Origin of the sequence: Pseudarthrobacter sp. AL07 (genome assembly GCF_029960665.1) — a bacterium.
In the GTDB taxonomy this organism is placed as follows: domain Bacteria; phylum Actinomycetota; class Actinomycetes; order Actinomycetales; family Micrococcaceae; genus Arthrobacter.
The window spans coordinates 1-56,701 of record NZ_JASBRB010000018.1; the positions used below are offsets into that span (position 1 = coordinate 1).

Annotated in this window: 51 protein-coding genes; 25 read left to right on the top strand and 26 right to left on the bottom strand. The window is 62.3% G+C overall.

Annotated features, from left to right (window positions below):
* The 10 genes from QK290_RS13355 to QK290_RS13400 all read left to right on the top strand — a co-directional run.
* Positions 1–1,261 (top strand): chromosome partitioning protein ParA (locus QK290_RS13355; protein ID WP_282331136.1); only part of this gene is annotated, 1,261 nt, incomplete at its 5' end.
* A gap of 34 nt (positions 1,262–1,295) precedes the next feature.
* The gene (locus QK290_RS13360; RefSeq protein ID WP_282331137.1) at positions 1,296–1,904 is read left to right on the top strand and encodes a DUF6668 family protein; all 609 of its coding nucleotides are present in this window, start codon (positions 1,296–1,298) and stop codon (positions 1,902–1,904) included.
* A gap of 11 nt (positions 1,905–1,915) precedes the next feature.
* Positions 1,916–2,185 carry a hypothetical protein gene (locus tag QK290_RS13365; RefSeq protein WP_104062334.1) on the top strand — a complete coding sequence of 90 codons (270 nt, stop codon included), beginning with the start codon at positions 1,916–1,918 and terminating at the stop codon, positions 2,183–2,185.
* A gap of 28 nt (positions 2,186–2,213) precedes the next feature.
* Positions 2,214–2,954, top strand: a complete 741-nt coding sequence (locus tag QK290_RS13370; protein ID WP_282331138.1) for a hypothetical protein — start codon at positions 2,214–2,216, stop codon at positions 2,952–2,954.
* Positions 2,951–4,207 (top strand): hypothetical protein, encoded by a 1,257-nt coding sequence (locus QK290_RS13375; RefSeq protein ID WP_282331139.1) that lies wholly within the window; start codon positions 2,951–2,953, stop codon positions 4,205–4,207. The genes QK290_RS13370 and QK290_RS13375 overlap by 4 nt, the downstream gene beginning before the upstream one ends.
* The gene (locus tag QK290_RS13380; protein WP_282331140.1) at positions 4,194–5,702 is read left to right on the top strand and encodes an SCO6880 family protein; all 1,509 of its coding nucleotides are present in this window, start codon (positions 4,194–4,196) and stop codon (positions 5,700–5,702) included. The genes QK290_RS13375 and QK290_RS13380 overlap by 14 nt, the downstream gene beginning before the upstream one ends.
* A complete protein-coding gene (locus QK290_RS13385) occupies positions 5,702–7,297 on the top strand; it encodes a DUF87 domain-containing protein (RefSeq protein WP_282331141.1) in 1,596 nt (531 codons plus the stop codon). Before QK290_RS13380 ends, QK290_RS13385 begins: the two co-directional genes overlap by 1 nt.
* The gene (locus QK290_RS13390) at positions 7,294–9,063 is read left to right on the top strand and encodes a type IV secretory system conjugative DNA transfer family protein (RefSeq protein ID WP_282331142.1); all 1,770 of its coding nucleotides are present in this window, start codon (positions 7,294–7,296) and stop codon (positions 9,061–9,063) included. Before QK290_RS13385 ends, QK290_RS13390 begins: the two co-directional genes overlap by 4 nt.
* An 11-nt stretch (positions 9,064–9,074) precedes the next feature.
* Complete coding sequence (locus tag QK290_RS13395) at positions 9,075–9,518, top strand: DUF4913 domain-containing protein (RefSeq protein ID WP_282331143.1); 444 nt, start codon at positions 9,075–9,077, stop codon at positions 9,516–9,518.
* Positions 9,519–10,035: 517 nt separating this feature from the next.
* Positions 10,036–10,713, top strand: a complete 678-nt coding sequence (locus QK290_RS13400) for a hypothetical protein (RefSeq protein ID WP_282331144.1) — start codon at positions 10,036–10,038, stop codon at positions 10,711–10,713.
* A 35-nt stretch (positions 10,714–10,748) separates the two neighbouring features.
* On the opposite strand, the gene QK290_RS13405 is transcribed toward QK290_RS13400, so the two are convergent.
* The 5 genes from QK290_RS13405 to QK290_RS13425 form a co-directional block, all read right to left on the bottom strand.
* Positions 10,749–11,432, bottom strand: coding sequence for a uracil-DNA glycosylase family protein (locus QK290_RS13405; RefSeq protein WP_282331145.1), 684 nt, complete (start codon positions 11,430–11,432; stop codon positions 10,749–10,751).
* 59 nt (positions 11,433–11,491) lie between these two features.
* Positions 11,492–11,746, bottom strand: coding sequence for a hypothetical protein (locus QK290_RS13410; protein WP_282331146.1), 255 nt, complete (start codon positions 11,744–11,746; stop codon positions 11,492–11,494).
* A gap of 25 nt (positions 11,747–11,771) precedes the next feature.
* The gene (locus QK290_RS13415; protein ID WP_282331147.1) at positions 11,772–13,277 is read right to left on the bottom strand and encodes a competence protein CoiA family protein; all 1,506 of its coding nucleotides are present in this window, start codon (positions 13,275–13,277) and stop codon (positions 11,772–11,774) included.
* Between the two features lie 399 nt (positions 13,278–13,676).
* Positions 13,677–14,516, bottom strand: a complete 840-nt coding sequence (locus QK290_RS13420; protein WP_282331148.1) for a hypothetical protein — start codon at positions 14,514–14,516, stop codon at positions 13,677–13,679.
* A gap of 247 nt (positions 14,517–14,763) precedes the next feature.
* Complete coding sequence (locus tag QK290_RS13425) at positions 14,764–15,246, bottom strand: GNAT family N-acetyltransferase (RefSeq protein ID WP_282331149.1); 483 nt, start codon at positions 15,244–15,246, stop codon at positions 14,764–14,766.
* Positions 15,247–15,750: 504 nt separating this feature from the next.
* Between QK290_RS13425 and istA the strand changes: the two genes are divergently transcribed.
* Positions 15,751–17,436 carry an IS21 family transposase gene (gene istA, locus QK290_RS13430; protein WP_282331150.1) on the top strand — a complete coding sequence of 562 codons (1,686 nt, stop codon included), beginning with the start codon at positions 15,751–15,753 and terminating at the stop codon, positions 17,434–17,436.
* On the top strand, positions 17,433–18,251 hold the full coding sequence (gene istB / locus QK290_RS13435) for an IS21-like element helper ATPase IstB (RefSeq protein WP_282331151.1): 819 nt from the start codon (positions 17,433–17,435) through the stop codon (positions 18,249–18,251). Before istA ends, istB begins: the two co-directional genes overlap by 4 nt.
* 16 nt (positions 18,252–18,267) lie before the next feature.
* Here istB and QK290_RS13440 read toward each other — a convergent pair whose 3' ends face one another.
* On the bottom strand, positions 18,268–18,615 hold the full coding sequence (locus QK290_RS13440) for a DUF3024 domain-containing protein (protein ID WP_282331152.1): 348 nt from the start codon (positions 18,613–18,615) through the stop codon (positions 18,268–18,270).
* 367 nt (positions 18,616–18,982) lie between these two features.
* Between QK290_RS13440 and QK290_RS13445 the strand changes: the two genes are divergently transcribed.
* The gene (locus tag QK290_RS13445; RefSeq protein WP_282331153.1) at positions 18,983–20,149 is read left to right on the top strand and encodes a GGDEF domain-containing protein; all 1,167 of its coding nucleotides are present in this window, start codon (positions 18,983–18,985) and stop codon (positions 20,147–20,149) included.
* Positions 20,150–20,490: 341 nt separating this feature from the next.
* On the opposite strand, the gene QK290_RS13450 is transcribed toward QK290_RS13445, so the two are convergent.
* The 4 genes from QK290_RS13450 to mobC are packed head-to-tail and all read right to left on the bottom strand — an operon-like array spanning position 20,491 to position 24,546.
* The gene (locus QK290_RS13450; protein WP_282331154.1) at positions 20,491–21,096 is read right to left on the bottom strand and encodes a hypothetical protein; all 606 of its coding nucleotides are present in this window, start codon (positions 21,094–21,096) and stop codon (positions 20,491–20,493) included.
* Positions 21,093–22,490 (bottom strand): hypothetical protein, encoded by a 1,398-nt coding sequence (locus QK290_RS13455; RefSeq protein ID WP_282331155.1) that lies wholly within the window; start codon positions 22,488–22,490, stop codon positions 21,093–21,095. The genes QK290_RS13450 and QK290_RS13455 overlap by 4 nt, the downstream gene beginning before the upstream one ends.
* A 32-nt stretch (positions 22,491–22,522) precedes the next feature.
* Entirely contained in the window at positions 22,523–24,154 is a 1,632-nt protein-coding gene (locus QK290_RS13460; RefSeq protein ID WP_282331156.1) for a relaxase/mobilization nuclease domain-containing protein, read from the bottom strand.
* 2 nt (positions 24,155–24,156) lie between these two features.
* Positions 24,157–24,546: a plasmid mobilization relaxosome protein MobC gene (gene mobC / locus QK290_RS13465; RefSeq protein ID WP_282331157.1), complete on the bottom strand. Its 390-nt coding sequence runs from the start codon at positions 24,544–24,546 to the stop codon at positions 24,157–24,159.
* Positions 24,547–24,796: 250 nt separating this feature from the next.
* On the opposite strand from mobC, the gene QK290_RS13470 reads away from it, so the two are divergent.
* Complete coding sequence (locus QK290_RS13470) at positions 24,797–25,105, top strand: hypothetical protein (RefSeq protein WP_282331158.1); 309 nt, start codon at positions 24,797–24,799, stop codon at positions 25,103–25,105.
* A gap of 340 nt (positions 25,106–25,445) precedes the next feature.
* Here QK290_RS13470 and QK290_RS13475 read toward each other — a convergent pair whose 3' ends face one another.
* The 5 genes from QK290_RS13475 to QK290_RS13495 form a co-directional block, all read right to left on the bottom strand.
* Positions 25,446–25,736 carry a helix-turn-helix domain-containing protein gene (locus QK290_RS13475; protein ID WP_282331159.1) on the bottom strand — a complete coding sequence of 97 codons (291 nt, stop codon included), beginning with the start codon at positions 25,734–25,736 and terminating at the stop codon, positions 25,446–25,448.
* A gap of 48 nt (positions 25,737–25,784) precedes the next feature.
* Entirely contained in the window at positions 25,785–30,689 is a 4,905-nt protein-coding gene (locus tag QK290_RS13480) for a helicase (RefSeq protein ID WP_282331160.1), read from the bottom strand.
* 209 nt (positions 30,690–30,898) lie between these two features.
* A complete protein-coding gene (locus QK290_RS13485) occupies positions 30,899–31,177 on the bottom strand; it encodes a hypothetical protein (protein WP_282331161.1) in 279 nt (92 codons plus the stop codon).
* Positions 31,178–31,355: 178 nt separating this feature from the next.
* Positions 31,356–31,940, bottom strand: coding sequence for a recombinase family protein (locus tag QK290_RS13490; RefSeq protein WP_282331162.1), 585 nt, complete (start codon positions 31,938–31,940; stop codon positions 31,356–31,358).
* Between the two features lie 412 nt (positions 31,941–32,352).
* Complete coding sequence (locus tag QK290_RS13495) at positions 32,353–37,197, bottom strand: type ISP restriction/modification enzyme (protein WP_282331163.1); 4,845 nt, start codon at positions 37,195–37,197, stop codon at positions 32,353–32,355.
* A gap of 265 nt (positions 37,198–37,462) precedes the next feature.
* Between QK290_RS13495 and QK290_RS13500 the strand changes: the two genes are divergently transcribed.
* Positions 37,463–38,092, top strand: coding sequence for a GNAT family N-acetyltransferase (locus tag QK290_RS13500; protein WP_282331164.1), 630 nt, complete (start codon positions 37,463–37,465; stop codon positions 38,090–38,092).
* Positions 38,093–38,188: 96 nt separating this feature from the next.
* Positions 38,189–39,007: a hypothetical protein gene (locus QK290_RS13505; RefSeq protein WP_282331165.1), complete on the top strand. Its 819-nt coding sequence runs from the start codon at positions 38,189–38,191 to the stop codon at positions 39,005–39,007.
* Between the two features lie 875 nt (positions 39,008–39,882).
* Here the strand turns inward: QK290_RS13505 and QK290_RS13510 are convergent.
* A complete protein-coding gene (locus QK290_RS13510; protein WP_282331166.1) occupies positions 39,883–41,226 on the bottom strand; it encodes a ParB/RepB/Spo0J family partition protein in 1,344 nt (447 codons plus the stop codon).
* A 627-nt stretch (positions 41,227–41,853) separates the two neighbouring features.
* Positions 41,854–42,282 (bottom strand): hypothetical protein, encoded by a 429-nt coding sequence (locus tag QK290_RS13515; protein WP_282331167.1) that lies wholly within the window; start codon positions 42,280–42,282, stop codon positions 41,854–41,856.
* A 415-nt stretch (positions 42,283–42,697) separates the two neighbouring features.
* Here QK290_RS13515 and QK290_RS13520 point away from each other — a divergent pair, with 415 nt between their 5' ends.
* Entirely contained in the window at positions 42,698–42,943 is a 246-nt protein-coding gene (locus QK290_RS13520) for a hypothetical protein (protein ID WP_282331168.1), read from the top strand.
* A gap of 85 nt (positions 42,944–43,028) precedes the next feature.
* Here the strand turns inward: QK290_RS13520 and QK290_RS13525 are convergent, their stop codons facing one another.
* Positions 43,029–43,178, bottom strand: a complete 150-nt coding sequence (locus tag QK290_RS13525; protein WP_282331169.1) for a hypothetical protein — start codon at positions 43,176–43,178, stop codon at positions 43,029–43,031.
* A 193-nt stretch (positions 43,179–43,371) separates the two neighbouring features.
* On the bottom strand, positions 43,372–44,217 hold the full coding sequence (locus tag QK290_RS13530) for a DUF4192 family protein (protein ID WP_282331170.1): 846 nt from the start codon (positions 44,215–44,217) through the stop codon (positions 43,372–43,374).
* Between the two features lie 744 nt (positions 44,218–44,961).
* Between QK290_RS13530 and QK290_RS13535 the strand changes: the two genes are divergently transcribed.
* The 3 genes from QK290_RS13535 (at position 44,962) to QK290_RS13545 (ending at position 45,989) form a co-directional block, all read left to right on the top strand.
* Positions 44,962–45,294 carry a hypothetical protein gene (locus QK290_RS13535; RefSeq protein ID WP_282331171.1) on the top strand — a complete coding sequence of 111 codons (333 nt, stop codon included), beginning with the start codon at positions 44,962–44,964 and terminating at the stop codon, positions 45,292–45,294.
* 19 nt (positions 45,295–45,313) lie between these two features.
* The gene (locus QK290_RS13540) at positions 45,314–45,589 is read left to right on the top strand and encodes a hypothetical protein (protein ID WP_282331185.1); all 276 of its coding nucleotides are present in this window, start codon (positions 45,314–45,316) and stop codon (positions 45,587–45,589) included.
* A gap of 112 nt (positions 45,590–45,701) precedes the next feature.
* The gene (locus QK290_RS13545; protein ID WP_282331172.1) at positions 45,702–45,989 is read left to right on the top strand and encodes an antitoxin Xre/MbcA/ParS toxin-binding domain-containing protein; all 288 of its coding nucleotides are present in this window, start codon (positions 45,702–45,704) and stop codon (positions 45,987–45,989) included.
* 31 nt (positions 45,990–46,020) lie between these two features.
* On the opposite strand, the gene QK290_RS13550 is transcribed toward QK290_RS13545, so the two are convergent.
* From QK290_RS13550 to QK290_RS13575, 6 genes are all read right to left on the bottom strand, one after another.
* Entirely contained in the window at positions 46,021–47,091 is a 1,071-nt protein-coding gene (locus QK290_RS13550; protein WP_282331173.1) for a hypothetical protein, read from the bottom strand.
* Positions 47,092–47,606: 515 nt separating this feature from the next.
* Entirely contained in the window at positions 47,607–47,975 is a 369-nt protein-coding gene (locus tag QK290_RS13555) for a hypothetical protein (RefSeq protein WP_282331174.1), read from the bottom strand.
* A complete protein-coding gene (locus QK290_RS13560; protein ID WP_282331175.1) occupies positions 47,972–48,886 on the bottom strand; it encodes a ParA family protein in 915 nt (304 codons plus the stop codon). Before QK290_RS13560 ends, QK290_RS13555 begins: the two co-directional genes overlap by 4 nt.
* A 257-nt stretch (positions 48,887–49,143) precedes the next feature.
* Entirely contained in the window at positions 49,144–50,799 is a 1,656-nt protein-coding gene (locus QK290_RS13565) for a hypothetical protein (RefSeq protein WP_282331176.1), read from the bottom strand.
* 327 nt (positions 50,800–51,126) lie between these two features.
* Positions 51,127–51,354 carry a hypothetical protein gene (locus QK290_RS13570; RefSeq protein ID WP_282331177.1) on the bottom strand — a complete coding sequence of 76 codons (228 nt, stop codon included), beginning with the start codon at positions 51,352–51,354 and terminating at the stop codon, positions 51,127–51,129.
* Positions 51,355–51,632: 278 nt separating this feature from the next.
* Complete coding sequence (locus QK290_RS13575; protein ID WP_282331178.1) at positions 51,633–51,845, bottom strand: hypothetical protein; 213 nt, start codon at positions 51,843–51,845, stop codon at positions 51,633–51,635.
* Positions 51,846–52,082: 237 nt separating this feature from the next.
* On the opposite strand from QK290_RS13575, the gene QK290_RS13580 reads away from it, so the two are divergent.
* Genes QK290_RS13580 through QK290_RS13590 form a run of 3 tightly spaced genes read left to right on the top strand, consistent with a single transcriptional unit; the run spans position 52,083 to position 53,894 of the window.
* A complete protein-coding gene (locus QK290_RS13580) occupies positions 52,083–52,529 on the top strand; it encodes a hypothetical protein (protein WP_282331179.1) in 447 nt (148 codons plus the stop codon).
* Entirely contained in the window at positions 52,530–52,979 is a 450-nt protein-coding gene (locus tag QK290_RS13585; protein ID WP_282331180.1) for a hypothetical protein, read from the top strand.
* A gap of 3 nt (positions 52,980–52,982) precedes the next feature.
* A complete protein-coding gene (locus tag QK290_RS13590) occupies positions 52,983–53,894 on the top strand; it encodes a hypothetical protein (RefSeq protein WP_282331181.1) in 912 nt (303 codons plus the stop codon).
* On the opposite strand, the gene QK290_RS13595 is transcribed toward QK290_RS13590, so the two are convergent.
* Entirely contained in the window at positions 53,891–54,964 is a 1,074-nt protein-coding gene (locus QK290_RS13595; protein ID WP_282331182.1) for an alpha/beta fold hydrolase, read from the bottom strand. The two genes, QK290_RS13590 and QK290_RS13595, sit on opposite strands and share 4 nt — an antisense overlap.
* Before the next feature lie 255 nt (positions 54,965–55,219).
* Between QK290_RS13595 and QK290_RS13600 the strand changes: the two genes are divergently transcribed.
* Together QK290_RS13600 and QK290_RS13605 are read left to right on the top strand one after the other, a co-directional pair.
* Positions 55,220–56,293 (top strand): CHAP domain-containing protein, encoded by a 1,074-nt coding sequence (locus QK290_RS13600; protein WP_282331183.1) that lies wholly within the window; start codon positions 55,220–55,222, stop codon positions 56,291–56,293.
* A partial coding sequence (locus QK290_RS13605) for a hypothetical protein (RefSeq protein WP_282331184.1) occupies positions 56,290–56,701 on the top strand: 412 nt, incomplete at its 3' end. The genes QK290_RS13600 and QK290_RS13605, both read left to right, overlap by 4 nt.

A 56,701-nucleotide genomic window follows, 5' to 3' on the forward strand; every position in this document is an offset into this window, starting at 1 on the left:
ACTGATCGTGCACCCGGACAACAAGATCGAATCCGTCTCCTACGAACCGCGCCCGGCACGCCGCCGGGCAGAGGCCCCGGAAACCACCCCCGAGACCGTCGCTCCCACCGTCATAGATACGGTCCCTGTTGCTGCCCCTGAACCAGTAGCCGCCCCCGCACAGCCCACAGCGGCGGCAGCGATGGACCGCCAGCCATGGCCGCCCAACCCCGTCCAGACCGAGCCAACAACCGAGACTCCTGAGCCAGCCCAGCCGGCCGCCGCAGAACCGCAGACCACCGCAACCGCCCCGGAAGCACCGCTGACCCGGCGCAGCCTGAAGGAAACCTCCTTCCTGGTCAGCGCTCCGGTTTTGGAACCGGCAACACAGGGCTGGCGGGGAACGCTCACGCGACTCGGATACCGGATGGACCCCTCCGCGGAAGAACTCTCCGAACGTGAGGACATTCGCACTGTCAGCCAACACTGGCCCGGCCCGCGCACCATCGCGGTGGTAAACCGCAAGGGCGGGGCGAACAAGACCCCCACGGTCGTCATGCTCTCGGCCATCCTCGCCCGCTACAGCGGGGCCGCCACAGTGGCCTGGGACAACAACGAGTCTCAAGGCACCCTCGGGTGGCGGACGGAGAAGGGCTCCCACGACCGGAGCGTCCTGGACCTCATCGATGCTTCCAACGAGCTGCTATCCCCTTCAACGAACGCGGCAGAAATCGCGAAGTTCGTCCATCACCAGACCGGTGACAAATTCGACGTTCTGCGCTCGGATGAAAACGAAGAAGGCGACCACGAAGTCACCGCTGAGGAAGTCGACATCGCCCACCAGGTGCTCACCCGCTATTACCGGCTGGTGGTCATGGACTCGGGCAATACCGCCAGGTCAGCGAACTGGCGTCGGATGATTCACCACACCAACCAGCTCGTCGTGCCTGTGACAGCTATCGAGGACCGCGCCGAAGCCGCCCGGCTGACGCTGCAGACCCTCGAATCCCGTGGTGGCCACGACGCGGAGCTGGCACGCAACGCCGTTGTGATCGTCTCCGAATCCACTGACGCCAAGCGCAGCATGAGCGGGGACGCCTTGAAGCGGGCCAAGGACGAGGCCCGGCGAATCGCTGATGGCTTCGAACCGTTCGTTCGGGCTGTCGTCCGGATTCCTTACGATCCGGCCATGGTCAACGGTCCCATCCGTTACGAGGCCCTCCAGCCCGCAACCCAGCGGGCATGGCTGGCCGCAGCGGCCGCCGTCGCCTCCGGCTTCTAGAACAACCCACCGACGGATTCTGAAAGGAGGAATCATGCAACAGTCCCTGAACCCCTGGATCACCCGCCCAGCCGAAGACGCTACGGAGGCAGCCCTGGATACGCATGTGCCGCCTGCACCAGTGATCAGTGCGCCGCTGAGGGGAATGGTAGAACCGGACGCAGCAGACCGCCTCAGCCGACGCACCATGTCAGGCTCGCCAACGTTGTGGATTACCGGCGCCCACGGGGGAGCCGGCGAGAGCCGCATCGCCGACCTGTTCGACGGGGCCCGCCCAACAGGTCACTGCTGGCCCGTCCTGCAGGACGGGAGCACACCCCGGGTACTGCTGGTCTGCCGGGCAGACATGCGCGGCCTGACAGCGGCACAGAGCGCACTGACCCAATGGGCATCAAGTGCAGCACCGAAGCTGGATCTGCTCGGCCTCGCCGTCCTGGCGGACGCACCGGGGAAGTCTCCCAAAGCACTCCGTGACTTCGCCGCAATCGTCGGCGGGGGATCGCCCCGGCTCTGGACCCTTCCCTGGGTAGAGGCCTGGCGGCACGGCGACACCACGACACCGCCAATGGGCCGCGAATACCAACGCTTCATCACTGATGTAGCCGCCCTGTCCACCGACACCACACCCAGCACCACCCACTGAAAGGTCTCACCATGAACTCCTTCTCCGCACTTGCGGCAAGCGTCATCCCCAACCCCACCCCGGTCGTCCCGGCCGAGGCCGGCGGCCTGCTTACGGTCTTGAACTGGGCCTCCGGTATCGGGCTGGTCCTCGGCGTCCTGGGCGTCATCATCGTCGGCGTCGGCATGGTCATCCAGCTCCAACGCGGCGAGGGTGGCCAGGCCCTCGCCAAGCTCGGCTGGGTCCTCATGGGCTGCATCATCATCAGCGGTGCTTCCGGAATCGTCCGCGCCTTCGTCTAAAGCCAGCACCAACAACGGGAGGTTCATCATGAGCCAGTCAACAGAGAGCACCACCGAAAGCAATCCGTTCACCAAACCCGGTTTCCTCATCGCTGCTGCGCTGGTGGTCGCGCTGATCGCAGCAACCGTCGTCATCTTCCTGCTCCCCAAAGGACAGGGGAACGCCCAGCCCGCCCCTGCCCCGACAGAGACCAGCAGCACAGCCGCAGCCAGCCCCAGCGCCTCCGCTGGGGCTGGCAAGAGCGTCTGCGGCCTGCCTGCTTCTGCGGAAACGGCTTTGGGAACTGCACCGGCGACGAAGTGGGAACTCGTAGGCACCATGGCCGCGCCAACCGACCCCAAAATCGGTCCGGGCAAGACAGACGGCCAAGGCGTAAGGTCTTGCTTCGCCCACACACCTACAGGAGCGCTCTACGCAGCGGTGAACCTTTGGGCGCTAGGCATCGATCCCTCGAAAGAGCAAGCCATTGCCGACCAGCTTGCAGCTGAGGGTCCTGGTCGCGACGCAGGTATGAAAGCGCCACAGACCGCTGCTCCAGCCACGTCCGTGAAGATCCAGATTGCTGGTTTCAACGTCTCATATACGGCGAATCAAGCCGTTGTGGAACTGGCATTCAAAGCCGACAATGGCGCACTTGCATCTGTGCGGACAACACTTCTTTGGCAGGACGGGGACTGGAAAGGCGTCGTGGCCGACAACGGTGCACCTTTGGAAGAGCCACGTCAGGTCCGTGACCTTTCAGGATTCATCCCCTGGAGTGGGGCATGAAGCCAACCTGGAACCCGGCAGGAGACTGGCTTTCGGGCCTTGCAGACGACGCGATGGGAAACATGGCGAAAGCCATTTTGGAGGGCATGAGCCAGATGGCGACGACATTGTCTACTTTCTGGGTTTCCATGCCGACTGTGAACCTGGCGAGCGATGACGGAACTACGCCCAGCCCGGTTGTTTCTGCGGTAAATAGTGAATTAATGCCTTGGACGCTGGCACTGGCGGTCCTCGCGGTCATCCTCGGTGGCATCCGGATGATCTGGGAGCAGCGCGGGGCGCCGCTGAAAGACCTTCTGCGGTCCCTGGTCACTCTGACCTTGGTGTCGGGTCTGGGGCTGGGTGTCATCTCGATCCTGGTGATCGCCGCAGATGCTTTCTCGGCCGCCATCATCGACCGCTCCACGGACGGTAAAGGCTTCGCCGATGCAATGAACATCCTCGTGATGACTAACCAGACGGGGGTCGGAGTGTTTATCCTCATCGTCCTGGGATTGATCGGCCTGATTGCCTCCCTTGTCCAGATCGTTCTGATGGTCGTGCGAAGCGGCATGTTGGTGATCCTGGCCGGGATCCTGCCCACTACGGCTGCTTTCACGAACACGGAGATGGGCAGGCAGTGGTTCCAGAAGGCTGTTGGTTGGACCATCGCCTTCATTCTCTATAAGCCAGCGGCGGCGATCGTGTACTCGGTCGCGTTCTTGCTCATGAGCAATAAGACGCAGGTCCCCTTGATCGGTTCCATCACGGGTTTCACGCTGATGGTCGTTGCCCTGTTCGCACTCCCTGCGTTGATGCGGTTCGTGACGCCGATGGTGGGAGCCGTTGCTTCCGGCAGCGGCGCAGGGGCAGGTGCAGCGGTTGGGGCGATGGCTACAGGTGCTGTCTCCTTGGGCCGCAGTGGCAGCGGTAAGGGCAATGCGGCACCAACGCCAGCGAGCACGCAGAGCAGCCAGGCAGGCGCGTCTCCGAAGGGCAGTGACGGTACGCCGGGTCCCAGGGGAAGCGGCGGCCAGCCGACGCCAGGGTCAACCGGTCCTGGAGGTCCGGGTGGAGCTACCAGCACCGCGACCGCCGGCACTGCGGGAGCAGGAGCAACAGCAGGGGCAGCAACGGGAGCCAGCGGGGCAGCAGCAGCTGGTCCGGCTGGCATGGCCGTAGCTGCAGGCGCCCAAGTGGCGTCCAAGACGTCGCAGGCAATCGCAAAGACCGCGCAGGATTCAACCGGGGAGGGCCCCAGTGGCAGCAATTAATACCGAATACAAGGAACCGTCTTACGGTAACTGGCGCGTACCGCGCTCAGCGGGCCTGGGCAACCTCGGCGCTATCGGCACCGGGATTGTCATGGCCGGGCTGTTGATGGGCATCATCAGCTTCGCCATCTGGGGTCTGTTCCCGGGCCTCGCTGTCCTGGCCGTGGCCGGGGCAAGCGCCCTCCTGCTGACCGTCAAGGACAAGCACGGCCAGTCCGTCGTCGACCGCTTCGCCACACGGATGAGCTTCCGGCTCTCCAAGTCCTCGGGGACGAATCTCTACCGTTCCGGCCCCCTGGGCGTGACGCAGTGGGGCATGTACCAGCTGCCGGGCCTTGCAGCGAAGTCCACCCTGTACGAGTTCACTGACTCCTATAAGCGCCCGTTTGCCCTGCTGCATGTGCCGACCACCAGCCATTTCACCGTGATCTTCTCCACCGAACCTGACGGAGCCTCACTGGTGGACCCGGAACAGGTTGATGCGTGGGTGGCGAACTGGGGCGGCTGGCTCGCCGGGCTGGCGGATGAGGCTGGCCTGGACGCCGCGGCCGTGACGGTAGAGACCGCCCCGGATTCCGGATACCGGCTGCGGAACGAAGTTGAAATGAACATCGACCCGGACGCGCCGGCCTTTGCCCAGGCGATTCTGCGCGAGGTCGTTGACACCTACCCGGAGGGATCGGCCACGGTCCGTGCCTGGGTGTCCCTGACCTTCAACGCCTCCCTCCGGACAGGATCGAAGAAGCGCACACCGGAAGATGTGGCCCGCGACCTCGCCTCGCGGATCCCGGGCCTCTCGGCCCGGCTGCAGTCCACCGGCGCCGGTATTGCCCGTCCGATGTCAGCCCAGGAACTCTGTGAAGTCGTCCGGATCGCCTACGATCCCCCCGCTGCGCTGATCATTGATGAAGCGCACGCCGCCGGCTCCCCGGTGTCCCTGAGCTGGGGCGAGGTCGGCCCGACGGCGACGCAGGCAAGCTGGGATGACTACCGGCACGACAGCGCGTTCTCGGCCTCTTGGACGATGACCGGTGCACCCCGTGGGTCCGTGAACTCCTCGGTCCTGTCCCGGCTGCTGGCCCCGCACGGGGACATTGACCGCAAACGGATTTCCCTGCTGTACCGCCCGATGGATTCTGCCCGGGCAGCTGCCGTGGTCGAGCGGGACCAGAACAACGCCAACGTCCGCATCACCTCCGGGAACCGCCCCAGCGCCCGCGCCCTGGTCGACGCCCGCTCCGCTGTACAAACTGCTCAGGAGGAAGCCCAGGGTGCTGGCCTGGTGAACTTCGGGATGGTCGTCACGGCCACCGTGACCGATAGGGAACGCCTCGCTGATGCGGTGGCGGCCATCGAACAGACTTCCGGTACTGCCCGGGTGCTGTTGCGCCGTGCCTACGGCGCGCAGGACACCGCGTTCGCGGCATCTCTGCCGCTGGGGCTGGTCCTGCCCAAGCACAGCCTGCTGCCCTCCGAAATCAAGGACGCTCTGTAATGGCCCTCATGAAGATGTTCACCCGTTCCTCCAGGAAGGCAGCTGAGCCGGTATCGGCTGCACGGACGAAGGCAGAGCGCCAGCCACGCGAGGCCGGGCCGGGCTCCCGTGGTTGGGTCGGGCGTGGCGGGGGCATGGCTTCCCTCGTCCCGTCCGTGACGGAGTACCGGGGAACGACGGTCCAGGTCTGCGGGCTGTGGCCGTTCTCCTCCGGGGCGTCCTCGCCCATGATCGGCGTCCCGCTCGGACGCCACGAGGAAACCCAGGCCACGGTCTGCTGCGACCCGATCAGCTGGTTCCAGCGGGCACGGCTCATTTCCAACCCCTCGGCTTTCATCCTGGGCAAGCCCGGTCTGGGGAAGTCCACGCTGGTGCGCCGCATGTTCTTAGGGCTCTCCGCGCAGGGCGTCCACCCGCTCGTCCTGGGGGATTTGAAGGGCGAGCACGTCAAAGCGGTCCAGGCACTCGGTGGCCAGGTCATCAAGCTCGGCCGTGGCGTTGGCTACTTGAACATTCTTGATCCCGGCCAGGCCGTCGAGGTCGCGCAGCTCCTCGAGGCCAGCGACCATCACGAAGCCGCCACCCGGGTCCGGGCCGACGCTCACGGCCGCCGCCTGAACATGGTGGTCTCGCTGATCACGATCAGCCGGAACAACCCGCCCACGGATCAGGAACAGACGATCGTGGACCGAGCGCTGCGGGTCCTCGATGACCGGTTCGACGGTATTCCTGTCCTGAAGGACCTCCTGGACGTGATTGTGTCCGCGCCGGACGAGCTGCGCCAGGTCGCACTGGACCGTGGCGATATGGCCGTCTACCTGCAGGAGACACGGGCGCTGGAGGCAACCCTGCTGGGCCTGACCGGGGGAGGGAAGCTGGGAGAAATCTTCTCCCGGCAGACCACCAACCCCATGAAGCGGGATCGCGCCGTCGTCTTCGATGTCTCCAGCATCGATGAGACGGAGACGGATCTGCAGGCCGCCGTGCTGCTCGCGTGCTGGTCCTACGGTTTCGGGACGGTCAACGTCGCCAACGCTCTGGCCGACGCTGGCCTGGAACCGCGCCGGAACTACTTCGTGGTCCTGGATGAGCTGTGGCGGGCGCTGCGCGCCGGTAAGGGCATGGTTGACCGGGCGGACGCCCTGACCCGTTTGAACCGTTCCGTGGGCGTCGGGCAGATCATGATTTCCCACACCATGTCCGACCTGCTGGCACTGCCGGCAGAAGAGGACAGAATGAAGGCCCGCGGCTTCGTCGAGCGTTCCGGCATGGTGATCTGCGGTGGTCTGCCGGCCTCGGAAATGCCGCTGCTGACCTCAGCGATTCCGTTGTCCCGACAGGAGCAGCAGAAACTCATCTCCTGGCAGGACCCGCCCGCATGGGACTCCCGCGGAGTCGACGTCGAACCCCCAGGCCGGGGGAAGTTCCTGATCAAGGTCGGCGGCCGCCCCGGAATCCCGGTGCAGATTGGGCTAACGTCAATCGAAACCGGAGACCACGGCGTGAACGACACCCAAACGAGGTGGCACGCCCCAGCTGATTCTCTCCTTGGGCCAGTAGCTCCTGAGCTGCCCGGCGACGGAGGCGAACTGTGAGCGCACCGAACCGTAAGGGGATGGGCCTCGGGGATGCCCTGCTGGTCTGGCTGGCCATCGGCTCTATCGTCGTCTTTGGCGGCGGGACCTACGCGGCCGCTCACGTGGGTTCTTGGATGGCCGGCATCGAGGCACCGCCCGCCCATCCGATTGATCTGATTGCCGGGCTGGTCAAGGGCCGGGTGCCCTGGCCAGCCCAGTCCACCGTCGCCGCTGCTCTCATGGCCGGCGTGATCGTGGTCCTGGCTATCGTCGTGCTGGTGGCTTGGAGGAAGGGTGCGAGCAAGCGTGCCCGGGTCGATAAGGCCGCCCGGTACCTGGGGCGCGGGAAGTCCTTGGCCGCGTTCTCCGAGAAGGGCGCAAAGGCCACGGCCGAGCGCCTCGGTGTGAAGGACACTCCGGGCATTGTGGTGGGCAATGTAGTCTCCACCAGCCAGAAGTTCATTCAGTCCTGGGAAGACCTCAGCATCGACATCTGGGGTCCTCGAACGGGTAAGTCAACCTCCCGGGTTATGCCCGCGATCCTGGACGCACCTGGTGCCGTCGTCTCGACCTCGAACAAGCGCGACGTGGTGGACGGCACCCGCGGCGTCCGGGTCCTGACTGCCCCGGTGTGGGTCTTTGATCCGCAGAAGATCGCACAAGAGGAACCGGACTGGTGGTGGAACCCCCTCTCCTACGTAACGGACGAAGAGAAGGCCTACAAACTCACCCAACACTTCTCGGTCGGTTCGCGCCTTCCGGGGTCCAAGCCGGATGCCTACTTCGACCCGAAAGCCGAAGACATCCTCTCCTCGTACTTCCTCGCAGCTGCGCTGGGGGAGCTGCCCATCACCCAGGTGTATCTATGGGTGACGGAGCAGGTCAGCCAGGAACCCATCGAAATCCTGAAAGAGCATGACTACGAGCTGCAGTACAAGGGCCTCGAGTCCACGCTGAAGCTGGCCGACAAGCAGCGCGACGGCATCTTCGGCACGGCCGAGAAGATGATCCAGTGCCTCAAGAGCAGGAGCACGCTCCGCTGGGTCGCCCCGGCACGCGGTGCGTCCGTGGCCACGGATCCCCGCCGCCACTTCAACCCCCACGACTTTGCCGCCTCACAGGAGACGATCTACATCCTCTCCAAAGAAGGGGCCGGCTCCGCTGCCCCACTCACCACGGCACTGACGGTAGCCATTGCCGAAGCCATGGAAGAACGCGCCGAGCGCAGCGGCGGCCGCCTGCCACTGCCTGCACTGTTCGCCCTGGATGAGCTGGCCAACGTCGTCCGCTGGGCCGGACTGCCAGACCAGTTCAGCCACTACGGCTCCAAAGGCCTGATCGTCATGGGCATCCTGCAGTCCTGGTCCCAAGGCGTCGAACTCTGGGGTGAAGCGAACATGCGCAAAATCTGGTCCGCCGCCAACGTCAAGGTCTACGGCGGCGGCGTCGCCGAAGAAGGCTTCCTCCGAGCACTCTCAGACCTGATCGGAGACTATAGCTACACCAACGTCTCCATCTCCTCCGGCAAATCCGGGTCCAGCCGCTCCCGGCAGGAAAGCAAGGAACGCATCTTAGACGTCTCCAACCTCGCCGAACTCGACCGGGGCCGCGCCGTCGTCCTCGCCTCGGGTGCACCGGCCACCCTGGTCCGGACCCTGCCCTGGTACACCGGGCCCCACAAGGAAGCCGTAGAGGCATCCATCAAGACCTACAGCCCCCGCCCCGAAGAACCGGCCGTACCTGTGGCAGCTGAGCCGGTGGCTAATCCCTGGGTCACGAAGTAGGAGGTTCTGAGATGAAAAGCGAAATCGGACGATTCAGCACAGCTCCCGCCCCGAGCGAACCAGAGGCACCTGCCGAAAAGCCGGCGGAGGAGCAGAAGCCACCTGAACTGGTCTACGGCTCAACCGAAGAGTTCCTGCACGAGCAACTGCTACCGACCTACGTACGCGACGTCGACGGCCGCGCCGCGAAATGGTGCATCGAGTGGTACTTCCACCCCGAAGCACTCTCCCGCGTAGAAGCTCTCTGGAGAGCTTGGGAACACCTCAGACTCGACGGGGCCACCGGCATCAGCGTCTGGTTCAAAGACCACGCGGACCACCACATGACCGTGCTCCTGGACCCCCGCGGCCCGTTCTACAAATGCGACATGCAAAAACATCGCGACCCCGAACACCTGGACCCAAAGAAAGCCCCGGAAGGCTGGTTCCCAGACGTACGGACTCCGGCAATGTAGAGAACCAGCGCACGACACTCGGCATGAGAGAACGGCGGTAAGCGAGGCCGCGGTGGCCTTTCGGGTAGGAACGTCACCGGACACTGGCGGGGCAAACGGCATGCGTGATACACCGTCTCGTAAGCCGCCGGTTGCGAGTCGCGCGCGAGACGCTCTGCGTTTTCCCTAGGAACCGACGAAGCGTGTCAACGCTTCAGCGCCGATAGCGTCGGATATTTCACTTTTTTCACAAGACGCCCCAAGTACCCGGGCGGATAGGCTTGAAGGCAGAGAAGCCGGGATGTTCCTCTGAGAAATGGCGGGCGTTGTTCCTTCGGGAAACAAGGCCCGCCATCTCCTTTCTAATTTCACCGCCACGGGATCTTTGCTTACGCGCAACGCTGTGAGCCTCGTAGGGCCGCCGCAGCCAGGCAACCTTACGGCTCGGGTGCGACAGGTCATCCTTGCGGCCGCAACAACCAGGCGCGAGGCGGCATATGCGAAGGTAAGTGAACCATCTACCTGGGGGAGACCGACCATGCCAGCCGTACCTGCCAACCTGCAGACGAGATTAGAGAAGTGGGAAGCGGAGGGGCGTCCACCACAGAAGGCCTTCGAATGGGAGGAAACGAACTGGCAAAGGTATCTCGGCAACAGCGCCATTTTTGAAACTCTTCCGAATCCTATTGACCGCGCTGGCGTCCTGGAATCGTTCAAGCTCATCAATGACCGGGACTCGGCACTTGACGCCTACATCGCCAGCTACCTCTGGGGTTACGCCAAGGCCAACTTCGGGCCGTACCGCGCGGAGCGTGTCATCCGGTTGAACACCGATCCCAAGAACGGGAAAGACTTCGCCGTCGAGTTGCACACGCTCGCCCAGATCGGGATGACCGACGGCGGGAACGCCGCGTTCCAGCACATCGTGGACAGACGACAAAGTAACAGGAAGTTCTTCGATCAGTGGGGGCCTGCCTTCGCGACCAAATTCATCAGCTTCGCCACAAAGGCCTCCGACCAAGTGCCCACCACTCCCATCATGGACAGCATTGTCGCGGAATGGTTCCGGAAGCACTGCGAGGAGATCGCTCCACTCTGGCTTACCTGGTACAGCGCTAGTAGCTACCGCCGGTACACCGAATGCATGGCCGAATGGGCAGTCGAGCTCGGCATTGAACCAGAGCAGGTCGAACAGCTCATCTTCGGGAAAGACTGAGCGCGGAAGGGGCTTGAGCTCCTGTCCTCAGACGTTCATTTGGACATCGCTGCCGCCCGCGCAAAGGCTTCCCTCAGTAATTCCTTGTTGGGTTTGCCCGTGACTGCATCTGTCTTGTTGTAAGCAAGTGGACTCGGGTGGGGCCCGAGAATGGCGGGGAGGCTCTTGAGCTCAAGAGATGCACTGAGCAGCAGCTGCGACCAAGCCGTTTGCGCCTGTTTACCCAAAAGGAGAACCACCTTGGGACGGGACTCCAGCAATTCCATCAGCTCGGCCAGCAGTGGAGCCGCCCGACGGGCTTCAGCAGCCAAAGTGCGTGGTGGAAAGGCTGGGTTTGCAACCCACCAGGGCACGACGTTCCAGTGGAGGGACCTGGAGTAGGGGAGACCGCCGGCTTCGGCAGCGAGTGTGGAGTTATGGGCCGTTGGGTCATTGTTGTCCCGGCTGATGAACCCTGAACCGAGTTGCGCTTCTCCGGACGGGTCCTGGAGCAGAACCAGAACGTCAGCCCCCTGCGTCGCCGACCGTGGGTCGAAGTAAGGGACGCTTTCCTTTGTGGAAACCCGGACCTCATCAACCCACTTATTCAGAGAGCCAACGACGCCTTCGTATCTGCTCTCCTGCCGGTGCTGGAGGACGTGGGGGAGGTGATGCCGGCTAAGCAAGGTTCCGGCGTTGTACGCGTGCTTATTCCATATGACTGTGGATCTGTCCTTCACTCTGCCTGCCGTTCTCTCAATGCTAAATATTGTGCGGCAAGCCGACCACAATCATGTCTCTAACCGAACGACTGCTTGTAGAGGACGGCTGTAAATGACCCGTCTCCCATCTCCTGCCAAGTCCGGTACGCGTAGCTCTTGGGTACCCAAAAAACCACGGAATTCAGGCCATTGCTGTAGAAGGTTCCCTCACCCTTCCAGGAGATTGGTCCCTTGTCCTCAGCATTGCCCTGGTCATCAGTAAGCCGCACCCACCAAGTACCGTCTGGTTTCGGGTAGACCGTCATGCTGATCGGTTCAGCTTCGTTATTCATGGCCTCAAGCTACCCCGGCCCGGGCTCATTTACCGCGCGGTATGGGTACGCACCGTTCAAGCAGTCTCTTCATCATTGCCGTGCCCTCATCTTCAGGGGTCCTTCCCTTGGCGATGCCCTCATAAAATTTATCCGAATAATGCCGGTAACCCGGGCTTACGTTTGCTTTCGTCCTGAGCTGGCGCCAAAGGCACTCGTACTGAGGATGGGGTCCTCTGCCACACCAATCGCAGGAGGTGATCTTGGCTGGTTGCAGCTTTTCGTTCTTCCGGGTCGAGGACCAGGAACTGGACGTTGGTTCCCCGGGGTCCGGATACCGGTGCCCGGTCATGATGGCCACGGCGTCTCTTGCCGAGATCTCCGTCCCCACCAGCGCAACGTCTACTGCGTCTGCGCGCGTCAGCTGGCGGCGTTGGTATTGGCCAGAAATGTACCCGTCAAACGTTGGCTGCTGGCTCTCTGACGGGTCCTGGCTGCATGGTCCGAATCCCTTGTCGGCGCAAAGGTGGATCTGGGTGAGGATTCCATCAGCAAGGGGAATACGGGCTGTCACGGGTATGGTCACGGACTTCCAGCGGGTCTCCAGCTCCAGGAAGCCGTCACCGAAAAAGCCGACTCTGCAATGAGCGCAGCCGTAGGCCAGGGAGGTCTTCTCTGCCTTCTTCGAGTGGTGCATCCGCAGGGGAGCCAACGGCGGAATACTGCCTTTGCCCAGTATTGCCGTGACGTCGCTGGCAATCAGAGTCTCGATGCGTTCAGTTGGCCATAAAGGAAAGTCTGTCCGCGTGGCTTCGGTTGTCTCCTGGCAGCGGGACCGGAGGGATGCAGCACTTATCCTCCAGATTGTGGATGGCCGCTTGCAGGCCCAGCAGTTGTCGGTCAGATGCTGAATGGTCACCGAGGTGATCCGTGCCTGGATCCGGTCGAGGTGCAGCCCCAGCAGGACAGCGGTGACGTGTGCGTGAAGACCAACCGCGGCCGCCTGCTGGAACGCTTTCTCTGCCAGGACATCAAACGGAGCATCGTTGCCCTCGAACACGACGTGGGGCACGCCGGAGCGCCTGGCCTCGTCCTTGTTTCGCCGGTGGACGTACCAGAAGCATTCAACGCCGTCAGCGGTATAGCGTTCCTGTCGGCGCCGAAACTCTCCGGCGTCCTGGCGTGACCACTGGACCTCCAACGCCAGGCGCCTGCCATCGCTCTCCGCCAGGACATCCGCGACCCACGCCCGACCTTCTGTGCTGCACTCGACACTCACCTGCCAGCCGGCATCTCTGGCCGCCTGTGCGATCAGAGTTTTGAGCGCCCTGTGTTGAGGCGACTCGTTCCAACAATCGATTAGACCGCACTGCACGCCGGCCTTGTGCGCAAAGTGCTTGAGGCCACGCCTGGACGTGCGTGGGATTCCAGGCACTCCGCACCGCATGAGCAAGGACCGGCTCTTGTACTCGCTCTTCACCAGATCCCAGTGCTCATCCGTGGCTAAATAGGATTCGATTCGTTCCCCGTCGAGAAACGCGACCAGCGGCATTGGCCCCCCTTACTGCCCCGCGGGCATTTGACTCACCCTAACCACAGGCACCGACAGAATGCTGCACCCGGAAGCCGACCGGTTATTGAGAAGCGCCTGCTGTCGCGATGAACATGCGCACCCTGGCATTCAGTGGATGGTCCGCATCGCCATTGCCGCGCGATGGACTTCAGTCACAACCGAAAGGAAGCATGTCTCACGGCTTGGACTGAAGCGTTCAAGGATAGCCATGCCCTCAAAACGAAGCTCGAAGAAGAGGGCAGGAAAGGTGAAACCGACAAACCGGCCAGTGAAACGATACGCATGGGCCGTAAGGATCTTCGGGTGACTATTTCTTTCGGGCGACGCTGGGCAGCCCCGCTCCTCCGAGCACTGAAAGTGTTCGGGCTATGAACCGCCTCATCGAGGGACGCGGTGGTTGCTTGGTTGCAGCTCCTCATGGAACTTGGACCTCATCGCCTCAAGATTCTCTGTGGCTGTGATGAGGAAGGCTCCCAGAAATGTCAGTCGGGAAGTAAGCCAGAATGATGCAGCCTGGTCGTCTGCTTTGCCTACAAACTTTCGCTCTAGGATCACCGGCAAAAGCTGCCCATTTGCATGAGCCATGCCGCTACATGCCTTCCACACTTGGAGTCCCGTCAGTCCCCGACGACTTGGCACCACGTTGTCCGCGTTGGTCACGACATCTGTCGTAGTGACCCGCTGATCCAAGTTGTGGGTCTTGTGGCGTTTGAGGTTCTGCTGAAGCGCCAGGAGCCGTTTTCTCGTCTTTGTACCACTCTCGCTCCTTGGATCGAAAGCCTTTCCAAGGCTTGCTACGTCCTCGTTGTTCTCGTAGGACAAGCGCAGGCACCGAAATGCTTGCTTGTCGTCATTGCCAGAATTCAGTAACCAGAGCCCGTACGAGGTTGACTCCACGGCGGAGCGAATCATGGAATAGAGAGCGGTCATTGGTACGTCTTTAGTCTTCTCGATGTACATCCCGGTGGCCCTGAGATTGTCTACAGCGACCAAATTGAAGTTCGCAATGTGGTGTGAAAGCGGCTGAAACGGCGTCAGTTTGTCGACTGCAGCAACGGAACTCTGTGGATGAGGTTCGGGCCAGTCAGGCTCTGCCAGTATTGCGTCCACTCTTTGAATGGCCTCCTGAATCAGAGCAGATCCTGCTTGCTCCTCTTCTGGTGATTCGGTGGTGTTATAGGAAAACGCCATCTTCTCCAACTTTCCGCTGCGTGCCAATACCGAGAGCCTACGGGGCAAAAGCTGGACCGGCATTGTGGCGATTGGCGATGGCTACGCTGCCGTGCACGCCGCGCTGCACCACAGAACTGCTGAAGGCCACTGGCTCATCGTCATCAGAACGTTGTGTGCCCCAGAAGCTGGCAGCTAGGGCTAACTACAACAGTGTGGAAAATTCTCGAACACAGGTGACGCGAGGGTGTCCGTCAACGGCGTTGCTGCCGGAGGGGCAACCGTGATCGTGTCGTCAGCCCGCGCTGTCCCTGGCCATGGGCCAGTTCTGCCTGCTGATGCGGCGGTTAGCCGGCCGTCGCAGCGTGAAGCCTAAACGCTCGTAGAAGCGCCACAGCTGTTCCTGGTCCGCGGTGGCATCTGGGTGGACGTAGGCCATGGTGTTGCCTGCCTCCTCGCTCTCCTGCAGGAAGGTTTCCACGAGGTCCGTGCCAATACCATCGTCCTGGTGGGCGACGTCGACGTACATCGCGAGCAGCACGGAGCACCTCCGGTTTGGCCGGTCCGCGTAGTCCTCCATCTCGTTCGCGTTTTCGTTGGCGTGGCTGCCGGTGAGCCACCCGACGATGGTGCCGTCGCGCTCGGCAACGTGGGTACCTGGGCCGTAGGGTCCCTGGCGGTTGGCGTATCGCTTGGATTCAAACTCGTGCCTATGCCAGTGCTTGAGCAGTTCTGCGAGCTGGGGTGCGTCGTGGTGGGTGGCGATCCGGATCTTCACGGCACTGATCCTAGCGGCTCAGGCCCTTTGAGCCTGTTTTGCGCCCCACTGGCCATGCGGGCTTTATGGCTTTGCTTTGGACCTAAGGAGCTTTATCGAGAGGGGCCAGATCCTGCATTTCCATAACGTCCTTCGGAACGGCTTGGCTAGAGTTCCTTTTGGACTGGGCTGTCTCGACAACCCACTCCCCTGCTGCCCGACGATTGATGACTCGCAAGCTCAGGTTTTCGTAGTCAAGACAGCGCCGTCCAGAGACGTGGGTTCCTTCGCCTACGTCAACTGCGAAATGCTCAACTCGGATTGATTGGTAGACCTTTGCGATCTGAAGTGTGCCACCGACGCTTGGGACGCTGTCATCGTGGTTGTGGCAGTTTGAGTTGAACCCGGTATGACGGTTTGATTTGAGCCCACCTGCCGACTCGCCGGGCAGCTTGTGACGGTTTGAGTTGGACCCACCCCAGCGTTGTTCTCATCTGATTGGTTTCCAACGGTGGAGGGCATGGGATGAGGTCAAAAGTGGAGCTGTTTGCCAGAATTCGCCGGGATGCGCGGGTGGAGGGACTATCTATTCGTGCGCTGGCCCGGCGCCACGGAGTAGGGCGACGGCTCGTTCGGCTGGCGTTGGATTCCGCGGAACCGCCGCCACGGAAGACGCCGGTGAGAGTGGCACGGCAGCTGGAGCCGGCCAAGGTCCTGATTGATGCGATGCTGTCCGAGGATCTTCAGGCGCCCAGGAAACAGCGTCATACCGTCCGGCGTATCTTCGCCCGGCTCGCTGATGAGCATGGGTTCTCCGGTGCCTCGTATTCGACCGTCCGGGACTATGTCCGTGTGAGGCGGGCGGAGATTGAAGCCGGTGCCGGGCGGGGACCGGAGGTTTTCATTCCTCAGGAACACGCACCCGGCGCCGAGGCCGAGGTCGATTTCGGGGATGTCTGGGTGGATCTGGCCGGCGTCCGGACCAGATGCTATATGTTCGCTTTCCGTCTCTCCCATTCCGGCAAAACGATCCACCGGGTCTATCCGACGTGCGGCCAGGAAGCATTCCTGGAGGGTCATATCGAAGCGTTCGACATGATCGGCGGCATCCCGGTGCGGCATATCCGGTATGACAACCTGACCAGCGCGGTGACTAAAGTCCTTTACGGGGGCGGTCGGCAGAGGATGGAAAACGAGCGCTGGGTGCTGTTTCGATCCCACTACGGCTTTGATCCTTTTTACTGCGAGCCCGGCATCTCCGGCGCCCATGAAAAGGGCGGCGTCGAAGGAGAGATCGGCCGGTTCCGGCGGAATTTCCTGACCCCGGTGCCGGTTGTTGAATCCCTGGCTGAGCTGAACCGGAAAATCCGGGCATGGGACGAGGGCGAGGACCGCCGGCGGATCGGCAACAGGATCAACACGGTGGGCCAGGACTTCGCCGCTGAACGTCCTTTCCTGGCGCCGGTACCGGTTGAAGGGTTTGATCCGGGCCTGGTCCTCAGTCCCCGGGTCGACCGCTCGGCGCTGATCAGTGTCAGGACGGCCAGATATTCCGTTCCGGCCCGGTTCATCGGCCGCAAAGTCCGGGTCTCGCTGCGGGCGACGGAGATCCAGGTCTTTGACGGCAGAACACTGATTGCCACTCATCCGCGCACCGTGGCCAGGGGCGGGCAGTGCGTTCAGCTGGACCACTATCTGGAAGTACTCCGCATAAAGCCCGGTGCTCTGCCGGGATCCACCGCCTTGTCCCAGGCCCGCGCTTCGGGCGTTTTCACTCCGGCTCATGACGCGTTCTGGGCAGCGGTCAGGAAAACCGACGGCGACGCGGCAGGGACCAGGGAATTGATCGATGTCCTACTCCTGCACCGCTCGATGGATGCCCGGGACGTCGTCGACGGAATCGCCGCAGCCTTGCGGGTAGGGGCAGTAACGGCAGATGTTGTCGCCGTAGAAGCCCGCCGGGCAGCAGCTGAACGCGCCACGGCGCGGGGCCCGGCCGATCAAGTTCCCCACCGGAGAGCGGAAATTGTCCAGCACCGGGTTCTCAGCCTTACCCAGCGCCGCCTGGCAGATCCCGCGGCAGTGATCGCCGGCCTGCCGGCAGACAAACGGCCGCTGCCGTCGATGGCGGCATATGACCGGCTCCTCAGACTGCCGGACCGCGTCGCGTCCCCGGATCCTGTCCCTGCCAGAGAAGGAAACGCATCATGAGCCCGACCCCACCGGTTGTCACCTCCCAGCCGCTGCGCCGCCGGCGCGGAATGACTGAACAGGCCGCCATGGCCGCAGTGGAACAGGCATGTCGCCGGCTGCGCCTGCCAACAATCAGGACCGTACTTGAGGAAGCCTTGACCGTGGCAGGGAAAGAACAGCTCTCATACCAGGGATTCCTCGCGGAGCTATTGCTCGCCGAGTGCGATGACCGGGACCGGCGCAGCTCCCTGCGGAGAGTGAAAGCGGCGAACTTCCCCCGCGATAAATGGCTGGGCGACTTCGACTACGAGGCGAACCCGAACATCAACCAGGCCACGATCAATACCCTCGCCACCGGGGACTGGATCAGGAAAGGCCAGCCGCTGTGCTTCATCGGCGACTCAGGAACCGGCAAATCCCACCTACTCATCGGTCTCGGCACGGCCGCCGCGGAAAAGGGTTTCAGGGTCAGATACACCCTGGCCACCAGGCTGGTAAATGAACTGGTCGAGGCCGAGGACGAAAAGGTCCTGGCCAAGACCATCGCCCGCTACGGACGCGTCGATCTGCTGTGCATCGACGAACTGGGCTACATGGAACTGGATAAACGCGGCGCCGAACTGCTCTTCCAGGTCCTCACAGAACGCGAGGAGAAAGCATCCGTGGCCATAGCGACCAACGAATCATTCTCGGGCTGGACCAAGACCTTCACCGACCCCCGACTCTGCGCAGCCATCGTTGACCGGCTCACGTTCAAGGGAACCATTATCGAGACCGGAACGGACTCCTACCGGCTGGCCCACACCAAAAACCAGCAACCCCGGGATGAATGAATACCCCTGCTGGCTGCTATCCCCAAAAAATCGGATCCCCGCTTTTATCCACATGATCCAGAAGGACCTGAAGACTCGGGCTGGGAGCGAGGAACCGGTACTGATGGAACTTCAGATTCCGGTCGCGCCAGAACAAGGTCCACAGCCCCGTCTTCTTGGTGAAATACATCCTCGCTATGGGAAACCGGGACCACTGCGTTTCCCCGTTCTCATCCCATGGCGGACGGCACTCAAGAATCGTGATGTGACGGGCAGCAACATCGCACTCCACCCGAATCTCATCCCTGAACCTGGCAGGCACCCGCCCTGCACACCAACGGCGCGCACGGGCAACATCGAGCTCGGGCAATCCGGAAGAAACCATACCCACGATGATCCCAGAACCACCACGGAGTGGGCTCAAATCAAGCCGTCACCGGGGTCCAAGCACTGGACACAGCCAGTCAGGCCAGCGCCGCTTCGGCCGGTTGTCCGCTGGATCCGCAGCGTTCGGCTCTCGTTCGTGGAGGCTTTCCTTGCTCCGTGCCTGGCGGGCCGGAAGGCCGCGCTGCGTTCCGTTCCTGCCGGTGGATCAAACGGGACCACTTAGCGTGGCCGGTTCTCCGATTACAATGCCATTCCCCGTGGGCTGAGGGTATCGTCGGCCAGTTTCTCCGCCTCGGTCGGCGGCTCCGGGGCCGGGGCTGTCATACTGAGTGCCACTGAGGTGGCGGATCCGGGGGGACCACGACATGATGCTCGATACAGGGACACTGCGCGTCGCTTCCGGTGTGGTCACGCTGACCCTTCTCCTGCTGTTTTACTTCATCACGTTCCGCCATACCCGGTCTGCCTACAGCGCGTGGTGGTGCGCGGCCCTCGTCCTGTTTCTCACCGGATCCGCGGCGTACCTCCTTGACGGGACCGTTCATCAGGTCTGGGCAAACCCGCTGGGAAACTCCGTGCTGGTGACGGGCGCCGCCAGCGTCTGGGCTGGTGCCCGGTCGCTGAGAACGGCACGCCCCAGAGCCTGGCAGCTCGGAGCCGGGCCGGCCATCACGGTCGCGGCGTCCGTTGTCGACAACCCCGCGTCCAATGACTGGTCAGGCGGCCCGGTTTTCCTTGCCCTGATGGGGCTGATGATTGCCCTCGCGTCCCGCGAGCTATGGCTGCTGAAGCCCGGCTACTCCCGCGTCCAGCGCCCGATGGCAGCGGCGTCCGGGCTCCTTGCAGCCTATTACTTCGGCCGATGGGCGGCATTCATGGCCGAAGGCCCCCACGGGCCGGTGTTCGTGGCCTACTTCGGATCCCCGCCAACCGCTCTTGCCACCACGGCGCTTCTGGTGGTCGTGTCCTTCAGCATGGCTGTCCTGAGCAACGAACAACAGACCCATGACCTGCGGACGCGGGCAACCTACGACGGCCTGACAGGACTCCTGAACCGCACCGCATTCCTGCACCTGGCCCTGAATGAACTGCTTCGGCTGCGTCGCACCAAGACCACGGCCTCGCTGATTCTCGCCGACCTTGACCACTTCAAGACAGTCAACGACGAATACGGACACGCGGCCGGGGACACGGCCCTCCAGGCCTTCGCTGCCGCCTGCACCGGCTCAGCCCGCTCCACAGACCTCATCGGGCGCTACGGCGGAGAAGAATTCATCCTCTTATTGCCGGGAGCAGATCCGCACCGTGCCGGGCAAATCGCGGCAGAAATAAGCCGCCTGCTACTGGCGTCCCAAGACCCGGGTGGCCCCCGGTTGCCTACCGTGAGCTACGGCATCAGTTCCTCCGGTCCCGGGCGCGCTGACCTTCAGGGGATGATCAGCACCGCGGACGCTGCCCTGTACCAGGCCAAATCACTGGGCCGGAACCGCGTGGTCCTGGCATCTGCCCTTCCTCATGAAACTCCGAGCTGAACCCGGTAAAGCGTGTCCCCCGCCGCCGGGACGCACCGTGCACCCGGCAGCGGCTGAGGCCTGACCACAGCACGGTGCAGGGAACCGCGGGGGGAATTGACGTGGCCCGGTAGAGTCCAGGCGCTGACGCCCTCCGCGCTGTCAGCCTGGTATAGGTCAGACCAGCCAAGGTACTTGCTACCTTGGGTCAGCTGCAGGAGTACCGGGCCAACACCGAATGCACCACCGCGCAAGTCACCGGCATCCTCAAGGCTACTCGACCGCCACCGGGGCACCCTCAAGGGACTGACACGTGGGCTCAAATCAAACCGTCACTGTGGACCCAAAAGAACTTGACACGATCAGTCATCGCGAGTTAGTTGATGGAGAGCTTCTAGCGGCTCGTATTCCAACGGCTCCATTAGGCGGCCGCCTATGTTCCGCTCGCGAGCTAGGTATGCCATGACCTTCGGTCCAGCATCTCCGATGGCGCCAAACATGCTTGTAGCCTTCGTTCCACCCATGCCCGGAGGAGCTGTCGTAAACGCGTAATACCGAAACCTCTTGACTGATGCATCAAAGAAGTAGCGATAAATCCTGAACCTTCCAAGCGACCACGACCAGCCACAGAGAAGAAATTCACAGTCTGGCGGGTCCTCGGCTGCAGGACCAACCGCCCGACTGAGAACCTCGTTAATCACATTATTTAGATGGCCAGCGAACTTTGGCAGGTCAAGGGTCCTTAGCTGAGATCCTTCATACGAGCTGCCTGTTGCAACAGCTTGAAAGATCAATGGCAAAGCGCGCAAGGTATCCCCTGCAAATGCAATAATTGCGTCCGATCTCCCTACATCGAAGATCTTCGCGCAGGCGTCCCAGTGTTCCCCGCCGCCCAACCTGCTGTCGCTGGCCACGATCAATTCCCTCAGCGTCCCTACGCGCCGTTCCCAGGCAATAACCGCGGTCACAGGACGAATCCTCGACCGTTCTTGCCCCTCTCGGAACCCACTGCTGCCCCTGCACGGCTCTTTCTGGCCTTCGCGGCACCCTTGCCCATGGTCACCGCCGCGCTGGGGTGTGTGCCCTCGCTCCGGGCCGCCGCCAAGCGTCCGCGAATCTGCGTTTCATTCGCGCCGGTCTCTTGCAGGGACTCAGCGAACTTCCCGTGGTGTTCAGCCGACCCGTAGTCGGCGGCCGACGTGCTCTCAGCTTTGAGGCCCTGGTCTTTCAAACGGCTGCTGTCGTTTCCGGTGACACGGTTCTCGATCTCGCGGCCGACGCCTTCCATGCGGGCGAAGAGTTCCTTCTCCGCGCGTTCGTAGCGCTGCTCCACGGGCCTCCGCTCGGAGCCTTTGAAACCGCCCTCGGCCAGGAGCTTGGCCTCGTGCATCTCCTTGGCAGCCTTCACGAACTCGGGATCTCCGAAGTGCGAGTCGCCGGCACCGTTGACGTTCGCGGTGGTCTCCTTGCGCAGCTGGTCCATGTCGAGGCCGTTGATGCCGTCCTTGCCGATGAGGAACATTCGTTCCTTCACGAGGGCGTCCGCTGCCAATACCGCTGTGGGGGTCTTGGCAGTGTGCGCGGTCTGCAATGCCTGGGCCAGCTCGGGGTTTGCCAGATACTCGACGGGCACCTGGTGACGCTCCATTTCCGGGGCCAGCTTCGCGGCCTGGGCGCGGAGTTCTTCGACGCGGGCGGCTGCAATCAACTGCATGCTCTTCTCGTGTTCTACGACCGCCTTTCGTGTCTCCTCCTGTCCACCGGTTGCGGATTGCCAATGCTCAATGAGCTTTGTCTCGTCCTTGATTGCATCGGCCACGGTGTCAGCAAAACCGTGGCGCTGCTTCCAGTCAGCAAAGAACTTGGGTTGGTGCGCTGCAGCCCATTCACTGGCCTGAGTCAGCTGGCTTTTGTGGTCGTCCTGACTCTGCACCGGCACCTGACCGGCGTTGGTAATGGTCTGGATCCCCGATTCGAGGTAGGCGAAGTCCGCGCCGACGTCGTGGGTGTCGATGCCATAGCGGGTGAGAATTTCCTGACGGATCTTCTCGGACGCTGCCAGGGCGGCGGGGTCGTGGTCCTTCCAGCCTTCCGCGACGGCGTGTGCCGTGGCAATGTCGCTGGGCTGCGCCTTGTCCCACCACTGGTCCTTCTCCACAGGTGCCAGCGCTGCGTGCGCGGCGCTGCGTTCAGCTGCGAGGCGTGTCTGGGCTTCGTGCGCTGTCTGGGCGTCCTGGTGTTCCTGTTGCCGCTGGCTCTCCTGGCGTCGGCGTGCCAGTGTCTCGGCAATGCGTGAGGCGATCATCAGCGACTGCCGCAGACCGCCGTCCAAGACATCATCCATTCCATCTGATTCACTCATGCTGTTCCCCTTGCAGTTGGTGGTAGTGGAGGTTATCGGTCGAGGCCCGGCCCGGAGTCGCGTCGGCTGGGCTGGTGAGTCTTGGCCGGCGTTGGTGTCGTTGGCACCGCTGATCCGGGACGGATGGGGACCATGCCGCGCCGGGCGATATCGATCGCCCTCGGCGGTATTCCAGCTTCAGGTGCCGGCTGCTGTTCGGCGCCCACCAGAACCGCCTTGGGCATGGTCGCGGTGAACGGGGCCAGCCGCTCCTCGATCACCGAACGGATGCGCTGAGCCTCACGGGTCCGCCCGGACTGGGCGTGCATTTCGTACACGGCAAAGGCGGTGTTGATCAGCTGCACCATGAGTGCCGTTTGTGCCGCCGTCTTGTTCTTGCTCGATGCGGCCATGAACAACATGGCGGAACCTGCAATGGATGGCAGCGCGACGGGTTTGCTGTGCTGTCGTGGTGTGCGCAACTGCGCCGTGCGGGACAGTTCAGCAGCAGTGGCCGCCAACGGCCCGGGCGTCGGTTCGAGCCGGTAGGACCATGCCGCGAACGCTCCGGAAACTTCCCGGGCGGCTTTCGCCCAGGTCGCGTGATCATCACGCGGGATGGTCCTCAGCTGGTCAGCCAGTGCGGTCGCGTTGCGGGTGTATTCCACCCACGCCTCGGCCGGCGGCGTGGCGTTCTCGGGGCCAGTCCTGGAGACCGTGCGCCTGTTCCGGGCCGCGGCGTTCCATTCTGCTGCAGCTTCCGTGGCCAGCTGCGGAGTGTCGAGCCATTCTTCACGGAGGGCACCGAGTTTCAGGTCAGAGGCGAGGGTCCCGCCGCCGAACCAAATAGGACGTTCTCCCTGGGTGGGGCGTTCGGCTACGGAGTATCCAACGATGACGTCGGTGGTGTTCTTCGCGTAGCGCGGCCGCACCAGCAGGCCGGTGTTGCGGGCCCGGCGTACGAACTCCGCTTCGGTCGCGGAGGCGCTGGCGCTGGCACGTATTTTCCGCGCCAGTGATGACCGGTGCATTTCGCGATCATCTCTGACGGCGGTCGCCTTCTCGGCCTGGTCGTAGCCACGGGTGGCGTGGACCGTGGAGAGCTGTTCAAGACCGTATTTGACCTCCAGCTCGCGGCAGGTCTGCTGTGCCCGTTTAAAGTCACCATGCGTGGATGCTTTGGTGCCGTCCTCGCGGACAAGAGACACTGCCAGGTGGATGTGGTGGTTGCCGTTCTCGGAGGTGCCGTGGTTCACCGCGGCCCAACGGCATCGTACCTTGCCACTGGCTTCAGTGAAGCCCATGGAGTCAACGAAGTCGGTGGCGATATCGCCCCACTGCTGGTCGGTCAGTGCGCCCTCTTCGGCGCGCAGGCTCAGGGAGCAGTGCCACACACTGGCATCCTTGTACCCGACGTGGACGCGCTCCTTCTTTGCCGCATCCCACTGCATGTCCTTGATCTGAACAGAGACACCGAACATCTTGCGAGGCCGGTCCAGATGCTTGGCAATGGCGAGGGCATCGTCGCGGTCAAGCACGCCGTCGTCGTACCACGCCATGATGGCAGCGTCACCGGCAACAAGGTGCGGATCCTGGTGGGCGTTCCTGGTCTTGTTGGCGTCGGTCGATGCCAGGTAAACCATGAGCCCGCCCATGCGCGAACCGCGGGTGATGTTCGGAATCATCCCTACATCAGCCCATCAATGGCGTCGTCAATCCGCATGGCTACAGTGCGAATGTGCTTCAGCGCTTCGCGGGCTTCAACAGGGAACTCGCTGGTGGCGTTCGCTTGCCGTGCGAGCTGGTTGATGTTGCTGGAGGAACGGGCCAGCAGATTGTGCAGGGACATCAGTTCCGCTGCGATGGCGCGGCGTTCGGTCGGTGACTCGGAGTGCTCTGACAGAGCGGACGAAATCAACAGGTTCGGAACGGTGACCTTCTCGCGCTCAGCCCTGGCGACGAGTGCCGCTTCTTCCTCCACAGTGACCCATACGTCACGGCGCTTCTTGGTCCCTGCGGGTTTGTTCTCACGGCGCCGCCGGGAGAGCCGGGGACGAGCGGCATTCTCTTCGGTCACTCGTTCCCCAATCCCTCAAAAGGCCCAGCGCAGCGACCCCGAAACCGGGGACCACACTAATCAGTGTGCCGCACTCGACCGCCAGTGTCGAGCGCGAAAAGCCACTTACACCCGTGTAAGTGTATAGCTTGCTCCGTACGGTTGGCTTTTTTGCCTCCGGCACCGCTCCGTGGTGATCAGGCTGATCGGCGTTGCCGCCGCGCCTGGTTGCCGTCGTCAGAACGTCGTACGCGCGGGCTACGCTGGGTGCATGGCTACCATCGACATTGAACAGACACGAAACCAAGCGCGGGCGCTCCTTGACTCCCGCATTGAGTCCGTCACCGCGCTGGTTAAAACCCGACAGCGGATCACAGACCTGAAGGCGCAGCTGGCCGAAGCCGAACGCGACGACAAGCGCGCCTACGTACGCGCCACAAAGGACGGATGGAGCCCCGACGAGCTCAAGAAGCTCGGCCTCGAATCAGGGACAGCAGGGCGGCGGCGGAAGGCCTCCAGCCGGGCCGCCGGCGAGAATTCAGCGGTGACCACGGAGGATGAAAACAGCAGCGATCAGTAGCGTTGCCCCTCGCCCGCATGGGCACGGCAAAAGCAACATCCTTCGGGCTTTTCCCGCACACATCCGGACGACGGGACCCAGCTGACCGGCTGCACACAATCGCCAGGTCACCTTGAGTCTGAAGCTCACCACCGGAGGCCGGCGATCATGCACAGCCTGGACGTCGGTGTGGGCGCCAGCGGCGTCGTTTCCCATGGTCCAAGGCGCGCTGCTCCCGGCATCAGTGCGGGGTGTGGCTGGCTCTTTTTCAGCCATGGACCACAAGGAAGTTCCGGTACGCGGATACGGCGAAGGCCGGCACCTTTTCGAGGTGCCGGCCTTCGTTCGTTCTGCAGCCCGTCTAGTCTTCCGCGGGGCTGTCGCCTTCCGGAATCTGTCCCGCTGCAATACGCTCAGCGGTCTTCACGAACGCCGCGTCGATGTACGCCGCCAGGTCACTTTCCCGGACCCGCCACACACCCCTTCCACCGAACTGGCCTGCAGGAAGCTCACCGCTGCGCACCAGCGAGTAGACGAGGGATCCTTTTACGTTCAGGACCTCCTGAACCTGCTCCAGAGTCAGCATCCTGGGGAACACCGGTCCCGTCGTCGGCGCAGCGTTCGCGTCCACCTGCTCTGTCCTTTTCGTCATTCTCAATCCACCTCATTCCGGCTCTACTGAATCGTCCATCACTTTGCTTTAGCGCTCGAATCCCCCGTCTCGTGAGTGACTTGGCGTGGGTCCGGATGATGCCTGTTGCTGTGGCTGAGTGGGCGTTGGGTGGGTGTTCCTAGGAGCGGACGGGAAGCTTGCGGCCTGCAGTCTTCGCAGTCGTGCGACGGCCGGGTCCACGTCCGCTTCGGAGGGGGAAGCTCGAGGTTCCGGCGCTGGCTTGGGAGGTTCGATGGATGCCTTTAGCTTTGCGTCCAGTTCCGCACACTTCGCACGGGCGCTGATGAGTTTGTCTTCGTATTTGAACGGTTTTCCGGCCTGGCTCTCGACGTCGGAAAGCACCGCCTGTTTTTCGGCGATGGTCTGGCGCAGCTGGGCTTCGTAGTCGGGAAGCCCGGCCACCTTGTTCTCCAGCCGGGTGATAATGCCGGCGCTTCCTTCCAACAGCTCCATGCGGGTGAAGACAAGCGGTGGTGCGGGCACGTCTTTGAGGGTGACAGCGAGGTCCTGGTAAGAGCCGAGCCGGGAGTCGCCGGCCGCGTTTCGGACCTGCAGCTCGTGGCCGCCGAGGGTGCCCATCGTGCCGTGGTCCTGTTTTTGGCGGTAGTAATTTCCGTACTCCGGTGTGTGGGTACGGACCCATTCAGAGATAGCCGCGACGGCCTCCGGACGTTTGGTGTAGCTCTTGCCGTCGATGGTCGCGGTGAAGGCCTCCCCGGCCGTCGGGGTGATGCGCGGGAGTGCCGTCTGCAATGCGGGCAGCTTGCTTTCGGCTTTGGTGATGCTGGTTTCGGCCGCGGCCCTGGTCCAGGAGAGTGTGCTCTGTCCTTTCTCGTGGGCGCGTTTGAGTCGTTCGAGTTTGGTCCGGGCCGCGTCGGCCTCGATCTTGTCCACCACCAGCGGGTTGCCGCTGGTCGCTGCCTTGATCTGTGCGGCGTTGAGGGCGAGATCTCCAACGTCCTCGATCTCCCGGATATCGAGGCGTCCGCGAAGGACCTGCTGGATCATGGTGGCCTTGCGCTGGATTCCGTCCCAGGCGGCACTGTCGTAGCTGCCGACGGTTGCGTATTGGAAGTTGTGGACCTCCGCGTTGGCGTTACGTTGACGGATGATGCGCCCGTCGCGCTGGGTCAGGTCAGCCGGCCGCCAGGGACACGTGACGTGGTGGATCGCTTTGGCGCGGAGCTGGACGTTAGCGCCGGTTCCCATCATGGCGGTGGAGCCGATCAGCACGGCCACCTCCCCGGTACGGCATTGGGCGAACAGCTGGGCTTTCTGCTCGGGCTTGGGCGCGTCCTGGATGAACCGGATCTGATCTGCCTGGATGCCTCCGGCAACGAGCTGGTCCTTGATCTGCTGGTAGGCGGTCCAGACCGGTTTGCCGTCGGGACCGGTGTTCTTGGAGGGCGTGCTGAGGTCGCAGAAGATGATCTGCAGCGCACCCTTGTTGGCCGAAGGGATCCCGGATTCGAAGCTGGTTTCGTACTCGTTCTCCCGGTTCTCCTCCCAGACTTTCAGGGTCTTGGCCACAACATGGTCCAGCTTCGTCCCGGATTCGGGTTCGATGCCGACCATGCGCAGGTCCAGCGCTGCTTTGCGGCCGTCGTTGTAGACAGAGAGGGCGTTGTCCGCGCCCTTCTCAGCCCAGCCGGAGAGGGAGTCCAGCCGGTCCGCGAGGCCCTTCATGTATTCGGCCAGTTCGGGCGGCTGCGGGATCAACACCAATTCCGGCTGCCGTTCCCCGTCACCAGGCCGGCGGGCGAGGTCCGGCTTTTTGAGGTAGTTCAAATCCTCGGAGAGCTTCACGTCCGCAAAGACGTGGAAGGACCGCAGCATCTCGGGGACGTTCTTGAACTTCGCGAAGCGCGGCTTGTTCTTCAGCCGGCCTCCGGCGTCCATCTCGATGGCGGTGACGGTTTCCCCGAACGTCGCTCCCCAGACGTCGAAGTTCTCCACACCGGCAGCCTGGAGCAGGTCCGGGCGCAGGTAGCGCTGCATGACGTGGGCTTCGGTGATGGAGTTGGCAATCGGTGTGCCGGTCGCCATCGTAACGACGCGTTCCCCGTGGGTGCTGCGCAGGTATTCGAGCTTCAGGTGCATGTCGGTGGCCCGGATGGAGCCGGCAATTTCTGCGCCCTTGATGTTGGTGACCGTGCGGAGGTTCTTGTAGTCGTGCCCTTCGTCCACGAACAGGTAGTCCACCCCGGTGTCCTCGAATGTCAGTCCAAGATCCGGCGCCGTGTCCATAAGCTTCTTCATGCGCTCTTCTTCGGCCTGGAGCTTCGTTTCAAGCTTCTTCACCGTGGTCCGGTCCTCGCCCTCGGCCTGGGCGTTGACGATGGTCTGCCGGACGTCCGCGATGATCGACTCCTGGTAGGCCTCAATGGTTTCGGCTTTCACGCCAATGCTCTTGAAGGCCTGCTGGGTCATGATGATGCCGTCCCAGTCGTTCGCCGCGGCGCGGGCGACGAACTGCCGGCGCGCGGCCAGGTCCCCGCTCTTGGTCTTGATGTCATCGGACCCTGCCGAGAGCAGGCGCGCCTGCGGGTACAGTTCCAGCCACTCGCGGGTGAACTGCTCCAGCATGTGGTTCGGGACGACAACCATGGGCTTGGAGGCCATGCCCAGGCGTTTGAGTTCCATCGCTCCCATCACCATTTCGGCGGTCTTGCCGGCCCCGACTTCGTGGAAGAGGCCCACAGCCGGTTCGGAGATGATGCGCGCCACGGCGGTGCGCTGGTGCGGGTGCGGGGTGAAGGTCTTGGCCAGCCCCGGCAGGGTCAGGCGCCCGCCTTCCTTGGTGTAGTCGCGCAGGGCCAGTGAGTTGAAGCGGCGGTTGTATTCGTCAATGAGCCGGCTGGCACGTTCGGGGTCTTCCCAGACCCACTCGGCGAAGCGTTCCTGCAGGGCCTCGGCCTTTTCCTGGGCCGCTTCGGTTTCTTCGAGATTGGCGACGGGTTTTCCGTCCTCGTTCTTGTCCTCGACCTGAATGCTCTTTTGTTCCAGGATGCTTTGCAGCAGGTCCGGGGCGGGCCGGCGGCCCGTCCCCCACTCGTTCGTGGAACGGACCGTTCCCCGGTTGGCTTTGACCCGCCAGATGCCGCTGCCGACGCTGGTCACGCTGGCGTTGGGATCGGCAAGGATGTCCTGGACGAAGCGTTGGTGTTCCTCGGGGGAAATCCAGACCGCACCGATGCGCGCCTCGACGTCTTCCATGCCGACCCTCGGCGGCTGGACTTCCTCCAGGGCGGTGACGTTCACGCCAAGGCGCTCGTCCTCGGCCGCCGCAGCACGGGCAGCTTCGAGCTTGGTCCGGACGTTCCCGGACAGGTATTCCGGTGCGGTGACGAGCTTGCCGGATTCCGGGTCATCGAACACGAGCGTGCCCAGCTGATCGCGGGCTTCCTCTTCCGTGACGCCCAGCAGGTCCGCGATCTGTTCCAGCTCCGGGGCACCGTAGGTATCCAGGACGATGGCAAGGGCTTCGTCAACAGTGTCCGCGCCCATGAGCGGTTTGCGGGCCACCACCTGCCGGTGCTGAAGCAGGCCAGCCGGCGTCGCAGTCTGCGTTTCCTCGTTGAACCTCTCCAGGGCCGGCGGCAGAGTGCCGAAGGGGTCCGTCTGGCGCAGGATCCGCACGGCGGGTGCTGCACGGCGGGTGATGATGTCCTCGCCCGTTTCCTTGTCCGTGCGAACAGACTCCGTGAAGCGGTTCAGCGGCCCATATTTGGCGGCATATGCCGTGTACTGGTCAGCCAGGGCGGTTCGTTGAGCCGACATCGCCGGGGTGTCTTCGCTGTCGGAAGCTTCCATCTCCAACAGGGCGCGTGCGCCGTCGCGCATCCCCAGCAGGTCGCTCAGCTCCGCCGCATGCGCTTTGGGTACCGGGAACGGAAGCTGTTCCCCTGCACGGGCAACGGTGAAGGTTCCGTCTTGTTGGACGGCGATGGTGCCGTCCCACTCCTGCCCGGAGGACGGCAGGAGTGCCGCCGGGGTCTTTCCCGGCGCCGGCTCGGCAGGGGCGTGGTTCAGGCCGCGGTCCAGCGCTTCCTGCACAACGGCGTCAAGCCGCCGGGCGAGCAACTGCGGGACGGCGGCGAGGTCGTCGGCTTTCACGCTGACGGTTTCCTCGCCGTACATGCCGTTCCCAACGGTGATCTGCCCGAGGACGTTCTGCGGGTTCAGATCGAAGTAGTTGTTGATCTGCACGTTGCGGCCGTCGATGATGACGGGCCCGACAGTTTCCCAGTCCGTGTTGGCAGGCTCCCGGCCCGGCTCGCGCTTGCGCAGCAGCAGCAGGTCAGTGAGTGCTTCGGTGCCGGCGGCTCGCCGGTGGGCGCCGGTAGGCAGGCGCACGGCACCCACCAGGTCCGCCATGGCGCTCATCTCCCGCCTCGAGGTGGGGTTGGTTGCGTCCATGGTGAAGCTGGAGGTCAGCACGGCGACGTATCCGCCGGGTTTCACGGCGGCCAGGCTCTTCAGAATGAAGTGATTGTGCATGGAATGCCGGGAGTCGGCGTTGTGGGTCTTGTCGTAGAGCGCGTTCTTGCTGAACGGGACGTTGCCGACGGCAAGGTCAAAGGAGTTGGATTTGATCGGGGTGTCCGCGAAGGACTCGCTGCGGATCGTCGCGTCGGGATACAGTCCCCGGGATATTGAGGCGGTCAGCGGATCAAGCTCCACGCCGGTCATCCGGGCACCTTCCGGGGCGAATCCGATGAACGTTCCCGCGCCGGATCCGGGTTCCAGCACCTCTCCCCCGGTGAAGCCGAGCCGGTCGACGGCGGACCAGATTTCCTTTACCAGGGCGGCGTCGGTGTAATACGCGTTCGTCGTGGTCCGCGACGCGGCGGCATACTCGCGCTCGCTCAGGACGTCCTGCAGCTGGGCGCGCTCGGCGGCCCATTCGGCCTTGTCGAACAGCTGGGGCACCGCTCCCCAGCTGGACCACCGCGCCAGGGAACGCTGCTCTACTTCGGTGGCCGGCCTCTGCTGGTCCTCCAGCTCCCGGACGATGCGGATTGCTTCAACGTTTGCGGCGAAGCGGGCTTTCTGTCCCGATGGTGCAAGGTCCGTCTGGGATGCTGGGTGGAACCGTCCGGCCGCCGCAACCGCTGCCGGCTCCGGCTGGGGTTCGACCCCTAGCTCTCCTCGTCCTCCTGGGCCCCGTAGGTCGGCTCCATCTCCTCCGGCTCCGCGGGAAGGCTGGCGTAGATCATCTCCTGGTACACCATCTCGCGTGCCCGGAGCTTGGCCATGTTCGCCAGCCCGATGTACTCCAGCGGCGGTTCCGATCCCCTGGTTGGTGTCAGCTGTTCGCTGAGGTCCCAGATTTCCTGCTGGATCTCCTCCCCCAAGGTCGAAAAGTGCGTCTCGGGGTCCGCTATCTGCGCGAAGCTCTCCGGGTCGTGATTCTTCATAGTTTCCATGGCGTGTCTGCCGTGCTCGTTCATTTACGACCTCTTCCGGTTCGGCCCACAAAGACTCCAGACTCAGCTGACCCTCAATGTGGTTCTTAGATTTCCTCGGTGCCATGTGCGCCGTCCCCCTCCGTTTGCCTCCACGCTAGCGAAGGCACCGATGGATTAACAGCCGCACCTACTCTTGCGGTACCTGCAGGCTCTTCCGCTGCCGCGCGAGCTCACGCACCACGGTGGCCTCGCTGACCTCGATGGTCTTGGCGATGGCGCTGATCGTCCGCTTCTCACCACGCATCCGGTGCGCGGTGGCTGCCTTGTCCGGCGTCATCTTGGTAGGCCGTCCGCCGACGCGGCCGCGGGCTTTCGCCGCCGCGAGGCCGGCCATGGTCCGTTCCCGCAGCCGGTTCCGCTCATACTCGGCGATAGCGGAAAAAAAGTGGAACATCAGCAACCCCTGGGAGTTGGTCGTGTCCAGCCAGGTCTCCGTCAGTGACCGGAGGCCAACCTGCCGGTCAGCCAGCGTCTTCACGATGCCGGCCAGGTCGGCGGTGTTCCTCCCGAGCCGGGACAAATCGTTGACCACCAAGATGTTCCCCGGCTGGAGATGATCCAAGCAGTCTTGCCACTGCGGCCGTTCCGCCGTCGCACCCGACGCAAAATCTGTCCAGATCCGGAAGCACCCGGCAGCGTTCAAAGCATCCAGCTGCAGGTCCACCGACTGCTCAGTAGTGCTCACTCGGGCATAGCCAAGCAACGTAGCCACAATCAGTTCCCCTCATTCATTCAAAAACCGTCGTCCACGGAGTTTTGACCAACACTGTCTCCGTAGATTTCGCAGTCGAGTTCTGACACAGCCTAGCACCGTCGAAGCCGTTTTTTGAGGCGTCGTTTTTCCGAAGTCGTCTGCACAGGCACAAAGGGTCGTATTTGACGTGCACCTTCAGTCCCTCGACGCCGCCCCAGGTGCGCGTTGCTTCTCCAACTCGAAGACGGCCTAACTGTGGACTTATGGAACTTTTTTGATGCAGGTCAGCTTTATCTCAATGTCGTGTTCGACGTTGTCTACAAAGTAGAGAAGTGGACTTCAGCAGCCTCGGTTGGCGCTAAACAGCAGTAATCTGGACGCGACGGTCCCTCAAACCACGTCGGTGGGCTGCTTTGCGGGCCCAGTCCAGTCACTCAAGGATCTCCAAAGGAGGCAACTGGCCCACAATCTTCATCGTTTCCACGGACACCGTAACCATGCGTTTGATGAGATCCAGAATGTACCGAGGGTCGCCAACCTCGCGGCAGTAGTCGTTGGGGTTATTGGTAATCTGTGAGTCCTTGTGCGTGGTGACCTGGTAGCGGTCAATGATCCACTCGACCGCAGACTTGCCGTTGACCTGGTAGTCGTAGGCCTCGGCGGGGATTCCGGCCAGCGTGATTCGTTGGTTGTAGATGATCCGAGAGCGGTCCTTGCGGGCGCCGAAAGAGAGTTTCGTCACCCGGTGGAACTCGTACTCGTCACTTTCGCGGCCGCCGGAGACAATCTCTTCTAGCGGATAGGGGTCGACTGTCTCATAGTTGAGGTGGAGCTCGGCCAAATTCCTCCCAGCATTACTGAAACCCCAAAAATCCCTCACCTTAGGGATGCGGGGGAGCATTTTCATCAGGTCAGCCTTATATCGTTCCTTGTAAACAGGGCTGTGGAGAAGTCCGTAAACGTAGTAAAAGACGTCCTCCTTCGTGAGCTTCGCATCCTCGTAGAAGCCCCGGTAGGTCGATAATGTGGCGTCAGTGATGTTGTCTCTGCGTCGGTAGCCGTCAATGACGGTGCCCCCAGCATCAGAAAAGAGATCATCCTGGCCCTCCGCCGAGACTGGCTCGTAGCTGTAGAGGCTAAAGAACTGGCCCGACGCCACGAATGTCAGATCTGGGACATCCCGACAGATAAGAGCAGACCAATCCTTTCGGTAGTCGGTACTAACGCCTATGGCTAAGTTTTGGTGGGCCTGCGTAGGGAACAGCCGCGGAAGCTGATACACCATGGCGTTCATTGAACGATCGAAGTAGTTGAGCTGTTTGGTAAATGGCCTATAGGCCATGGAGACAACTCGAGTCGGATCAAAGCTGTGCCTCCTTTGTCGAGTCCGATCCTGGGCAAAGTTGCGGTTCCAACTAATCTTCTGCGGATCGAGATCCAACGCCATATCGGGGACGAGCAACTGGTCATTGTAGTGATCGATCATCCTCGACATGTTCTGTTCCACGGTAGCCGCAGAGAAGTTTGTTGCCCAGGCGTCCCGGCCTGTAGCAAGGCCGAGACTGAATGTTTCGAACGTCGGAGTTGCTTGTTTATCCTTCTTATCTCCGATCGGTTGATAGCGGTCGTAGCTGGGATCCCGGTGGTTGATCCAATCCCCGTGATCGCTCGGCTTGATCGCCTCCCAATCCGTACCTTCGAGGGATTGCTCGATTTCAAGGATGTCGAGCTTCTGCTCCCGCGTGAGATAGTCGCCAATGTCCCTGTATTGGATGTCTACGGGCCCACGATGCGCGGAGTTCTTGATCAGAATGGCAATGGCGATGGGAGTGCGCGCACCACTGCCGAAGATCTTCCCGCCCTCCTTCCGCGAAACCTCGCCGGCCGTACGCTGATTACCACGTAAGTTGTAGATAAAGATACGACTGAACTCGTTGGCAAATGTCTTGCGGATTCCGTCAGCCGAGCTGCCATCAATAAAACTGCCATTGGACACAAATGCAATCACACCATCGTCCACGATTCGATTGGACGCCCAACGGATACCTCGAATGTAGGAATCGTAAAGGCCCTTAGTGGAAGACGCAGATGAATTCGCCACGTAGGTTGAAGCGATAGACGCATCCAACTGCAAATAAGACTGATTCTTGTTGTTGTCGTTCGCGCTCGTCTGCCCCACCGAGTAGGGCGGGTTCATTACGATGACTCGAATGTCCTGGTTTTTCTGCCGCTGTACCCGATTCGAGTTCTCCGGAAAGACCACGGAGTCAAAAGCTCCATCGGATTCGTTGAGCTGGAAGGTGTCGGTCAGGGCGATTCCGTCAAAAGGGACGTAGTCGAATTCGAGTCCGTGCTTGTTTGATTCCTCGGCGAAAACGGTCTCGATGTTGATGGCGGCGATGTAGTAGCTGAGCAGGACGATCTCGTTGGCGAAGAGCTCCTGCGTGTATTTGCGGTGCAGGTCCTCCGGCTTGATCAGACCGGACTGGAGCAGCCTCGTCACGAAGGTCCCGGTGCCGACGAAGGGCTCGAGGATAGAGACACCCTCGTCCGAAAGGGACTTGCCGAACTCCAAGCGCAAGGCAGCATCCGCGGAGCGCAGGATGTAGTCAACCACGGGGACCGGTGTGAAGACGATACCGAGCCTGTCGGCGACGCGCGGGAACGCGTTGCGGAAGAAATTGTCGTACAGCTCAAGGATGATCTTCTGCTTCGCCGCGGCGTTGTCGATGGACTTCACCCGTGCCCGGACGGAATCGTAGAACTTCTCGAGCCCCGCGCGTTCCTTCTCGAATGCAGAGTGGTCATCCAGCTGGTTCAGGATATTCTGCATCGCCAGCGAGACGGGGTTGTGCTCGGTGAAATTGGAGTCCGTGAACATCGCGTCGAAGACGGGCTTGGTAACGAGGTGCTGGGCGAGCATTTCCACGGCCTGGGCCTGGTCGATCTCCGGGTTCAGGTTCTCCTGCAGGCCTTGGATGAAGTCGTCGAAGGCCTTCCGGTGTTCCGGGTTCGCTTCCGTCAGCAGGGCGTTGATAAGTGTGATGTGTTTGTTGGCGATGTCGGCAATGTCTTTGGACCAGTCTTCCCAGTACATCCTGTTGCCGCACTTGTCTACGATCTTGGCGTAGACGGAGTCCTTCCACTCCCCCACCGGGAACTGCAGCGCGGGCTGCACGTAAGCCGGTTCGCCCTCGCCGGCGTCGCCATTTCCGCCACCCGTGGCTTCTCCACCGCCGGCATTGCCGCCCACGTTCGTCCGGGCCTTCTTCTTGGGGGCGAGGTCCACGGTGTCGACGAGGATGGATTCGGGTGCCTTGTGGTTGAGCTCGATCTGGTTGATCGCGGCGTCCATGCGTTCATCGTGTGCGCGGAGGGCCTGCAGAACCTGCCAGACGACCTTGTAGCGGTTGTTGTCCCGCAGCGCCTCAGAGGTGGACATCCCTTCGGGGATCGCGATGGGCAGGATGATGTAGCCAAACTGCTTGCCCTTGGCGATGCGCATCACCCGGCCGACTGCCTGGATGACGTCGACCATGGAATTGCGCGGGTTCAGGAACAGGACCGCGTCCAGGGACGGGACATCCACTCCCTCGGTGAGGCAGCGGGCGTTGGTCAGGATCCTGCAGACGGGCTGATCCTCGGGGCCGTCGAGGTCTTCCTTAAGCCAATCGAGGCGCTCGGCGCGGGTGATGGCGTTGAAGCCGCCGTCCACGTGCTTGACCTCAACCTTTAGGTCATCGGTGGGGTCGTCGTTGTCCAGGTTGGTCAGGTGAACCCGGACCAGATCGGGGAATTCAGACTCGACAAGCTTGGAGGATTTGATATCCCGGTTGAACGCTACCGCGCGTTTCATTGGCGCCAGGTCGTTGCCGAAGGACGCCTCATGGGTGCCGGAGCGGCGCTTAGCCAGGCCGTTCCAGCAACCGATGAGCTTGGCGACGTCGTCGATCTGCAGTTCCATGTCTGAATCCGCGAGCTGGTCCTGAAAGCTCGAAACAACCTGGCTTTGCTCCACACCAAGGACCAGGACCTTGTAGTCGGTCAGGAGCTTCTTCGTCACGGCTTCACCGAAGCCGATCCGGTAGAAGACCGGCCCGTACATGGTCTCGTCGTCCATGGAGCACAGGATCGCGTCGCGCTCCAGCGCCTTGTTCTTGGTGTCATCGTTGAAAAGCCGCGGTGTCGCCGTCATGTATAGGCGCTTGGCGCCGGCGATGACGTCGTTGCGGTGGACCTTGACGAAGTGGGATTCCTCGGTGCCGGCCAGGGTAGCGCCCGTGGTTCGGTGGGCCTCGTCGCAGATGATCAGGTCGAAGTCGGGGAGGCCGGCCTTCTGGGCCTGGGACACTGCGTCAATGGACTGGTACGTGGAAAACACGACCGTCATGCCCTCGTCCAGCTCGCGGGTTCCCATTGCTTCCAGCAGTGTGGCACCGTCCGTGGTCGCCGGGATCTGCAAGTCATGGATCGCCACATCGGTGAAGTCGGAATTCTTCTGCCGGCCGACCTTGGTGTCTGAGCAGACGGCGTAGGCGTGCAGCGTCTGCGTGGTTTCGTCCGACCATTCCTTCAGCGACTGGGACATCAGCGCCAGGGAGGGGACGAGGAAAAGGATCCGGGCGTGGCCTTCCTGTTCGGCGACCCTTTCGGCGATCTTCAGAGCGGTGAAGGTCTTGCCCGTGCCGCAGGCCATGATGAGCTTGCCGCGGTGGTTGCTTTCGAAGCCCGTCAGTGTGGCGTTGACGGCCTCGTGCTGGTGGGTGCGCAGCTGCTTCTTCTCGTGCAGCTGCGGTGCCCGGGACGGGTCGGTGAGTTCGTAGGTGGCCCAGTCGATGTTGGAGTTGCGGAAATCCGTGAGGCCGATGCGCTGGATCGGCAGGTGCTGGTTGTCCAGCATCTCCTCCGCGTTCGGGGACCAGTCCCGGCCGGTCGTGTCCACGATGAGCCGGTGCGTGAACGGCGGCTTTCCGGAGGCGGCAATGAACGAATCAATGTCGGCCTTCTGGATCCGGTGGTGCTCGGCGTAGAACTTGCACTGGATGGCCGCGAAGCCGCCGTCCTGGCGCTCGGCCACGAGATCGATTCCGTTGTCCTTCTTACCGTCGCGGCCCGGCCAGTCCCTCCACAACCAAACGTTCCGGTACTGCGGAGCCTGGACGCCATCCTTCTCCAGGTACCGGCCAACGAGCTGTTCGAAGTAGTTGCCCTTCATCCGCTCCGAGTCCGCAAGGTCGCGGTACGAATCAAGCAGTACATCGAACGTCGTTGCCACGAAAGGACCCCCGGAAAAGAGAAACAGGTGAAATCGGCTAAAACCGACGCCTCTGATCATATGGTCCAGCCGCGGGATCCGGGCGAAGCGTGCGCGGGGGCGATCGCACATGATCCCAGATTCGGAGGTCCTAAAGGGTCGTTTTGACCGTTGCGAATAGGGCATTCACCGGGCAGTTTGAGGCCGGGTCTTAAGGAATCAGGCCCGGAATCCCGCGATCCTGGCGCAGTGCTGCCATTCACTTCAAATCAGGCATACTGCTCGGATGGGGAAAAAAGACCGCGAAAGAAAACAACGCCAACAAGAAGCGAAAGCTAGGACGTCAAGCGCCGCCAACCCCTCCCTCACACTCGTGCCATCACCAACCGCTCAGTCACGACACGTCCGACTTGCACGGCAACTGACGAGTACCGGATTCACATTTCGCCAGGTGAAATCAGCAAGTGAGCGAGCTGCAGCTATCTTCTTGATACAAAATTCAATTCCCGAGTCTGGTTCCTACCAGCCTGGTCCGAAGGTCGCACTGCTTGTCGCCCTAGATTTGACCCAAGCAGTTGCAGGTGTTGCCGCCTGCGAGTTGACGATATGGAACGGCGGCTCGGGACTCCAACTGACCGTGGAACATCTGGCTGTTGATGCAAATCGCCAGGGACAGGGAATCGGGACGGTCCTTCTTGGAATGGTCGATCAGCTAATTCCCGACAATACAAAGCGTGCAGCATCGAAACTAGTGGTTCTAGGCGGTTGTGCAGTTTCAGCCCGAAGTTTCTACCAGAAAGCAGGCTTCAGGGTCTTGCCGGAGCATGCGAAACTGCCGTTTCCCTTCGGCGGCGGGGGTGGGAATGTAGTAAATACCAACACTCAGTACCCTTGCTGGTTTGCCAAGACGGTCTAGGCGGACCAAGTACCGTACGACTGACTAGCTCCAGAATCTCGAAGGAACACGTAACTGCTAGAAGTCTTTCGAATCCCAATGCACTAGGTTGAGCCTATGACGACTACCGGGCTTGAGGTGCGCCTCCGTGAAGGTAGGGAACGCGCCGCGGTTCACAGATTCACGAAGACACTCGACGATCTGGTGCTGGCGCTTCGAGAAATTGATAAGTCGTACTTGACCCATGGTTCTCGTCCCACGTGGGTCATCGCCGGCCTAAATCATGAGTCCTCCGGCGACATGATCGTGCGTTTGGAGGCGCGGAGCCCTTCCCGGACACGTCCGCTTGAGGACATGCTCCTCTCAGTGGAGGCGCTGGTCGATGGGGTAAACAGCCTCGGCTCCCTTCCTGAGGTGCCCAGGTTCTACAGCCCGGAAACAGTCGGTCGCATCACCCGAATAGCAACCCCTTCTGAAGGCTTCGCCGAAGTATCAGTTGCTTCCTACAACGGGAAGATCAATTCTCGGGCTGTCCTAACCTCTGAAGTTCGGCAAAACGCGGAGCTCGCCCTTCAGGGCAAGGAGGTCAGCTACGGATCAATCTCCGGAACGCTGGACACAGTCAGCTCCGCGCCCGCCCGTAATATCCTCAGGGCGCGTATTTACGACGAGCAGACTCAAAGGGCCGTGGCTGGCGTAGTTTCTCAGGATTTGTCGGAATCCTTGAGGCAACACTGGAATCACAGAGTTTTGGTCGGAGGACTCATAACTCGAAACGGACGAGGACAGGCCCTAAAAATTGAGATCGACCAGCTGGAGAGACTTCCAGAGAACGACCTGGGAATGCCGTCTCCGGCTGAACTCTTAGGTATCGCGCCGACCTGGCTGAATGGGGAGAATGTGGACGATTACATGGGGAGTATTCGAGGTGCCTAGACCCAAGAAGGATGCGCGGGTACCACTTATTTATGTCGACTCCTGCGTATATCTGGACCTGATTGTCAAGAATTCTCAGACCGATCCGGCAACGGGAGAGCCGCGGTGGAGAGGCGCAATGACAGTCTTTGGTGCAGCAAAGTCCGGTCAGATACGACTAGCCGCATCCTCGCTCCTGGAAGCCGAAGTTACCTGCAACGGTCAGGCTAGGAGCGAATCCCCGCGGGTTCAGGAGTTGCTGAGAGGCTGGTTCCATTCAAAGTCGACTGCATGGACGGATGTGGATCGCTTCCTTGCACGCGACGCCGCACGTCTGGCCGACGAGTACAGCCCAAAGAGGCTGAATAAGGACAAGAGGTTCGCCTCAGCAGACGCTCTTCACCTCGCGGCTGCGGTCAGACTCCGTTGCGACTACTTCTTTTCCCACGATGGCGGGTTTCCGATTGGTCATACCGTCGGGGATGTTCAAGTTCAAACCCCAGACGTTGTGTGGCAGGAATCGCTATTCGATAGGCAGACATCCGCGTAACTCGCGGAATGTGCGAGTCAGAAGCGGTCAAGTTGGTTTTAAAGACGGCAGGGGCCGGCGTGCGCCGGCCCCTGCCTGGTTTCCCTCTGCAAAGGAAATATGTGGTTCAGCTTAGCTGAATGGTTTGTGGAGCTGCCGCGGGCCGGGGTACCTCGTTGTTCCTGGTCCCGCGGCTGGTACGTCCGCCGGTCGCGTTGTCGCGGTTAATGGCGGTCCGTCGCTGGTGAGTGGCTGCTGTGGTTCGCCCTGGGCGGCGGACCGCCCGACCTCTGGGAGGTTCCGGGCCCTCACGACGTGGGTGGCCGGGCGGCTGTATTGGGGGATCAGCCGCCCGGCTCACTTCAAATTATTTGCTATCGGCGGTGTGTTTGTCGAGGATGATTTTCTCCACGGCGCTTGCCGTGTACCCCCAGGCGGTGAGCTGGTTCAGGTAGTGGAAGTGCCGCTTTTCTGCGGACCGCCATGAGTCTTTCTGGATGGTCTTTTCATACCCTGCGCAGATCAGGGCGGTGAGGGAGAACTCGGGCCGGGCAGTGGTTTTGGCCGTGTGGTCCCGCAGGGGGTTCCAGCCCCACCGGTCGGTGTCCTCCCCGGTCTTGGCACCGATCATCTCGGTGGCGACCTTGCCGTCGTATCCGCTGGCGGTTTCGGGGTCGTGGGTGATGGCGTGGACGGTGAAGTACTGCCAGCCCTTCGGCGCTGTCTTGCGCGCCAGCAGGGCCTTCACAAAGTCACGCCTGACCTTCGTCGCGCTCTCCATCTCGCGGTTATTGGCTATCAGGTTCTTCCGTTCGGCTTTCTGTTCCTCGGTCATCGGGCCTTTCTGGGCCTGCGTGCCGCCGTCGTAGCGTTCGTACTTCGGGGTGAAGCTCAGGTCCTTCCAGCCGGTGATGACGGGCTGGGCGTTGTGCTGGCCCCGGTAGTCGGTGTTGATCAGGTAGGCGTTGGCGTCCTCCTCGGTGGCCGGTTCCCCGTCGGCCCGCTTCGCGGCCGAGACGTACAGGTTCTCTTCGTTGGAGTAGTGTCCGGCGTCCTCCACGATGGTCTTGCCCTCCGCCTCGAGCTCGGCGATGAGTGCGGTGAGGGCGGCGGCGCGGTCGCGGCGGTCCCGGAGCATCTGCGCGACGTGCAGGAGCTGATCTGGTTCGTCCGCGATGACGGACTCCAGTTCCTCGGTCGCGTTCTGGTTCCCTTCAAATTCGGTCATGATGAGCGCTTCATCGATGGTGTATCCCTTGCCCAGGGCGGCGGCTCCGGCCTTCGAGGCTTTGGCTTTCAGCGCCCCTTCCACGGTGGTTTTGGTCCGCCCGGTCTTCTTGGCGATCGCGGCGGCTGAAACACCGATCAGGGACAGCTGGTGGTAGGCGTCGGCTTCGTCCGCTTCGGTCAGTTCGGCGCGCTGGATGTTCTCCACAACCTGGGTAACGATGCGTTCGGCTTCCTCGGGGGACTCGATGATCATCACCGGGATGCTGGTGCGCCCGGCTTCAACAGCGGCGCGGGTGCGGCGCTGTCCCATCAGGACGTGCACCACGCCGTCGTCCTTGCGGTGGGCGATGACGGGTTCCATCACGCCGTGCTCTTTGATGCTGGCAATGAAAGCGGCGGTCAGGGCGGCGTCTTTGCGGACGTTGATGTCCACGGTCAGGGTGGCCGGGTCGAGCATTTCGAGGGTGGGTGTGGTGTTCATGGTGGTGCTCCTTTTGCAGAGGATTCCGGTGGGTGGGGCGGCTCAGGTGACCGACCAGCGTCCCCTCTCCCCCCGTTGTTTTTTGGTTGCTGGCAAGCTCGCTTGCTCGGCGGCCGACGGAGCCCTGTCTACCCGCAGGGCAAGGTGAAGGAAATTCCCGGAGGAAATCAGCGACGCAGGAGCGCCGGAGGGACATTTCCTGCACCGCAGGTCCCGACGAAGGAGGGGCTAGACGGGGTGGAGCGGACGCCTAGAATCCGAAGGACAGCAACCAAAAGACGTCGTAGACAAGACAGGGCCAGGGCGGCCCGGAGCCCTGCGACGGACAGCACTGGACCCAACAGCCGGCCGCGCCAGCGGACGCCCAAAAGGGTGCGAGCCCTGCGAGCATGCCCCTGGCCTCATCTCCCCTGGATCCGCCCATGCCGGCCCCGCTCTTAGCCTGGCCGGCCCGCTGGCTGTTCCACCGGCGGGCCTTCACCGAAATGGCGGTCCGCCGCCGGTGACCAGCGACGGCAGCCAACCACCGGCGGCGGACCGCCCGAATTTTTAGGCAGGTCCTGGTCCGTTGGTGAGGAGGGCGGACCTTGCCGGGCGGAATTCCGCCCGGCAAGGTCTCAAACCGGTTTAGGCGACGTTGGCCATGTACGGCATCCTGTACCGGCTGGGCAGTTCCGCGACGGCTTCGGGCAGGTCGTCCGGGCCATGGGCCTGGCCGTTCTTCCAGTGAAAGAACGCCTGCTCGGTGATCGCGTCCCATTGGCGGGCCTTGGTCCGGTAGAACGAGCAGCTCACGTCCCCCTCGCAGTAGGTGGCGACGCCGAACAGGTTCCCGATGCTGTCAGCGGTGCGGGTCGCGGCAACCATGACGTAGGGCCAGTTGCCAAGGTCCCAGCCGTCACTGCCCCAGCTGGGGATGACGGCCCAGCCGTGTTCGCCGATGAGTTCCATCCAGTCGTAGCCACCGTTCTCGTGGTAATCGCCCAGCACGGTCACGCCGTCGATGGTTTCCCCGGTGTCCTGGGCGGTCACCGTCTTGGTAGATATTGCGTTCATGGTGTTGCTCCTTTTGCAGAGGATTCCGGTGGGTGGGGCGGCTCAGGTGACCGACCAGCGTCCCCTCTCCCCCCGTTGTTTTTTGGTTGCTGGCAAGCTCGCTTGCTCGGCGGCCGACGGAGCCCTGTCTACCCGCAGGGCAAGGTGAAGGAAATTCCCGGAGGAAATCAGCGACGCAGGAGCGCCGGAGGGACATTTCCTGCACCGCAGGTCCCGACGAAGGAGGGGCTAGACGGGGTGGAGCGGACGCCTAGAATCCGAAGGACAGCAACCAAAAGACGTCGTAGACAAGACAGGGCCAGGGCGGCCCGGAGCCCTGCGACGGACAGCACTGGACCCAACAGCCGGCCGCGCCAGCGGACGCCCCAATGGGTGCGAGCCCTGCGAGCATGCCCTTCCTGAGTAGGGTGAGGGTATGACTGAGCCGGCTCCGCGTGATAACCGCCCGGGCCTCGCGGGGCACGGTGCCGGGCTGGATTCTCCGCGGGTCCTCCGGGTCCTGGCCGTGGTGTTCACAGTTGCCGCAGCGGGGGCGCTGGCGCTGGTGGTTCTCGATCTCTTCATCGCCCGGCCGGCTGCGGGCGATGTCTTCATCACCGTCCTTAATGCACTGGCGGCTTTCGTGTTGTGGCGCCGGGTGTTGGCACAAACCCGGGCATGAGGAAAGGCCGGCACTGAAGTGCCGGCCTTTCGCCGTTTCCCTCTGCAAAGGAAATTTGGGTGGGCAGCGTCTCGCTGCCTGGTAGTTAGAGGTTGTGGTGTTCCTGGGCCCAGCCGATATTCGCGGGCCCGGTTGGTTCGCCGGCGGTGAGCAGACGAATTTCGATGACGTCTTCAGCCAGGCTGGGCTCGGCTGGCGGCTTGTCGTCGTCGGTCAGGATGTATTCGGTTCCCATGCTCACGCTTCCCTGGTCGGTGCAGTGTTCCTGGGGTTCACTGTAGCCGTGGTTTCTACACACTTGCTGGGTTTCCTGGCTGCGCCCGCGCGAGCGTCCGGCGGCCGGCGGAGCGAAGCGGGGGAGGCCGCCCCGCCACCGACAAAAGGCCGGGCCGGGATCATTGGCTGATCCCGGGCCGGCCCTTGTCCGTTTAGTTGTTGTGGCGCTGGTAGGAGGTTTCCGGGTCGCGAGCGACGTCTGCAACTGAGCCGCGGTTGATCAGTTCCAGCAGCAGCCCTGCCAGCCGGAACCCGGGTGCGTCCGTGTCCGCGTGCTTGAGGTACCGGCCCGCCTGGGTGCCGTTGCCTTTGAGCCATTCCAGCCACCCCATCAGGGCCAGCATCGGTGCGCGCTGGCCTGCCGGGACTGCTTTCATCAGCTCGAAGGCGATGGCCTGGGCCCGGTCCACCCGGATCCAGTCGGGGCGTGCGGTGAAGGTCCCGAGGATGACGTCGGTGAAGTTGCCGTTCTGGGTGGTGATGGTCTCGCGGAACAGGAAGTCCCGGACCATCTTGTGCTGGAACGCTCCCGCGATGCTGCGGGCCGTGTCGCTGTCCGGGGTCCCGGTGCTGTCCAGCACGGCCGCCCACGCGGCGCAGGCTTCCTCAATGTCCTCTTCGGTGCCCTCTGGTGCTTGTACCGGCATGGCCCAGGCGCCCAGAAGTGCGGGGTTGTAGACGTCGATGTCCGTGGCGCTGCCGAAGAAGGTAAACGCCGCGTTGGCGTGGCTGTCGGTGATCTGCTCCAGCGGGTGCTCCTCGTCCGTGCCGAACTCCGTCCAGTGAGTGGAGGTCACGAGCCAGACGTTCCGCACGGGCATCCGGGCGGCGGCCAGCTCGGACACCAGCGCGGCGACGTGCGCGGCGTAGGGGTAGCTGTCCTGGTTCTCGTCGGTGTAGACGATGAGGTAGGACGCCGTGGCCTTGTCATCGTTGGCGGCGTGGCTGGTCAGCGTCTGCGCATAGTTGCCCGGCTCGACGTGTTCGGGTGCATCCACCCGCAACGTCGCGCCGAGGGCCCCGGCATTGGCGGTGAGAAACCACGAACGATTCCGAGGGCGTGATGCCCAGCAGGTGCGGGATGGTCGCCAGCAGGTCAGCGGGACCGGTGAGGTTGATCTTTTCATTCATGGTGGTGCTCCTTTTGCAGAGGATTCCGGTGGGTGGGGCGGCTCAGGTGACCGACCAGCGTCCCCTCTCCCCCCGTTGTTTTTTGGTTGCTGGCAAGCTCGCTTGCTCGGCGGCCGACGGAGCCCTGTCTACCCGCAGGGCAAGGGGGAGGAAATTCGCTCAAGGAAATCAGCGACGCAGGAGCGCCGGAGGGAAATTCCTGCACCGCAGGCCCCGGTGGAGCTTGCGGAACCGGGGTTAGACGGGGTGGAGCGGACGCCTAGAATCCGGAGGACAGCAACCAAAAAACGTCGAAGACGTAGACACGGGCCAGGGCGGGCCGGAGCCCTGCGACGGACAGCACTGGACCCCACAGCCGGCCGCGCCAGCGGACGCCCAAAAGGGTGCGATCCCTGCGAGCATGCCTTGAGCGTGTGGGCTCGATGCTTGGCGGATGCGTTGTTCGGGTTGTGCCCACTGTCGGGCAGGTGGAGCCCTCCGCACAGCTCAAAGCTGTCCCCATTGGGTACAACCCGTTCCTTGTCGGTGCCCTCCCCTATCCTGAACACCTGCGGCTGAAAGGCCGCATTTTAGTGGCGTGTTGATTCGAATATATGTTCTAAGGTTGTGTTATGGGACCGGAGCAAGCCAGCGCGTTGCAGGCGCAGTATGCACGGCGGGCCGGGCCGATTGGGCTGACGGTGGAAGAGCTCGATTTCGAGCACTTCCCGGCAAAGAACGGCTTCCCGGGGATCCCGGTGAAGGCGTGGATCAGGTTCCCGAACTGCGCGGAGCTGGTGGACGGCGAAGTGTTTGCCTGGACGACGAAGGCCGCGGAAGTGACGTGGAAGGACGGTCCTGTGACCTATCGGACCTGGGTGTGGAGTTCGGCGGTCACCCGCCGCGAAGAAATGATGAACAGGAATTTGGGAGAACGCGTAAACCGTGACAGCAACACTGAATGAAGCCACCCTGGACGTTCCAGTGGACGTCCGGTTCACCGCGACCGGCGCTCCCCTGGCCGTGCGGTTTGATGGTCGCGTGTGGGCCGTGGCAGCCGATCCTGTTCACTGGTTCACCAGGGACTCCTGGTGGGACACCCGGCGATCCGTGCCGGTGGGCATCGGGAACGTGGTGGACATCGAACATTGGAGGGTGCAGGTCCGACTCAGCTCGAGTGCGGCGCTGCGGACCTTTGAGCTACGCCTCGACCCGCTATCGGAGCAGTGGCTGATGGAGTCCATCGATGACGGCTCCTGAATACCGGCCCCCAAGGAGACCCGGACCGATAAGCGATCAGGCCTGGGAGGCGATCAGGGCGGAGTTCACCCTACCTTCCCTAGCCCAGGTCCGCCGCCGGTTTGCTGAGCTCATGGAAGACCCTGAACCGGTGATGCGGCAGCTTGTCCGCATCTTCATCGACGACGACACCTACTGTCCGGGGTTCCAGTTCCTCGCCGGCGGCCAGCTCGAACCGACCGTCGTGGACCTTTTCCATCAGGCGATGGAACTGAAAATCCCTCACAACTACTTCACGGTCTGGATGATCACACCGTCCCGGGAACTCGGTGGAGCCCGCCCCGTGGACGTCCTCACGGAAAGCCGCGCCCCTTTGCGGCGAGCCTTGGAAGCCCTAGGCCGGGCGGTAGGCGCCAACTAGGTTCCCTGGCGGCGGACCCCTGTAGTTGCTGCTATTGCTCTCCACCGGCTCGTGGGCGGCGCTCCTTGGTCTTCGCCTCGCGGGCTTGGGTTAGTTCGGCGCGCAGTTGGTCGATTTGGCGGCTGTAGGTGTCGTGAAGGTCTTTGACACGTTGTTCACCATGGATGCGCTCACGCTCGACGTCGGCCCTGGCCGCTTCACGCTCCGCCGTCAGTGTCGCCACGGTGCTGCGCATATCGGCACCCGCCTCGCGGGCGGCCTCAAGGTCGGCACGGACTGCCGCCAGCTGACCCCGCGTCTCTTCGGCCGCGGACTCCTCGCGGTCAGCGCGCGCCGTCTCCGCCTCAACGCGACTCTCGGCCACTCCTGTGCGCCGCTCTGCCGCAACCCGCGCCCGCGCCTCGGTCCCGGCCCGTTCGGCGGCAGCGTCGCGTTCCTGTTCAGCCAACGTCAGTTGCACACGGATCGCTTCAGCGTCGGCCCGCAGGCCGGCACTCTCGGCTTGCGCCAATTCCCGTTCGTTAGCGGCCGAGGCATGGGCCTGCGCGAGTTCCCCGGTGAGTTGCTTAGCCCGGACCAGGGCGGCATCCAACTCCTCCCGGGCGCCTGACAACTCCCGGGCGAGTTCCTCACCCGTCCGCGTTGCTTCTTCAGCTGCCGCATCGGCCTCGGCCTTCTCGGCCTCAGCCCGGCGCTGAGCCTGCTCGGCACGGGTGGCCCGCGCGTTCGCGCCCGCAACCTGCTCGGCGGCCTCGCTGGCTACCGACTCAATCTGAGCTTCCGCCGCCTCGGGATCACCCACGGTGCGCAGTTCTTCAACAAGTACAGCGAGTTGCTGGCCCAGGTGCTCTATCATCCCGCTCACCTGGCCCGTGATCTCACTGGCCCGCTGACGGGCGGAATCAACAGGGCGGGCCTCCGCGCCCCGGGCGGCGTCCTCGCTGGGGCGCTGCCGTGCCCGCCACGCCGACGCGCGCGTATGGGTCGGGTCATCACAGTACTCCGGCGGACGTCCGGTGCCGGCCTCACCAGCCATGGCTGGGCGCTGACAACCCGGGAAACGACAAATGCGCTGCTCCACGCCCAAAATATTTTCGCTCATGCTGTCATAATATCTTCTTTCGTCACTTTATAAAAGACGTAACGTAACGAAATATGAAACTGACGAAAGACAGAACGTAATCGCGTTCCAGGTGCTCCCCTAGCTGCGAGTCGTTCCCTGTCCCCTGCGGGCCACCAAGCCGTGTCGCGCCGTGCGCCCATGGACGCCACAATGGGGGCAGCCATCCCGTCTCAAGAATCGATCGCCTCCGCGGCCCCTCTGCGAGTCGGGCCGGCACGAGTGCTCGGATGAGCCGGGATGAAACCCGGAGGATCCGGGACTGGGCCAACGCCAATGGGTACACCCCCGAGTTTGACGTTCAGGTGGCGTATGTCTTGGCTAGGTCAATCGGCCACTATTGCCCGGAACAGGCTCCGTAGTTCACCTTCCAGTGAGGTTCCACGTCCTCCGCTCTGGGGAAGGACGGCCCGTGTAGGGCGGCGGACCGCCCGACATTCCATGGTTCCTGGCCTTACTTGTGGTGAATGGCCAGGTGCCTTGCCGGGCGGTGCTGTTCAGCTGTCCTTGAGCCGTCGTCCCCCGGGAAGATTCTCGCCCCAGGATGGGTACATCTCGCCTTTGTTGTGTTCGGTTTCGCGTCGGGCGGTTTCCGCTTCGATGGCCTTCGCCACGAAGTGGCTCCAGGTGTTATCCCCTTCGGCGTAGCTGGTCGCCCGGTATGCGGCCCGCGCCCGGTTGCGGAGCGCGGCTGGAATGCTCACGGTCATGTTCGCTGTTTCGGTGTCCTTTGGTTCTGCCTGCTTCGGCGTCTCGGGCCGGTGTCCGGGGAGCATCCGCGCCAGCGGCGCCTCTGCGGCCGGCGCGACAATTCTTCGCGGGGGCAGCCCGAGTGCGGGCCGGCTGGGTGTCGGTTCGGCGCTCACGCGTTGACCTCCTGGGATTCTGCGACGGCGATGCGTCGGGTCACTTCCATGGCAACTGCGTGGAGGTCTTCGGCCACGCTGGAAGCCGACTTCGGTCCTGCATTTCCGGCCTTCGCTTCACCGCGAAGGACCTCCCACCACTTTGGTCCTTTACTGAGCTCCCGCTCGAGCTCGTGGGCCAGCAGTCCCCGCTCCCTGCATGCCTGAGCGGTTGCCTCTGCGTGGCGTATGGTCATCGGGAACAGCACTTCGTCTGTCCCAAAATCGGCTGTGAGGTGGTCTCGGGTGACCTTGTGGACCTGTTTGGAATTTGTACCGGTGCCCACCAGTACGACGCCCAAAAGATCCAGCGACGGGTTGAGTCCGACGACGCTGTCCATACGCGCTGCGACCGCGGCGACACCCTTACGGCTAGACATATCTGTCTTCAGCGGCACTACGGCGTACCTAGCGGCTGCGACCGCTGCCGCCTGCAGCGGCTCATTCCCTGGAGGACAGTCGAGCAGGACCAGGTCATACTCCCCCGCGACACTCGCAAGCAGTTTGGCCAGCGCCAGCTGTGCAGCGTCGCGGTCTTTCTGGGCCTTGGCTCCGAGGAATGCGGCGGCATCGTCGAGGTGGGGACCTCCGGCAATCACGTCCAAGTTGGAACGAACGCCCAGCATCAGGTCAGGCTCTCCCCCGAAGCACAGCGAAGCCGCCAGGCTCCTCCCACCGTCACCCTGGTCGGCATAGCCAAGGTCCTCAGCGAGGTTGCCCTGAGGATCAAGGTCCACGAGGAGCACACGCGATCCGCCCTCTGCGAGGAGTCCGCCGACGTTGGCCACCAGGCTGGTCTTGAAGACTCCGCCTTTTCCGTTGATTACCGCGATAACACGGCTAAGGGCGCCGCGGTCCAGATCGAGTTTCATCAAGTTCCTTTCCAAAGTGATTCCAGCGTAGCCAGCAACCCTGGTTTTGCTTGTAAAGCTGGATTCCGTGTCTTCTCTTTTTTCACTTGTGAAGCAAGTAAAACCAGTGAACACAGTAAACCCGTCGAAACCGGCGAACATGGTATTTACGAGTTCACCATGTTTACTTTTTTCACTTGTGAAGCAAGTAAAACCAGTGAACACAGTAAATCCAGCACGTACGCAGAGCTCGACGCCCCCGGCCGAGCTCTGGTGGCTCAAGCTACTTCCCAAACGTACCTCGCGGCGTCACCGTCAGGGGGAAGCCAGTGGTCCTCGCGTTCTGTGTCATACATGGCTGTTTCGGTGATGGCCTGGTCGAGGAAACGGTCCAGGTAGGCATGCCAGGCGGCACGCTGGTGCCTGTAAAGGCGGATTTGGGCCTGGACATCGTCCATTACGCCCAGGCGCACGGCTAGTTGGCCAAGATTGGTTGTGGCCGTCAGGCGCCACTGGCGGCCATCGCGGTGGATCATCCTCAGCGCGCTCATTTCTGCCAGCGCATTTTCTACTGCTGAGCGGCTGATGCCTGTTGCCCTGATGATGTCCGCGCTAGTGGGGGAGCGGCGGCCGCGTTCGATTGCCTCGTAGACCAGTGCAGCGGGTGCTCCCAGGGCGCGGAAAACGTTGCGGATTCCGTAAATCTTGCCTTTGCGCCAGCTCAGTTCACGAGCGAGCTGCTGGTGGTGGGCCGGCAGCTGAATCAGGTACACGTCGGCCGAACGCCGGCGGGCATCCGCTACCTTCGTGATAATCCCGTCGGAAACCTCAACCAGCCGCGGCAGCAGTCGCGCAATCGTGGCGTGGTGTTTTCCCAGGGCTGTAGCCAGCGTGCGGCACCCAACGTCCAACAGATCCGTTTCCTTGGCCCTCATGTAGCCCAAGAGTGAACGGAACAGGAACCGGAGTCCCAGAGACTCTCTACCCAGGTTCATCATGCGGTGGTCGAGGACCGCGTAAAGAATATTCTCAAGGTCGTTCACAAGCTGGTGCATGCCGGCTTTGCTGGCCGAGCCAGCTGCCCCCCCTGTGGGTACTGGCCGGCTTGTGTCGTTAATAAACGCATTCCTTCTCCCTGCCGACGGGGGAGCGTCTTTTTGAGTCCACGCAACGGCGTTGGCCCATTCGGTTTCCAATAGCCGGCCCTGTTTCGCGTCGCTGCCGTACAGTGCGGCCAGCCCGGGGAACTGCCCTGTGATGCCGGCGCGGACCTGGTCGAGGGTCCACCGGCAGGCAGAGAAATGGTTCAGGACGGCCATGCGGGCTTCTGACGGGCTCTTATACCGAGCGGTGTCGTAAAGACCTGTGCGGGCGATCCTGCGGAGAGGGGATTCGCTCCCGCCGGCGAGGGGAAGCTGGGCGGCCGTCGGGCGCGGGAGGTTGGCTACTTTGGATTGCCGTGCTTTCTGCTCGCGGTTGCGGCTCAGTTCCGGGGCAAGGGCGGACCACAGGGCGGCGACGGCCGTCTGTGGGTTGCGGCGTCTGAGAGCGTCGTATGCTGCCGAGAGGGGAGTGAGCAGGATCTGGTAGCCGCCGCGCTTGTGTGCGGATCCTGGGACACGGATACACCCGTCGGTGACGTTCTGGTGCGGGCTGGGATCAAGGCTGGCAGCCGTCAGGGCGAGGGCTTCCACCAAGTCGCGGGCCTCGGCCGCCCCTAGCCGTTCCTGGAGAGGGATATACATGTGGCGGCCGCCGCTGGGGGAGAAGTCCTCCACCCAGCGCAGGCCGCAACCAGTCAGGAGCTCCCGGATGCGGGCGGCATCCTCGTCCAGGACGCCCTTGTGCGCCTTGGAGGTGTCGAGGTCAAGGCATAGGGTGGCTACGCTGCCATCCATTCCGTGGACCATGACAGCTGCCGGCCGCGTAGGCACGGTCGTTGTGATCCTGGGCGCGGTTTTGGGGCGGGGGTACTGGAAGCGGTCACCTATCCACCTGCCCAGCCGGTATGTCGGCTGCCCGGCGATGAGCGGAGCGAGGATCCACGACTGCTCCGGTGTGACTTGACAGCCGACACTCGGTAAAGCGTGCATTGACTCGGAATCGGGTTCAGGTACGATGAGACCAGTTCCTCTCCACTGGATGGGTACGACAAGATCCACCCATTGGGTGGGTGTTGGAAATGTTCAGATCGGTATCCGCCAAGATTTGGATCTGAACGAGAAACTTGCGACGGCCCGCGAAAGCGGGCCGTCTTTCGTTTAAGAGGCCATGCGACTGATAGGCAGAGCCTCCTGGTTTGCGTCGTCAAGCTTGTTGGGCAGACCGTTGTCACGGTCAATGAGCGCACCCAGATAGTCGCTCAGGGAAAGCCCATGCTGCTGTGCGGCTTCGTGGGCGCGCTTGTGCTGATCGGGATAGATGCGTCCCCGCAGGGCTACTCGATTGCCGTCTAGCTTCGGCGTGGCGTACGGGCTGTATGCGCTCATATCCTCATCCTTCACTTAATTTCCCCCCGATACCGGTACCGCCGCTCGGCGTGTCGCCGCCGACCTAGTCCAATCGCTGGCCTGCAGGCCAGCGATTGCCTCACGAACCTTGTTCTCGTTGAGGGAGTATCGGGGCGCACGGCCACGGCGTTCACCTAATGGAACGTCGCCCGCAATGACTCCCAGTCCCTGTTCCAGATACTTCAGCGTCCTGGCGGTTTTGATAAACGAAACCCTGCACGCGGTGGCGGTGTGTCGCTCTTTGCCTTTTTGGTGTTCTAAGACTTTTCGATAGGCAATGCCCCCTGTTGCATCCCATCAAGCTTGTTGGGACGCCCTTCTGCGCGGTCTATCAAAGCACCAACATACTCACCGAAGGACATGTTGTACCGCTGCGTCGCCTTCCAGGCGGTGTAATGCTGATCTGGGAGCACAAGACAGTTCAGTGGTGCCTTCTTACCGATCAGCTTGGGTGGACGGTATTCCTCCATGTCATCACCCTCACTTAGGTTTGGGAGAACCTGTAGATATACAGGTCCTGTCGCGGTGGCACCCATTGCTTCTTCAAAAGACCAAGCAAACGACAGACTACATACATGCTCCGCACATGCACAACTCACTGCCTGCACGCTGCGGTAGGCATCGGGTAACATTTCTTGTGGCAGCTGCCCGCCCGCCCTGTGTGGCGGTCTACACAAGTGGCTGAGCTTGGCTAAGGAGCTGTATAGATGGCAGATGGGGGCCGCAGCGTGTTTCTTACGCAGCAACAGAAGAAAGAGCGGCTAGCGGATCGCATGGGCATCCTGGTGGATATCTGGGAGGCAGATAACAACACTGCGCTCATTTACCCTCATGTCGAAGAAGCACTTTCCGCCCACGGGATCCACCTGTCGCGGACACGGTGGTCCTACTTGATCAATGGCACTGGCAGCCTGGTGACGGATCAAGAACTGCTGAAGGGCATAGCAGAGTTCGTTTTTGCCGTACCAGCCAGTTATCTGTGTGATCTCAACAGCGAGACTCCTCCCGAGGTAGAAGCGCGCATGGAATTCCTTGTGCAGATGCGGAAGCTCAAGGTGAAGAACTTTGCCGCGAGAAACCTCGGGGCCACCTCGCCAGAAACACTGAGGACGATCACCAGGATCATCGATGCATCGATGAAAGGCGACGAGTGAATGGCTCTCCCGCCGGTCCCGGAAAAGGTCCGGGAGTTATGCGGAGACGGCACGACGTCGATGAAGGAAGTTATCGACCGCTTGACCGTGATCTGTGAGAAGCCGATCAATCTGATCGAGTACAAGGAGTCCTGGGGTGCGCTGACGGCCTTCAAAGCCGAATTTGAAGATCGCATAAACGTCTATTTCCCCCCGCAGAAGTCGCGGCATTACAAACTTCACTGCATCTATCACGAGCTCGGACACATCTACTTGGAGAGCTTTCGGATTCCCCTGGCTCTGCCGGATCTCTCTGAAGAGATGCTGAGGGAAACCGCGGACGCAATTAGCGTTACCTGCCGGTCCGTTCCGAATCATCCTGTCGAACGGTGGGTGGAGGATTTCGCTTTCGAGATGTCGAAGAAGACCCGTGCACGCAGCTCGTCCGATCCTGATCCTTTCCTTAGCTAGACCATGAAACTTTTGCTCTTTGCGCTGCTAAGTGCCCTGTGCCTCCTTCGGATCCCCTCGGTGGCGAAGGTGACGGAATCCCGGGCGTCGTGGCTGGCATCGATGTTCGGCCTGACGGCGCTCTATATCCTGGGGACGGTTACACCGCTCGAGGTTATCGACAGCTACCTCGGTGGCATCAACGTGACGAACCTGCTTCAAGCCATCTTCGCGCTACTGGCGATCTTCTTTTTCAACGACAGCGTGCGGCGGTTAGCGAACGTACCAGTCAGATGGACTTACTACGCCCCGTTGCTGAGCATTCCCATCATGATTGTCAGCTTCGCCCTTATTGAGGACAAAGCTCCAACAGCTGCGGACTTCATTGATTCCCGCATGGACCAGCTCGCAACTGCCACGTACAGCGGCACGTACATGCTCGCGTTGTTGTTCACCGTGCTCAGGATCATCTACATGCTTCGGCACAAGGCGAGGGGCCCGTATGCAACATTCTCAGCGGGTCTACTCGTGGTTGCGGCGGCTTGTTCGTGCCACATTACGTACGTGGTGCTGTTCCATTTCTCGCCCTGGGACGCCTTCGCCCAAGCGATCGGATCCTGGTTTGACCGCCTTTTCTATTTAGGCCTCTCGGTGACGGCTGCGGGCTGGCTGATTCTTTTCCTGTCGAAGCAGCTCCCGAAATTGCGGCTCTGGATGATCGATGCACTCTGGCTTACTGCGTTGAGGATCCGGATAAATGCAGATCAATCCCGAGTCAGCCCGGCGTGGGACCTTTTCAATGAAACGCTCGAAAACGGGGTCTACAAAAGCCTCATCGTTCTGCACAACTACCAGCGGGGGAACATGACGATGTTCCCGGAATCTGTTCAGGGCAGAATCAGCCAAATTGAGGCCAAGCTAGACGCACAGACCTAGCCCTGCTCAGCCAAAATCGTCTTGCTGACCCAAGCCGTCAGTTCGTTGGAGAAGGTACAAGGCGAGGCATTCCACTCCTGGGTATGATGCGCCTCAGGTAGGGGAATCAGGGTGACGGTGTCAGGATTCGCGCGTTGGAACGCCGCCGAGATCTCCCAGGGAACCTCTTGATCCGTGTAGGAGTGCAGGACCAGCGTCGGGACTGACACCCTGTTAGGTACATCGACCCATTCAAGTGCATCGAAATCAATCGGTTCCTCCAACCCGAGCATCCTCGCGAACGGGGGAGCCTGCAACAGGCACATGACAAGGCCGGCACCAATCGCCGGCATGCCAGCCCGCACCGCCCCCGCCGTGATGGTCTTGCGCCAGCTCGTGACCGGACCTACCAGGACGACTCCGACGATCCGGTCCCGATGGGCGCTGCGCTCCGCTGTCAGCAGCGCAATGGTCCCACCCATTGACCAGCCCGAGAGGATGATCCGCCTGGCTCCACGAGCGACGGCGTAGGACACAGCGCTTTCCACATCACGCCACTCCGTTTGCCCAAGGTGGCTCGATTCGGCCTGTGGTGGGCTGACCTCCAGGTCGCTGCGAAATGTGGGGACCAAAGAGGTGAATCCAAAAGAACTGAACGCGTGGACGTCCCGAAACATGATCGAGCGGTCTGTCCAGCTGCCATGAATATGGATTACCCATACGTCCGTGTTCTCAGCTTCAAATAGCCATGCAGGGGCAGCACCGTAGGCGGTGGGGACGTGCACCTCTTCGAACCGTCCGGCCACCGCGGACGGTTCGAAAAACACGTCCGGAGTCCAATCGACGATTGGCCCCAGACGTCCCGGCGCGGACCCAAGAGGATCAATCCGCCGTTCTACGTACTTTTGATCCTCATTGATCAGCGTGACCTCGCCGACTCTCGTGTACTTCTCTGTCGCGGGGTCGAACACGCCAAAGTCGCCCGGGGCTTTGGTGTAGTCGTCCAAATCGATACGGACTCTGCGGCCATCATCTGTCAGTTCGGCACGACGGTAGTCCCTTGGTCCACGTTTAACGATCTTGCGTGCCATGACAACCGCGAATCCAGATAGTGCGGCCGCCGGTACAAGGAACGCGAGGCAGACCAGGCCGCGCCGTGTCGTCAGCATCAGGTCTCACCCTCCAGCGCCGAGCCAGGAAGAGGAACGGAACCCAATCATCGTATCGTCGCCTCAGTCCCTGATATATGAACAATTCATGCCAACTACAGGCGTTGCACATGTTCACTACAGGCGTGTACTCTTTTGGTTGAGCCAGTCGACGTCCAAGGGGGAGGGACGAATCTAATGCAGCGCAAATCGCTTGGCGCCATCATTGCCATCTCCGGGCTGTTCTTCGGACTGATCTTCTCCATGCTCCTGCTTCTCGCCCCCGCGAAGCAGGCTGCCGCCACCTGCGGTCCGGCCGTCTCTGTTGTCATCGACGCTGACACCAAGGTTGAGGGCTACACCGAGGAACAGTTGAAGAACGCCGCGTCGATCATGGGCGCAGGTAAGGCACTGGACCTGTCCGTGAAGGGCCAGATGATCAGCGTCATGGTCTCCCTGGGGGAGTCAGGGTTGCGTGTGCTGGACCACGGCGACGGACCCGGCCCTGATTCCCGGGGGTTGTTCCAGCAGCGCGACAACGGCGCGTGGGGCTCCTACGCAGACCGCATGGACCCCACCACCAGCGCCACAAACTTCATCAAGGCTTTGAAGGCTGTTCCGGGTTGGGAGCTGTTGGAACCGACCATTGCCGGCAACAAGGTGCAGCGCAACGCCGACCCGTACCACTACCAGAAGTACTGGCCCGAGGCCGTCAAGCTCGTTCAGGCCCTCTCGGATGGGAAGTTCACGCTGGAAGGCAGCGACTGCGCCGTCCCGGGGCAGTCCGGCACCGGGGATGACTACCCGTGGAAAGACGCCTCCACCTGGTTGCAGGTCGGTGCGAATGCGGCCAGCACCTCGCCGCTGGGCATGTATAACCGCGAGTGTGTGGACTTCGCCCTGTGGCGGGTGAACCAGCAGATGGGTTCCACCAGCGCACCCTTCAAGTTCCTCAACGGCACTTTCCGCCCGGACGGTCAGGGCCTCGGTTCAGCCCTTACCTGGAAGGCCGGCTGGGACGCCAAAGGCTGGCCCACCGGTAACACGCCCCGGGTCGGCGCGGTCGTCTGGTATGCACCTGGTGCCGGGGGAGCGGACCCGAACTTCGGCCACGTCGCCGTGGTCAAGGACATCAAGGACGACGGGACCTACGTCGAAGAGGGATACAACGGCAACCCTCCCCCGGATGACCACAACTACTACACCCGGACAGTCAGCAGCAATGTCCCCTCAGCCTTTCTGTACCTGCCCACCCAAGAGGAGAAGAAGTGAAAAAGCCCCTGTCCCTCATCGCAGCGGTCCTGCTCTGCGCTGCGTGCGCACCAGCAGCGAACACGACGCCGGCAGAACCAACCAGCACCACGCCCACGGCGTCCGCGCCCGTCTCACTGAGCGCCAACAGCGGCCCGCAGGCACCCGGCGGCACAGTCCCGGCAACGAGTGGCATCTCCTGGGATCAGGCCAGCAAGGATCAGGCGGTGGACGTCGCCCAGAAGTCGACGGCGGACTTCGCCCGCCCGTCTGTGGAGGAACAGCAGTGGGCCAACGATCTTGCCCGCTGGCTCACCCCGCAGGCCACCGCCGACTACTCGGCCGTGGAACCAGCGAACATCCCCGCCACCCGTGTCACCGGTCCGGCCACGCTGAGCGTCGATGAAGCCAACGGCTACGGCGTCACGG

What these genes read in the sequence shown, in the direction of transcription:
- QK290_RS13410 (WP_282331146.1), bottom strand. Translation starts at nt 11,746, where the DNA reads ATGAATAACGAAGCTGAACCGATCAGCATGACGGTCTACCCGAAACCA.
- istB (WP_282331151.1), top strand. Translation starts at nt 17,433, where the DNA reads ATGAGCCCGACCCCACCGGTTGTCACCTCCCAGCCGCTGCGCCGCCGG.
- QK290_RS13445 (WP_282331153.1), top strand. Translation starts at nt 18,983, where the DNA reads ATGATGCTCGATACAGGGACACTGCGCGTCGCTTCCGGTGTGGTCACG.
- QK290_RS13370 (WP_282331138.1), top strand. Translation starts at nt 2,214, where the DNA reads ATGAGCCAGTCAACAGAGAGCACCACCGAAAGCAATCCGTTCACCAAA.
- QK290_RS13470 (WP_282331158.1), top strand. Translation starts at nt 24,797, where the DNA reads ATGGCTACCATCGACATTGAACAGACACGAAACCAAGCGCGGGCGCTC.
- QK290_RS13560 (WP_282331175.1), bottom strand. Translation starts at nt 48,886, where the DNA reads ATGAAACTCGATCTGGACCGCGGCGCCCTTAGCCGTGTTATCGCGGTA.
- QK290_RS13475 (WP_282331159.1), bottom strand. Translation starts at nt 25,736, where the DNA reads ATGACGAAAAGGACAGAGCAGGTGGACGCGAACGCTGCGCCGACGACG.
- QK290_RS13580 (WP_282331179.1), top strand. Translation starts at nt 52,083, where the DNA reads ATGGCAGATGGGGGCCGCAGCGTGTTTCTTACGCAGCAACAGAAGAAA.
- QK290_RS13600 (WP_282331183.1), top strand. Translation starts at nt 55,220, where the DNA reads ATGCAGCGCAAATCGCTTGGCGCCATCATTGCCATCTCCGGGCTGTTC.
- QK290_RS13395 (WP_282331143.1), top strand. Translation starts at nt 9,075, where the DNA reads ATGAAAAGCGAAATCGGACGATTCAGCACAGCTCCCGCCCCGAGCGAA.
- QK290_RS13585 (WP_282331180.1), top strand. Translation starts at nt 52,530, where the DNA reads ATGGCTCTCCCGCCGGTCCCGGAAAAGGTCCGGGAGTTATGCGGAGAC.
- QK290_RS13415 (WP_282331147.1), bottom strand. Translation starts at nt 13,277, where the DNA reads ATGCCGCTGGTCGCGTTTCTCGACGGGGAACGAATCGAATCCTATTTA.
- QK290_RS13505 (WP_282331165.1), top strand. Translation starts at nt 38,189, where the DNA reads ATGACGACTACCGGGCTTGAGGTGCGCCTCCGTGAAGGTAGGGAACGC.
- QK290_RS13460 (WP_282331156.1), bottom strand. Translation starts at nt 24,154, where the DNA reads ATGATTCCGAACATCACCCGCGGTTCGCGCATGGGCGGGCTCATGGTT.
- QK290_RS13590 (WP_282331181.1), top strand. Translation starts at nt 52,983, where the DNA reads ATGAAACTTTTGCTCTTTGCGCTGCTAAGTGCCCTGTGCCTCCTTCGG.
- QK290_RS13520 (WP_282331168.1), top strand. Translation starts at nt 42,698, where the DNA reads ATGACTGAGCCGGCTCCGCGTGATAACCGCCCGGGCCTCGCGGGGCAC.
- QK290_RS13575 (WP_282331178.1), bottom strand. Translation starts at nt 51,845, where the DNA reads ATGGAGGAATACCGTCCACCCAAGCTGATCGGTAAGAAGGCACCACTG.
- QK290_RS13510 (WP_282331166.1), bottom strand. Translation starts at nt 41,226, where the DNA reads ATGAACACCACACCCACCCTCGAAATGCTCGACCCGGCCACCCTGACC.
- istA (WP_282331150.1), top strand. Translation starts at nt 15,751, where the DNA reads ATGAGGTCAAAAGTGGAGCTGTTTGCCAGAATTCGCCGGGATGCGCGG.
- QK290_RS13400 (WP_282331144.1), top strand. Translation starts at nt 10,036, where the DNA reads ATGCCAGCCGTACCTGCCAACCTGCAGACGAGATTAGAGAAGTGGGAA.
- QK290_RS13595 (WP_282331182.1), bottom strand. Translation starts at nt 54,964, where the DNA reads ATGGCACGCAAGATCGTTAAACGTGGACCAAGGGACTACCGTCGTGCC.
- QK290_RS13455 (WP_282331155.1), bottom strand. Translation starts at nt 22,490, where the DNA reads ATGAGTGAATCAGATGGAATGGATGATGTCTTGGACGGCGGTCTGCGG.
- QK290_RS13545 (WP_282331172.1), top strand. Translation starts at nt 45,702, where the DNA reads ATGGAAGACCCTGAACCGGTGATGCGGCAGCTTGTCCGCATCTTCATC.
- QK290_RS13485 (WP_282331161.1), bottom strand. Translation starts at nt 31,177, where the DNA reads ATGAAGAATCACGACCCGGAGAGCTTCGCGCAGATAGCGGACCCCGAG.
- QK290_RS13375 (WP_282331139.1), top strand. Translation starts at nt 2,951, where the DNA reads ATGAAGCCAACCTGGAACCCGGCAGGAGACTGGCTTTCGGGCCTTGCA.
- QK290_RS13525 (WP_282331169.1), bottom strand. Translation starts at nt 43,178, where the DNA reads ATGGGAACCGAATACATCCTGACCGACGACGACAAGCCGCCAGCCGAG.
- QK290_RS13515 (WP_282331167.1), bottom strand. Translation starts at nt 42,282, where the DNA reads ATGAACGCAATATCTACCAAGACGGTGACCGCCCAGGACACCGGGGAA.
- QK290_RS13535 (WP_282331171.1), top strand. Translation starts at nt 44,962, where the DNA reads ATGGGACCGGAGCAAGCCAGCGCGTTGCAGGCGCAGTATGCACGGCGG.
- QK290_RS13570 (WP_282331177.1), bottom strand. Translation starts at nt 51,354, where the DNA reads ATGAGCGCATACAGCCCGTACGCCACGCCGAAGCTAGACGGCAATCGA.
- QK290_RS13550 (WP_282331173.1), bottom strand. Translation starts at nt 47,091, where the DNA reads ATGAGCGAAAATATTTTGGGCGTGGAGCAGCGCATTTGTCGTTTCCCG.
- QK290_RS13500 (WP_282331164.1), top strand. Translation starts at nt 37,463, where the DNA reads ATGGGGAAAAAAGACCGCGAAAGAAAACAACGCCAACAAGAAGCGAAA.
- QK290_RS13440 (WP_282331152.1), bottom strand. Translation starts at nt 18,615, where the DNA reads ATGGTTTCTTCCGGATTGCCCGAGCTCGATGTTGCCCGTGCGCGCCGT.
- QK290_RS13365 (WP_104062334.1), top strand. Translation starts at nt 1,916, where the DNA reads ATGAACTCCTTCTCCGCACTTGCGGCAAGCGTCATCCCCAACCCCACC.
- QK290_RS13360 (WP_282331137.1), top strand. Translation starts at nt 1,296, where the DNA reads ATGCAACAGTCCCTGAACCCCTGGATCACCCGCCCAGCCGAAGACGCT.
- QK290_RS13385 (WP_282331141.1), top strand. Translation starts at nt 5,702, where the DNA reads ATGGCCCTCATGAAGATGTTCACCCGTTCCTCCAGGAAGGCAGCTGAG.